The 50949-nt window shown below is 62.5% G+C and carries 47 protein-coding genes and 1 pseudogene; 35 read left to right on the top strand and 13 right to left on the bottom strand.

All coding sequences use genetic code 11. From position 1 onward, the window contains the following. The coding region (locus JHD73_RS06065) for a class II aldolase/adducin family protein (protein ID WP_199028790.1) at positions 1–529 on the top strand (529 nt) is incomplete at its 5' end. A gap of 15 nt (positions 530–544) precedes the next feature. Next, on the top strand, positions 545–1522 hold the full coding sequence (locus JHD73_RS06060) for a 2-dehydropantoate 2-reductase (protein WP_199028788.1): 978 nt from the start codon (positions 545–547) through the stop codon (positions 1520–1522). 18 nt (positions 1523–1540) lie between these two features. Here JHD73_RS06060 and JHD73_RS06055 read toward each other — a convergent pair whose 3' ends face one another. Both JHD73_RS06055 and JHD73_RS06050 read right to left on the bottom strand, forming a co-directional pair. After that, positions 1541–2383, bottom strand: coding sequence for a tetratricopeptide repeat protein (locus JHD73_RS06055; protein ID WP_199028786.1), 843 nt, complete (start codon positions 2381–2383; stop codon positions 1541–1543). A 23-nt stretch (positions 2384–2406) separates the two neighbouring features. Continuing rightward, positions 2407–4485 (bottom strand): bifunctional 2',3'-cyclic-nucleotide 2'-phosphodiesterase/3'-nucleotidase, encoded by a 2079-nt coding sequence (locus tag JHD73_RS06050; protein WP_199028784.1) that lies wholly within the window; start codon positions 4483–4485, stop codon positions 2407–2409. A gap of 349 nt (positions 4486–4834) precedes the next feature. Here JHD73_RS06050 and minC point away from each other — a divergent pair, with 349 nt between their 5' ends. From minC to minE, 3 genes are read left to right on the top strand one after another with little or no spacing between them, the layout of a single operon-like run. Next, a complete protein-coding gene (gene minC / locus JHD73_RS06045) occupies positions 4835–5620 on the top strand; it encodes a septum site-determining protein MinC (protein ID WP_199028782.1) in 786 nt (261 codons plus the stop codon). A 46-nt stretch (positions 5621–5666) separates the two neighbouring features. After that, positions 5667–6485, top strand: a complete 819-nt coding sequence (gene minD / locus JHD73_RS06040) for a septum site-determining protein MinD (protein ID WP_021197109.1) — start codon at positions 5667–5669, stop codon at positions 6483–6485. Between the two features lie 14 nt (positions 6486–6499). Beyond that, positions 6500–6754, top strand: coding sequence for a cell division topological specificity factor MinE (minE, locus tag JHD73_RS06035; protein WP_004628536.1), 255 nt, complete (start codon positions 6500–6502; stop codon positions 6752–6754). A gap of 9 nt (positions 6755–6763) precedes the next feature. Here the strand turns inward: minE and JHD73_RS06030 are convergent, their stop codons facing one another. Continuing rightward, entirely contained in the window at positions 6764–7996 is a 1233-nt protein-coding gene (locus JHD73_RS06030; RefSeq protein ID WP_199028800.1) for a citrate synthase family protein, read from the bottom strand. Positions 7997–8100: 104 nt separating this feature from the next. On the opposite strand from JHD73_RS06030, the gene JHD73_RS06025 reads away from it, so the two are divergent. The 3 genes from JHD73_RS06025 to ppk2 all read left to right on the top strand — a co-directional run bounded on the left by JHD73_RS06025 (position 8101) and on the right by ppk2 (position 11488). After that, on the top strand, positions 8101–9531 hold the full coding sequence (locus tag JHD73_RS06025; RefSeq protein ID WP_199028780.1) for a CoA transferase: 1431 nt from the start codon (positions 8101–8103) through the stop codon (positions 9529–9531). 66 nt (positions 9532–9597) lie between these two features. Further along, entirely contained in the window at positions 9598–10455 is an 858-nt protein-coding gene (locus tag JHD73_RS06020; RefSeq protein ID WP_199028778.1) for a 23S rRNA (adenine(2030)-N(6))-methyltransferase RlmJ, read from the top strand. 133 nt (positions 10456–10588) lie between these two features. Next, on the top strand, positions 10589–11488 hold the full coding sequence (gene ppk2, locus JHD73_RS06015; protein WP_199028776.1) for a polyphosphate kinase 2: 900 nt from the start codon (positions 10589–10591) through the stop codon (positions 11486–11488). Between the two features lie 53 nt (positions 11489–11541). Here the strand turns inward: ppk2 and JHD73_RS06010 are convergent, their stop codons facing one another. Both JHD73_RS06010 and JHD73_RS06005 read right to left on the bottom strand, forming a co-directional pair. Next, positions 11542–13128: an inorganic phosphate transporter gene (locus JHD73_RS06010; protein WP_199028774.1), complete on the bottom strand. Its 1587-nt coding sequence runs from the start codon at positions 13126–13128 to the stop codon at positions 11542–11544. Positions 13129–13266: 138 nt separating this feature from the next. After that, positions 13267–13554: an acylphosphatase gene (locus JHD73_RS06005; RefSeq protein ID WP_199028772.1), complete on the bottom strand. Its 288-nt coding sequence runs from the start codon at positions 13552–13554 to the stop codon at positions 13267–13269. 275 nt (positions 13555–13829) lie between these two features. On the opposite strand from JHD73_RS06005, the gene JHD73_RS06000 reads away from it, so the two are divergent. The 5 genes from JHD73_RS06000 to JHD73_RS05980 all read left to right on the top strand — a co-directional run bounded on the left by JHD73_RS06000 (position 13830) and on the right by JHD73_RS05980 (position 19465). Then, on the top strand, positions 13830–15605 hold the full coding sequence (locus JHD73_RS06000; RefSeq protein WP_199028770.1) for an ABC transporter permease subunit: 1776 nt from the start codon (positions 13830–13832) through the stop codon (positions 15603–15605). Positions 15606–15648: 43 nt separating this feature from the next. Beyond that, the gene (locus JHD73_RS05995; protein ID WP_199028768.1) at positions 15649–17019 is read left to right on the top strand and encodes a nitrate/sulfonate/bicarbonate ABC transporter ATP-binding protein; all 1371 of its coding nucleotides are present in this window, start codon (positions 15649–15651) and stop codon (positions 17017–17019) included. Positions 17020–17289: 270 nt separating this feature from the next. Further along, positions 17290–17727: a DUF2946 domain-containing protein gene (locus tag JHD73_RS05990; RefSeq protein WP_233176802.1), complete on the top strand. Its 438-nt coding sequence runs from the start codon at positions 17290–17292 to the stop codon at positions 17725–17727. A 129-nt stretch (positions 17728–17856) separates the two neighbouring features. Further along, the gene (locus tag JHD73_RS05985; RefSeq protein ID WP_199028766.1) at positions 17857–18918 is read left to right on the top strand and encodes a transporter; all 1062 of its coding nucleotides are present in this window, start codon (positions 17857–17859) and stop codon (positions 18916–18918) included. Then, complete coding sequence (locus tag JHD73_RS05980) at positions 18908–19465, top strand: peroxiredoxin (protein ID WP_199028765.1); 558 nt, start codon at positions 18908–18910, stop codon at positions 19463–19465. The genes JHD73_RS05985 and JHD73_RS05980 overlap by 11 nt, the downstream gene beginning before the upstream one ends. 81 nt (positions 19466–19546) lie before the next feature. Here JHD73_RS05980 and JHD73_RS05975 read toward each other — a convergent pair whose 3' ends face one another. Continuing rightward, on the bottom strand, positions 19547–20683 hold the full coding sequence (locus JHD73_RS05975; protein ID WP_199028763.1) for a hypothetical protein: 1137 nt from the start codon (positions 20681–20683) through the stop codon (positions 19547–19549). A 619-nt stretch (positions 20684–21302) separates the two neighbouring features. Here JHD73_RS05975 and JHD73_RS05970 point away from each other — a divergent pair. Further along, on the top strand, positions 21303–21686 hold the full coding sequence (locus tag JHD73_RS05970; RefSeq protein ID WP_199028761.1) for a hypothetical protein: 384 nt from the start codon (positions 21303–21305) through the stop codon (positions 21684–21686). After that, a complete protein-coding gene (locus JHD73_RS05965) occupies positions 21686–22198 on the top strand; it encodes a tetratricopeptide repeat protein (protein WP_199028759.1) in 513 nt (170 codons plus the stop codon). Before JHD73_RS05970 ends, JHD73_RS05965 begins: the two co-directional genes overlap by 1 nt. 79 nt (positions 22199–22277) lie before the next feature. On the opposite strand, the gene JHD73_RS05960 is transcribed toward JHD73_RS05965, so the two are convergent. Beyond that, positions 22278–23243 (bottom strand): hypothetical protein, encoded by a 966-nt coding sequence (locus JHD73_RS05960; protein WP_199028757.1) that lies wholly within the window; start codon positions 23241–23243, stop codon positions 22278–22280. Positions 23244–23378: 135 nt separating this feature from the next. Beyond that, on the bottom strand, positions 23379–23684 hold the full coding sequence (locus JHD73_RS05955; RefSeq protein ID WP_199028755.1) for a panthothenate synthetase: 306 nt from the start codon (positions 23682–23684) through the stop codon (positions 23379–23381). A 379-nt stretch (positions 23685–24063) separates the two neighbouring features. Between JHD73_RS05955 and JHD73_RS05950 the strand changes: the two genes are divergently transcribed. Further along, positions 24064–24582: a GNAT family N-acetyltransferase gene (locus tag JHD73_RS05950; protein WP_199028753.1), complete on the top strand. Its 519-nt coding sequence runs from the start codon at positions 24064–24066 to the stop codon at positions 24580–24582. A gap of 76 nt (positions 24583–24658) precedes the next feature. Here JHD73_RS05950 and JHD73_RS05945 read toward each other — a convergent pair whose 3' ends face one another. After that, a complete protein-coding gene (locus tag JHD73_RS05945; protein ID WP_199028751.1) occupies positions 24659–25660 on the bottom strand; it encodes a lysozyme inhibitor LprI family protein in 1002 nt (333 codons plus the stop codon). A gap of 562 nt (positions 25661–26222) precedes the next feature. Between JHD73_RS05945 and JHD73_RS05940 the strand changes: the two genes are divergently transcribed. Together JHD73_RS05940 and JHD73_RS05935 are read left to right on the top strand one after the other, a co-directional pair. Then, complete coding sequence (locus JHD73_RS05940; RefSeq protein WP_199028749.1) at positions 26223–27131, top strand: alpha/beta fold hydrolase; 909 nt, start codon at positions 26223–26225, stop codon at positions 27129–27131. Between the two features lie 70 nt (positions 27132–27201). After that, complete coding sequence (locus JHD73_RS05935; RefSeq protein WP_199028747.1) at positions 27202–28446, top strand: serine hydrolase; 1245 nt, start codon at positions 27202–27204, stop codon at positions 28444–28446. 15 nt (positions 28447–28461) lie between these two features. On the opposite strand, the gene JHD73_RS05930 is transcribed toward JHD73_RS05935, so the two are convergent. Continuing rightward, positions 28462–29454 carry a DUF2804 domain-containing protein gene (locus tag JHD73_RS05930; protein WP_199028745.1) on the bottom strand — a complete coding sequence of 331 codons (993 nt, stop codon included), beginning with the start codon at positions 29452–29454 and terminating at the stop codon, positions 28462–28464. A 248-nt stretch (positions 29455–29702) separates the two neighbouring features. Between JHD73_RS05930 and JHD73_RS05925 the strand changes: the two genes are divergently transcribed. Both JHD73_RS05925 and JHD73_RS05920 read left to right on the top strand, forming a co-directional pair. Next, on the top strand, positions 29703–30266 hold the full coding sequence (locus JHD73_RS05925; RefSeq protein ID WP_199028743.1) for a hypothetical protein: 564 nt from the start codon (positions 29703–29705) through the stop codon (positions 30264–30266). Between the two features lie 248 nt (positions 30267–30514). Then, entirely contained in the window at positions 30515–30838 is a 324-nt protein-coding gene (locus JHD73_RS05920) for a hypothetical protein (RefSeq protein WP_199028796.1), read from the top strand. A gap of 107 nt (positions 30839–30945) precedes the next feature. On the opposite strand, the gene JHD73_RS05915 is transcribed toward JHD73_RS05920, so the two are convergent. Together JHD73_RS05915 and JHD73_RS05910 are read right to left on the bottom strand one after the other, a co-directional pair. Continuing rightward, the gene (locus tag JHD73_RS05915) at positions 30946–31512 is read right to left on the bottom strand and encodes a nucleotidyltransferase family protein (RefSeq protein ID WP_199028794.1); all 567 of its coding nucleotides are present in this window, start codon (positions 31510–31512) and stop codon (positions 30946–30948) included. Positions 31513–31652: 140 nt separating this feature from the next. Further along, positions 31653–32999 carry a diguanylate cyclase gene (locus JHD73_RS05910; protein WP_199028741.1) on the bottom strand — a complete coding sequence of 449 codons (1347 nt, stop codon included), beginning with the start codon at positions 32997–32999 and terminating at the stop codon, positions 31653–31655. Between the two features lie 279 nt (positions 33000–33278). Here JHD73_RS05910 and JHD73_RS05905 point away from each other — a divergent pair, with 279 nt between their 5' ends. The 15 genes from JHD73_RS05905 (at position 33279) to JHD73_RS05840 (ending at position 50675) form a co-directional block, all read left to right on the top strand. After that, positions 33279–33956 carry a TonB family protein gene (locus JHD73_RS05905; RefSeq protein WP_199028739.1) on the top strand — a complete coding sequence of 226 codons (678 nt, stop codon included), beginning with the start codon at positions 33279–33281 and terminating at the stop codon, positions 33954–33956. A gap of 437 nt (positions 33957–34393) precedes the next feature. Continuing rightward, entirely contained in the window at positions 34394–34867 is a 474-nt protein-coding gene (locus JHD73_RS05900) for a hypothetical protein (protein ID WP_199028737.1), read from the top strand. A 269-nt stretch (positions 34868–35136) separates the two neighbouring features. Then, positions 35137–35667 (top strand): GIY-YIG nuclease family protein, encoded by a 531-nt coding sequence (locus JHD73_RS05895; RefSeq protein ID WP_199028735.1) that lies wholly within the window; start codon positions 35137–35139, stop codon positions 35665–35667. A 31-nt stretch (positions 35668–35698) separates the two neighbouring features. Further along, complete coding sequence (locus tag JHD73_RS05890) at positions 35699–35971, top strand: hypothetical protein (RefSeq protein WP_199028733.1); 273 nt, start codon at positions 35699–35701, stop codon at positions 35969–35971. 48 nt (positions 35972–36019) lie between these two features. Beyond that, positions 36020–37108 carry a DUF4238 domain-containing protein gene (locus JHD73_RS05885; RefSeq protein WP_199028731.1) on the top strand — a complete coding sequence of 363 codons (1089 nt, stop codon included), beginning with the start codon at positions 36020–36022 and terminating at the stop codon, positions 37106–37108. A 334-nt stretch (positions 37109–37442) separates the two neighbouring features. Continuing rightward, entirely contained in the window at positions 37443–38243 is an 801-nt protein-coding gene (locus tag JHD73_RS05880) for a TorF family putative porin (RefSeq protein WP_199028729.1), read from the top strand. 27 nt (positions 38244–38270) lie between these two features. Continuing rightward, a complete protein-coding gene (locus JHD73_RS29495) occupies positions 38271–38396 on the top strand; it encodes a hypothetical protein (protein WP_269848264.1) in 126 nt (41 codons plus the stop codon). Beyond that, the gene (kdpF, locus tag JHD73_RS05875) at positions 38393–38482 is read left to right on the top strand and encodes a K(+)-transporting ATPase subunit F (protein WP_004628487.1); all 90 of its coding nucleotides are present in this window, start codon (positions 38393–38395) and stop codon (positions 38480–38482) included. Before JHD73_RS29495 ends, kdpF begins: the two co-directional genes overlap by 4 nt. A 19-nt stretch (positions 38483–38501) precedes the next feature. Next, positions 38502–40274 (top strand): potassium-transporting ATPase subunit KdpA, encoded by a 1773-nt coding sequence (gene kdpA, locus JHD73_RS05870; protein WP_199028728.1) that lies wholly within the window; start codon positions 38502–38504, stop codon positions 40272–40274. Positions 40275–40308: 34 nt separating this feature from the next. Continuing rightward, entirely contained in the window at positions 40309–42519 is a 2211-nt protein-coding gene (kdpB, locus tag JHD73_RS05865; RefSeq protein ID WP_199028727.1) for a potassium-transporting ATPase subunit KdpB, read from the top strand. 25 nt (positions 42520–42544) lie between these two features. After that, positions 42545–43159 (top strand): potassium-transporting ATPase subunit KdpC, encoded by a 615-nt coding sequence (kdpC, locus tag JHD73_RS05860; protein WP_199028726.1) that lies wholly within the window; start codon positions 42545–42547, stop codon positions 43157–43159. 545 nt (positions 43160–43704) lie between these two features. Next, positions 43705–46560, top strand: coding sequence for a sensor histidine kinase KdpD (locus JHD73_RS05855; protein ID WP_199028725.1), 2856 nt, complete (start codon positions 43705–43707; stop codon positions 46558–46560). Positions 46561–46751: 191 nt separating this feature from the next. Beyond that, complete coding sequence (locus tag JHD73_RS05850) at positions 46752–47570, top strand: MetQ/NlpA family ABC transporter substrate-binding protein (RefSeq protein WP_199028724.1); 819 nt, start codon at positions 46752–46754, stop codon at positions 47568–47570. A 925-nt stretch (positions 47571–48495) separates the two neighbouring features. After that, entirely contained in the window at positions 48496–49710 is a 1215-nt protein-coding gene (locus JHD73_RS05845; protein ID WP_199028792.1) for an EAL domain-containing protein, read from the top strand. Positions 49711–50027: 317 nt separating this feature from the next. Beyond that, the gene (locus JHD73_RS05840; protein ID WP_199028723.1) at positions 50028–50675 is read left to right on the top strand and encodes a response regulator transcription factor; all 648 of its coding nucleotides are present in this window, start codon (positions 50028–50030) and stop codon (positions 50673–50675) included. Between the two features lie 10 nt (positions 50676–50685). On the opposite strand, the pseudogene JHD73_RS05835 reads toward JHD73_RS05840, so the two are convergent. Beyond that, positions 50686–50949 (bottom strand): annotated as a pseudogene (locus JHD73_RS05835) (aquaporin family protein); the annotation flags it as partial.

The following is a 50949-nucleotide window of genomic DNA, read 5'->3' as shown; positions in this document are numbered from 1 at the left end:
CATGGCCGGCCAACCGGACTGGCCAGTCAATCCGGCCGGCTTTACGGTGCACGCGGCCATCCATGCCGGCATTCCGGGCGCGCATTGCGTCATGCACACGCATACCACCGCCGGTATGGCTGTGGCCTGCGCGCGTGACGGCTTATCGATCAGCAACTTCTACGCCGCGCAGTTGCACGGCAAGGTGGCCTATCACGATTTCGAAGGCATCTCCGTGCATGCAGGTGAAGGCCCACGCCTGGTGCAGAACATCGGCGACAAGCCAGCAGTCATCCTCCGCAACCACGGGTTGCTCGCGTGGGGCGATTCGATTGCGCGGGCATTTGCGGTGCTGTGGCTGCTCAACCGAGCGTGCGAGATCCAGCTCGCGTCGACGTCGATGGGCCCAGTGCTGGAGATTCCCGAGGCCATTGCGCGCAATTGCACGCGCGACTCCTTGCAGTTCAATCCGAACTTCGGTGCCGGCGAAGATGTGTTTGCGGCGCTGACCCGCACCATCGACCGTATCGATCCTTCCTACCGTTCCTGATTCTTTTCCAAGCACATGACACGCATCTGCATCGTGGGCGCCGGCGCTGTCGGCGGGTATCTGGGCGCGAAGCTCGCGCTGGCCGGCGAATCCATCAGCGTGCTGGCACGCGGTGCGACGCTGCATGCGTTGCAAACCGAAGGCCTGCGATTGACGGAAGACGGCAGCACACACACCGTCCGTGTTCATGCGAACAACGATGCGACTGCACTCGGCGTACAGGATGTCGTGATCGTTGCCGTCAAGGCGCCTGCCATGGAAAGCGTCGCGCGAACCATCACACCCCTCATCGGTCCGGACACCTGCGTGGTGGTGGCTATGAACGGCGTACCGTGGTGGTTCTTTGATCGGCCCGGTCCGCTGGAGGGCCAGCGCTTGCAGTCGGTCGATCCGCACGGCCGGATTGCTGAAGCGATTCCGACGAAGAACGTGCTCGGCTGCGTCGTGCATCTGACGTGTTCAACGTCGGCACCGGGCGAGGTGCGTCACGGGTTCGGCAAGCGATTGATTCTGGGTGAGCCCAAGGGTGGGTCGTCTTCGCGGCTGGAAACGATCGGCACGCTGTTCGAACGCGCCAGCCTGCAGATCGAGCGCAGCGAAGCCATCCAGCGCGACATCTGGTTCAAGCTGTGGGGCAACATGACGATGAACCCGGTGTCGGTACTGACCGGTGCCACGTGCGATCGCATGCTCGATGATCCGCTGGTCTCGGCCTTTTGCCTGGCGGTGATGGAGGAAGCGAAGGCAATTGGTGCGCGCATCGGCTGCCCGATCGCACAAAGCGGCGAAGAGCGCAGCGCAGTGACACGTCAACTGGGTGCGTTCAAGACGTCGATGCTGCAGGATGCGGAAGCCGGACGCGGCCCGCTGGAGATTGACGCACTGGTGGCGTCGGTGCGCGAGATCGGTCAGCACGTGGGTGTGCCGACGCCGCAGATCGATGCCCTGCTGGGTCTGGTGCGCTTGCACGCCCAGACCCGCGGGCTTTACTGAGGCAACTGAACAGCTTCGTTACGGTGCCAGCGCTGGGTGCTTGAGCGCGTGCGCCGTTTCGATCCACTGCTGGTGATACGCGGCGTCATCGCGCTTGAGGCCAAGTTCGCCGTTTTGATACGCCATCGCCAAGGCTTGCACGGCCTCGGGCAATTCATGCTCGGCGGCGTCTTGATACAGCGCCAGCGCGCGGGCTTCATCGTGCGGTACGCCATCCCCATCACGGTAGGCATTGGCCAGCATGAACATCGCGGCAGGAATGCCGTGCTGCGCGGCGCGGTCGAACCAATGCGCTGCCTGCACCGTGTCGATGCCCGTGCCGTAGCCGCTGCGATACATCACACCGAGGTAGTAAGCGGCAGCGGCATCGCCCTTGTCTGCAGCCTGGCGCAGCAGATGCAGCGCGCGCGGGTAGTCGCGTGCCACACCACCTGTGCCCAGCAGCAATGCCTTGCCCAGCGAGAGCTGCGCATACACATCGCCGGGAACACCGCTGGTCGGTTGCGCGGCGGTTTCCAGCCAGCGCATCCCTTCGTTACGCAATGCGCCATCGTGCGCGCTGAGCAATGCATCACCCAGCGCCGATTGCGCCGGCACCGAACCACTGCGCGCCAACTGCCGCAACTGACGCAGTGCTTCGGGCTCCATCGCCTGCACGACCATCGCGCGCCACGATTCCAGTTGCGTGGCATCGACGGTGGGTGCCTGTCGTGTGTGCGACAGCCAGCCACCAATGGCCACGATGATGGCCAGCGCGGCACCCACCGTCAGCATCGGCACCGACTGGCGCTTTGACTGGCGCGACAACTCGGCGGCGGGCGTATGGGGCCACTCGGCCCATGCGGAACGAAGAGAAGGCATGGCCTATTCCTGTTGATGACGGCTTACTGTGTCAGATCGATCTGGTACACCGCCAGGCCCTTGTTGGTGCCGTCATCAGCCGCCACTTGCGTAACGTTGTTGATGCCGGCTGCCGTGGCGTCGGCAATGCGGCCAGGGGCGGACGAGAACTGCACCTGTGCCACCGACGTTGCCAGCTTCGTGAAGCGCCAGCTGCGTTGCGAGCCATTGGTTGCGCGCTTCACGCTGCCGATCTTCTTGATGTAGCTGATCAGCACATCGCGGTTGGCATCCGGCGAGGCGTAGATCGTCTTGCTGCCATCCAGGCCTGGGAAGTTGCCGCCGCCGCTCGCACGGTAGTTGTTGGTGGCCACGATGAACTGTGCGTTCGGATCGATCGCCACCCCCTTGTACTGCAGGTTCTTGATGCGGCTGCCCACGGCTTGCGTGACGTCGATCTCATACGTCAGGTTCGGGTCGGTGAACATGTCGAAGTTGTAGCCCGGGAACGTGCTCACCAGCTTCTGCACCGTCGCCTTGGTCGGGTCGATGGTGTTGAAGCGCTTGGCGGCGGTTTCCAGCCAGTTCTTGATGTCGGAGCCCGCGACCTTCACGGCGTAGATCGTGTTCGGATACAGGTACAGGTCGGCTGCGTTGTTGATCGCCAGCGGGCCGGCTGCCACGTCGGTGAAATCCGTACCGCCGCCAAAGCCGCTCTTGAACGGCGCGCTGACCGACAGCACCGGCAGCGTCGCATACTGCGGCAGGTTGGCCTGGACATAGTTCGACACGTAGTCCGCCTGTGCCTGGTTGACGATCTCGATTGCGCCCGGGTCACCCACATCGGCAAAGAACGTGCTCATGTGGAAGTCCGTGCTGCCCACCGGCGTCTTCACGTAGTTGATCGTTGCCTGGTGTTCGGTGGCGATCGCGGCGGAGACGGCCGGGTCGGCAGCCACGTAGGTCTTGTCGGCGTTCTGGATCGAGCGCGCTTCCACCGTGGTTTGCGTCTTGTCGACGACCCAGTTTGTGCCGTTATACGAAAGGCCAAGCTTGATCACACCCAGGTGCTTGCCCCAGTAGTTGGCCATCACGGTCGGCACGCCGTTCACGGTGCCCTTGGCCTTGTCGACGCCCGGCAAGTTGAACTGGCTGACTGTGCTGTTGGCATCCGGGAAGAGCTGGTGCGAGTGGCCGATCAGCATCGCGTCGATGCCCGGCACGGTGGACAGCCACCAGCTACCGTTTTCCATCGTCGGCGAATAGGCCGAGTTGTCCAGCCCGCCATGCGAGATGGCAACCACCAGGTCGGCGCCCTTCGCGCGCATCTCGGGGATGTACTTGGCCGCCGTTTCTTTGATGCCGACGGTGTAGACCTTGCCATCGAGCCAGCGCTTGTCCCAAGCCGTGATGGTCGGTGGCGTGAAGCTGATGATGCCGACCTTGACCGGAGCGCTGACGGTGCTGCCGTCCGGCGCCGTGGCTGTCACCGTCTTGGTGATGATCGTGTACGGCTGGAACAGCGGCGCGTTGGTCTTCGCGCTCATCACGTTGGCCAGCACTTGCGGGAAGTTCGGGCCCGCGCATTTGGTCTGCGCAGACGGGTCCGGCATGCCGGTCACGTTGAACGTATTGCCCGTGACTTGCGACAGGTACGGCAAGCCGTAGTTGAACTCGTGGTTGCCGATGCCGCCGCCGTCGTACTTGGCCGCGTTCATCACCTTGTAGATCGCCAGCGTCTGGTTGCAGGTGACGGGGCTCACCATGGCCTGGTAGTCCGACAACGCGGTGCCCTGGATGGTGTCGCCGTTGTCCAGCAGCAGTGTGTTCGGGAACTGGGTACGCGCCTGGCTGATGAGCGTCGACACGCGCTCGAAACCGAGCGAGCTGTCAGCGGCCAGCTTGAAGTAGTCGTACGACAGCACGTTGGTGTGCAGGTCGGTGGTTTCCAGCACGGCCAGCGTGGCCTTGGTGCCGGTGGGTGCGGCGGCTGCCGGCGTGGTGTTGCCACCATTGCCGGCGGTGTTGGTGGGGTTATCGTCACCGCCACCGCAGGCAGCCAATGACAGCGACAACAATGCAGCAAGCGGCAACGCCGCCGAGTACAACGGTCGGACTCGCATGAACTTCTCCCTGAAGGTTCTTTTTTGGTATGCGAACTGCGAACAGCAGACTACGAACTGCTTGAGGAACAGCTAGAGGCGCGTACGCGATCGTTTGCGTGGCAAACGAAACGCAAGCGAGAGAACAGATGACTGGGCCGGGGGGCTGGTCGGGCTCTCGAAGCCAGCGAGTATCGGAAGGGTGCGTGACGAAGCCGTGACCGGCCGGTGACATTTCTGCGTGAACCTTACGAGCGAAGATGCGCACCGGCTGAGGGTCTCCGCCGGATGGGGGATCGGCGGGGTCAAAAAATTCAAGGCGTTTCGTCAACAACGTTAGAATGAGCCCATTTTTCCGCGTAGCCGTTCTATGTCCCAGAAGAAAGCGCCGCTGTTCGAGATCCGCAGCGGCACCGTCGATGCCCTGCTGTTGTCGCCGCGCACCGCCGACATGGACGCCCTGGCCGCCGAGCTCACGCGACGCTTTGCCGACACGCCGGAGTTCTTCTCCAATGACGTGATCGCCATCGACGTGCGCCGCCTGGCTGAGGACGAGCGCCTGCCCATCGACCGTCTGGTGGAGACCCTCACCACGCTGCGTGCCCGCGCGATCGGTGTGGTGGCCAGCCCCGAGCAGGCCGAGTGGGCACAGGCGTTTGGTTTGCCGCTGCTCGACAGCCACGGCCGTCGCCCACGCGGCGAGAAAGAAGCAAAGGACGGTCAGGATGCGTCCGAGCATGCTCAGGCCGCAGAAGCGCCGTCGCCTGAGGCGGCGGTCCCCGCCTCTTCCGCTCCCCCCGTCGATGCCGTGGCCATGCAGCCCGGCACCATGATCATCGACCGCCCCCTGCGTTCGGGCCAGCGCATCTACGCGCGCGGCGACCTGGTCGTGCTCGACCTGGTGAGCGACGGCGCCGAGGTGATCGCCGAGGGCAACATCTACGTCTATGCCTCGCTGCGCGGCCGCGCGCTTGCAGGCGTCAAGGGCAACCTGGATGCGCGTATCTTCTGCACGTGCCTGGAGCCCCAACTGATTTCCATCGCCGGGATCTACCGCACCGGCGAAACCCCGTGGCCAGAGCCCTACGCCAGCAAGCCTGCGCAGGTCCGGCTCACGGACAACACGCTGGTTTTTGAACCGTTGCGGATGAAATGACACGCTGCATGCGTGCCGAGCGATTTAACTTTTAGAGTTACGAGCCATGACCAAGATCATCGTTGTCACTTCCGGCAAGGGCGGCGTCGGCAAGACGACCACCAGCGCGGCGTTTTCCGCGGGCCTCGCGCTGCGCGGCCACAAGACCGCCGTCATCGACTTCGACGTCGGCCTGCGCAACCTCGACCTCATCATGGGTTGCGAGCGTCGCGTGGTGTATGACTTGATCAACGTGATCCACGGTGAGGCCAACCTGAACCAGGCCCTCATCAAGGACAAGAAGTGCGAGAACCTGTTCATCCTGCCCGCCTCGCAGACGCGCGACAAGGATGCGCTCACGCGTGACGGTGTCGAGAAGGTGATCGAAGGCCTGAAGGAAATGGGCTTCGAATACATCGTCTGCGACTCGCCCGCCGGTATCGAATCGGGCGCGCTGATGGCGATGTACTTTGCCGATGAAGCCATCGTCGTGACGAACCCGGAAGTCTCATCCGTGCGCGATTCGGACCGCATCCTGGGCATCCTGTCGTCCAAGTCGCGCCGTGCCGAGCAAAGCAAGGAGCCGATCAAGGAACACCTGCTGCTCACGCGCTACAACCCCAAGCGCGTGTCCGAAGGCGAGATGCTGTCGCTCTCCGACATCCAGGAAATCCTGCGCATCAAGCTGATCGGCGTGATTCCGGAATCGGAAGCCGTGCTGCAGGCGTCCAACCAGGGCCTGCCCGCCATCCACCTGGAAGGCACCGACGTGGCCAACGCGTACCACGACGTGATCGACCGCTTCCTGGGCAAGGAGAAGGAGCTGCGCTACGTCGAATACAACAAGCCGGGCTTCCTGCAACGCCTGTTCGGCGGCGGAAAATAAGGAGACGCAACCCCATGTCGATTCTGTCTTTCCTGCTGGGAGAAAAGAAGAAGACTGCAAGCGTCGCCAAGGAACGCCTGCAGATCATCCTCGCCCATGAACGCACCGCCAGCGGCGCGCCTGCCGACTACCTGCCCGCGCTGCAGCGCGAGCTGGTGGCCGTGATTTCGAAGTACGTGAAGATCGGCAACGACGACATCAAGGTCAACCTCGAGCGCCAGGACAACCTGGAAGTGCTGGAGGTGAAGATCGAGATTCCGCAGGCCTGATCGAACGTCTCAACGCACGCGAATGATGCGGCCAGCCGGTGCTTCCGGCGCGGCCGGCATCGGCCCTACATAGGCTGCGCGTGGGCGGATCAACTGCCCTGCTGCACGCTGCTCCAGCGCGTGCGCGATCCAGCCGGCTGTGCGCCCTGCCGCAAACAGGCCAAAGGCGGAACCCTCCGCCAGCCCCAGCACGCGTCGTGTGGCGACCAGCGCGAAATCCACCGATGGCCCATCGCCGGTCAGGTCGCTCACGGCGTCCATGACCGATTGCAGCCGCTTGCGTACCGCACCCGTCTTCGGCAAACGCGCCAGGATGGCATTCGCACGCGGATCGGCTTCGCGGTACAGCGGATGACCGAAGCCGGGCAACGTATCCCCACGATCGAGCCGGCGGCGCAGTGCCGTTGCCACGGACCGTTCGCCTTCCAGCTCGCTTAGCAGCGCTTCCACACGCGCCGTGGTGCCGCCGTGCCGGCCACCGGTGAGTGCAGCCAACCCAGCGCTGACCACGGCACCAAGACTCGCCCCCGTTGATGCCACCACACGTGCGGCAAAGCTCGATGCGTTGAGTTCGTGGTCGGCACACAGCACCAGCGTGACACGAATGGCCTCCGCGGCCTGTGCATCCAAGCCCCACGCGTGCTGGCATTGCAAATGCACGGGCGCAGCATCGGGCGCGCGGCCCAGCATGGCGGCAAACACCAGGCGCAGCAGTGCACCGGCATCACGCGCAGTGCGTACGATGTCCTGACGCCACGCGGCTTCGTCCAACGCCGGCAGGGCAAGCGCGCACAACGCCATGCAGCGCTGACGGATGTCTGCATCTGCCAAGGAGGCCAGCGCGGCGTACCAGCTCTCGGGCAGCACCGGCGCCGGTGCACTGAAGGCCGCAGCCTCATCGCATTGCCAGAGCCGCGCGGCAACGGCTTCCAGCGAAGCGTGTTCCGCCAGCTCCAATGCAGGCGTGCCGCGATAGAACAGCCGCCCGTTGTCGATGAGCGTGATGGCCGATTCCATCACCGGCAGCCCCCAGTCCAGCGCGTGGCGCACCACCTGGCGTGGGCGGCGGCCACCTGCACGCTGATCAGCGAGGCGGGTCACATCGGCTTCGCGATAACGGCTGCCGCGTCCGTCGGGCGATGGGTAGGCCGCCAGCAGCCCGCGGCTCACGTAGGCGTACAGTGTTGGGCGCGAGATGTTCAGGCGTTGCGCAGCTTCAGCAGCATCGAGGTACTGGGTCATCGCAAGCGTGGTCGGGCGATCGAGGTTGATCAGTCTAGTCAATGTTGACGCTATTGCCACCGCAGGACTGTAATGCGTGCACCCTCTTTCTGCGGAGTCTTGTCATGTCGTCACTTGTTGCTGATGCGGTTGATCCTTCCATGCAGACCCTCACCTCGACTGAAGCCCTCGCCCAACTGTGGGACACGCTCGGCCAGCCTGCCGATGCGCTGTCGCGCGTGACGTTGACGGGCGCCGCTGCGCTGCCCTCATCCTTCTCGGTGAACACGCTGGCGCAGAGCGTTATCGCCGCCTCGGCGTTGGCGGCCGCGCAGGTTGATACCCTGCGCACCGGGCGCAAGCAGACGGTGTCGGTGGACATGCGCCACGCCGCGCTGGAATTCCGCTCCGAGCGCTACTTCCGCGTCGACGGCCAACTGCCGCCCGAACCGTGGGACAAGATCGCCGGCATCTACCGCTGCGGCGATGGTCGCTGGGTACGCTTGCATACCAACTTTCCGCATCACCGTGATGGCGTGCTCAAGCTGCTCGGCTGCGCGTATGACCGCGATGCCGTGGCGGCAGCGCTGCGCCAGTGGAAGGCCGAAGCGTTTGAGGACGCCGCCGCACGGGCCGGCATGGTGGTTGCTGCCGCACGCACGTTTGACGAGTGGGATCACCACCCGCAAGGCATGGCCTTGGCCGGCCAGCCGCTGATGACCATCGAACGGATCGGCGATGCCCCGCCTGAACCGCTGGCCGCGCACGCCGATGGGCGGCCGTTGTCTGGCGTGCGCGTGCTGGATGTCACACGCGTGATTGCCGGCCCGGTGAGCGGCCGTACGTTGGCGGCACATGGGGCGGACGTCTTGCTCATTACTGCGCCGCACCTGCCTGCGATTCCTTCGCTGGTGGTCGACACCGGGCGCGGCAAGCGCTCCGCGCAACTGGACTTGCGCGATGCTGCCGATGCCGCGCAATTACGCACCTTGCTGCGTGATGCCGACATCTTCGTACAAGGCTATCGGCCAGGCGGCGTGGCTGCGCTCGGCTTCAGTCCGGAGCAAGCGGCCGCGGCACGCCCCGGCATCGTCTATGTGAGCCTGTGTGCGTACGGCTATGAAGGGCCGTGGGCGAATCGCCGTGGTTTCGATTCATTGGTGCAGACCGCCAGCGGCTTCAACTGGGCCGAAGCGGAAGCGGCCGGGCAGGACAAGCCGTACCCGCTGCCCGCCCAGGCGCTGGACCACGGTGCGGGCTACCTGATGGCCGCGGGTGCCATGACGGCACTCGCACGCCGCATGACCGAAGGCGGCAGCTGGCACGTGCGCGTGTCGCTCGCGCAGACGGGGCACTGGTTGCGCAGCCTCGGTCGCGTGGCGAATGGCTTTGACGTGGCGGACCCGCACTATGAAGACGTCGGCGCCTATCTGGAGACCACGCCGTCCGGCTTCGGCACGCTCACGGCCATGCGTCACGCTGGGCAGCTTTCCGACACGCCGCCGCACTGGGCGCTGCCTGCCGTGCCGCTGGGGACACACCCCGCGCGGTGGTAGCATTCGCGCCTTATCCCTGTTTCTGCCGCCCGTGCGCCTGAGCCTTCAAGCGCACTTGGCCTGTCCATGCTCAGTTATCGCCACGCCTTTCACGCCGGCAACCATGCCGATGTCCTCAAGCACGCCGTCGTGACGCAGTTGCTCGACTACCTGACGCAGAAGGACAAGCCGTTCTGGTACATCGACACGCACTCGGGCGCCGGCCTCTATGCACTGGACCACGAGTGGGCACAGAAGAAGGCCGAGTTCGACACCGGCATCGGCCCGCTGTGGCGCGCCGCCGCCGCGGGTGAATCGATGCCCCCGCTGCTCGACGCCTATCTCGACCAGGTGCGCGAGCTGAACCCGAAAGGCGACCTCAAGCACTACCCCGGATCGCCGTGGCTGGCGTGGCAGATGCTGCGCGACGCCGATCGCCTGCGCCTGTTCGAGCTGCACAGCACCGAGATCAAGGTGCTGTCCAACAACTTTCGCGGTGCCGGCCGCCGGGTCATGCTGTATGACGGCGACGGCTTTGCCGGCATCAAGGCGATCCTGCCCCCGCCGCCGCGCCGCGCGGTGGTGCTGATCGACCCCTCGTTTGAAGACAAGCGGGACTACGCGCGCACCGTGCAGGCCCTGCAGGACAGCCTGCAGCGCTTTGCCACCGGCATGTATGCGGTGTGGTATCCGCAGGTGCAACGGCGTGAATCGGTGCAACTGCCGGCACAGCTGAAGCGGCTGGGAGCAAGCGACTGGCTGCACGTGACCTTGACGGTCAAGCAGCCGGTGGCTGGCGGCCTGGGCCTGCACGGCAGCGGCATGTTCATCGTCAACCCGCCGTGGACGCTCAAGGCGCAGCTGGAAGAGGCCATGCCCACGCTGGTCCGCCTACTCGGCCAGGACAGCGCCGCCAAGTTCACGCTTGAAGCCCAGACAAGCTAAGCCTGCTGGTGCCCCGCCGCCCCATGTCACTGCCATGCCACATGGGCGTGCTACCTACTCGGGCGTATGCTTGAACATGCGTCGCCCCCGGGGCGGCGTGCCCCATTCAGTAGGACGGCAGGAGCAGAACATCATGAGCGAACGCGACGCGGCGCGACAGGCGCGGCTGCAGGAAGACCTCCTCGACACCCTGGACGAGGAGCTGGAAATGGAAATCGACGACCACCTGCTCGGCGGGGAGGGCATCAGCGAAGAGTCTCGCGAGACCCGACGCATGTACTTCCGCGAGCTGTTCCGCCTGCAGGGCGAGCTGGTCAAATTACAGGATTGGGTGATCGAGACCGGCCACCGGTTGGTGGTGATCTTTGAAGGGCGCGACGCCGCCGGCAAGGGTGGCGCCATCAAGCGCATCACCCAGCGGCTGAACCCGCGTGTGTGCCGCGTGGCCGCCCTGCCCGCCCCCACCAATCGTGAACGCACGCAGTGGTACTTCCAGCGCTATGTGGCGCACCTGCCCGCTGCCGGCGAGATCGTCCTGTTCGACCGCAGCTGGTACAACCGTGCCGGTGTTGAGCGCGTGATGGGCTTCTGCACCGATGATGAATACGAGGAGTTCTTCCGCTCGGTGCCCGAGTTCGAGAAGATGCTCGTGCGCTCCGGCATCCAGATCGTCAAGTACTGGTTTTCGGTGACGGACGAAGAGCAGGAAGTGCGATTCCAGAGCCGTATCGACGATCCACTCAAGCAGTGGAAGCTCAGCCCCATGGACCTGGAAAGCCGCCGCCGCTGGGAAGACTACACACGCACCAAGGAAGCGATGCTGGAGCGCTCGCACATTCCCGAATCGCCGTGGTGGGTGGTGCTGGCCGATGACAAGAAGCGCGCGCGCCTGAACTGTATCGACCACCTGCTCGGCCAGGTGCCGTATCACCCGGTGCCGCACCCGCCGGTGGTGCTGCCCGAACGTGTGCACCACGCGGAATACATCCGCCACCCGGTGCCCGACGAGATGATCGTCCCGAACGTCTACTGATCTGCTGAGGCACCGGTACCAGCAGCAACGCCAGCGCGCTGTGCGGGTTTCGTTCAGAACACCGCCTTGAACACCCAGTACAGCGCGCCGGCCAGCACGATCGACGCTGGCAGCGTCAGCACCCATGCCAGCAGCAGGCTGCGCACCGTATTCCACTGCAGCCCCGATCCGTTGGCAGCCATGGTGCCCGCCACGCCCGACGACAGCACATGCGTGGTCGACACCGGCAGGCCATACGCATCGGCCGCGCCAATCGTGGCCATCGCCACCAACTCGGCCGAGGCGCCCTGCCCGTACGTCAGGTGCTGCTTGCCGATCTTCTCGCCCACCGTCACCACGATGCGCTTCCAGCCCACCATCGTGCCCAGGCCCAGCGCAATCGCCACCGCCACCTTCACCCACGTGGGGATGAACTTGGTGGCGTGGTCGAGCTGCTGCTTGTAGTTGTCGATGATGGCCTGATCATCCTTGCTGATGGCGGGTTGGCCGTTCTTCTTGAGCAGGCGGATGGTCTCGGAGACCAAGTACATGTTGTTGCGCACGTTATCCACCTCGTTTTGCGGCACGGTGGCCATCGAGCCCGTCTGGCCGACCTGTACGGCAATGGTGTCCGTCAGTGCCTGCACGGCGGGCAGCGTGGCCGGCGTGAGCGTGCGCGACTGCACGTAGGTCTGCACATCCGCACGCGGGTTGGCCGAAGGCGCCACTCCGTTGGCGTACCTGCCGAAGGCGGCCGACGCCTGGTGCGATACCGCCAGGAAGGTTTGCGTCTCGGCGGGCGTGACGGCGCGGTTGAGCGCGTAGACGGTGGGCACCGTGCCGATCAGGATCAGCATGATCAGGCCCATGCCTTTCTGCCCGTCGTTGGAGCCGTGCGCGAACGACACGCCCGTGCAGGTGAGGATGAGCAGCGCGCGAATCCAGAACGGCGGGGGCTGGTTGCCCTCGGGTTCGGCATAGAGCGCCGGCACACGCACCAATGCCTTGAGCACCAGCAGAAGCAGCGCCGCCAGCAGAAAGCCGATGATGGGCGAGAACAGCAGCGATTTGCCCACCCCCAGCGCCTGGCTCCAATCCACCCCGCTGGTGCCGTTGGCGCCGCGCAGGAGCTGGTTCATCAGCCCCACGCCGATGATCGAGCCGATGAGCGTATGCGAACTGGACGACGGCAGCCCCAGGTACCACGTCGCCAGGTTCCAGATGATGGCCGCGATCAGCAGCGCAAACACCATCGCAAAGCCCGAGTGGCTGCCCACCTGCAGGATCAGCTCCACCGGCAGCAGTTGCAGGATGCCGAAGGCGACTGCGCCACTGGAGGTCAGCACCCCCGCAAAATTCCACAGGCCCGACCACACCACCGCCAGATGCGGCGACAGCGAATGCGTGTAGATGACCGTGGCCACTGCATTGGCCGTGTCGTGGAAACCGTTGACGAACTCAAAGCCCAGCGCGATGACCAGTGCAATGCCAAGCAGGACAAACGGAAACGCCGAACTGGAAGCCACGCTTTCCAGGTCGGACACCAGGTGGCTGATCACGTAGGCGGCAGCGGCCGCCAGGATCAGCAGAAACAGCGCAATGCCGGCATTGCGAAAGCGCGCGGGCACAGCGCCGAGTTGCACGGAAAGGGGATGCGACATGGGGGCACCAAGGCGGGGGCTGGGGGAGTGGTCGATTCTAGGAGCCGCTCTGGGCCCGTAGGTGACGGTTTCGTGTCGCGTTTGTTTCCGTTTATTGCCGATGTAGGGACTGGCGCGGCAAGGACCTAGCGGTATGGTCTACACCGTCGGCCGGATCTCGAACCCGGATACCGATACCTCGGCCGTGCCCGGGGCCACATCCAACTGGGTGACCAGGGCGCTGTCGGGGCCCTCCCACATCCATTCCTGCATGCGCAGCACATGGGTTTCGGGGCCGGCCAGGAAAGCCTCGACCGCCCCATCACGACGGTTGCGCACCCAGCCGCGCAGGCCCAGCGCCCGGGCCATGTCGGCACAGGCAGCCCGATAGCCCACACCCTGCACACGGCCCTGTACGGTAATGATCACTTGCGCGATGGCGGACATGGAGCGGCTCCAGGGCAGGCGGCGGGCAATATGTTGGAAGAAAGATGACAAACCAACGTTGTCGCATCTCTGTCACATTTCTGGAATGTGACGTAGGCAGACTGACAACCGCACGGCGAGATCCGGCGTTACGCAAGGTAAACTAGGCGGCTTGCCGCCGGGTGCCAAGCGCCGCGCCCTGCCACCCACGCCACGTATCGCGCCTTGGTCCAGACATTGGGCCACACGACTTTCGTCAGCGCGATTTGTCCAGCGATTTGTCCCGGTCATTCAAGATGCAGCAAAACGACAACGAAACCACCGTCCGGGGCCCCTTCGGTGCCAACTTTGGCGTCAACTTCGGCAACCTGCTGACGGCGCCGCCCAACCGCTTTGACCTGGCACTGCTGCCCATCATCCTGGCGGCCATCGTGCTGGTGGCCTTTGCCGCCAAGCAGATGAACGTGCCGTACACGCCGGGTGAGACGCAGCTGGACGTGAGCCTCGATGTGGTCGAGCTGCCCTACTACCTGTTGCGCACCAGCATCCGCATGCTGCTGGCACTCGGTGCGTCGCTGGCGTTCTCATTTGCGTTTGCGGCCATTGCCTCCAAGAACCGCACGGCCGAGAAGGTCATGGTGCCGGCGCTGGACATCCTGCAATCGATTCCGGTGCTGGGCTTCCTGTCGATTACCGTCACGGGCTTCATTGCGCTGTTCCCGGGCAACCTGGTGGGCGTGGAATGCGCGGCCATCTTCGCCATCTTCACGTCGCAGGCGTGGAACATGGCGTTCTCTTTGTACCAATCGTTCCGCACCATCCCGACCGACCTGGAAGAGGCGGCCACGGTGTTCCGCCTGTCCAAGTGGCAGCGCTTCTGGCGCCTGGAGGTGCCGTTTGCCATGCCGGGCCTGCTGTGGAACATGATGATGTCGATGTCGGGCGGCTGGTTCTTCGTGGTGGCATCGGAGGCCATCTCGGTATCGGGCCACGACATCAAGCTGCCGGGCATCGGTTCGTACATCTCGCTGGCGATCCAGCAGCAGAACCTGCCGGCCATCGGCTGGGCGATTCTCGCCATGCTGATCGGCATTCTGCTGTACGACCAGTTGCTGTTCCGCCCGCTGATTGCCTGGGCAGATCGCTTCCGCTTCGATGCGATGTCCTCCGAGCGCGAGCCGCAATCGTGGCTGCTTGACCTGCTGCGCCGCTCCGAATGGGTCAAGGCGCTGCTCGAGCGCACCGCCGCGCTGGCCGAGCGCACGCTCTCCTGGGGCGCTGAGCGCACCCGCCCGACGGCCGTCAACAGCGACAGCGCCTTCGCGCGTTTCCCGTGGTGGAACCGCGTGGCCGACGTGATCATCATCCTGGCCGCGTTGGCCGCCGTCGTGCACATCCTGCAGTTCGTGCGCTCTGAGGTGGGCTGGGCAGAAGTGGGCCACGTGCTGTGGCTCGGTTTCCTGACCATGACGCGCGTGATCGTGCTGATTGCGCTGGCTGCGCTGATCTGGGTGCCGATCGGCATCCGCATTGGCCTGAACCCGAACGTGGCGCGTATCGCGCAGCCGGTGGCGCAGTTTCTGGCGGCCTTCCCGGCCAACCTGATGTTCCCGCTGGCGGTGATGCTCATCGCGCGCTTTTCTCTCAACCCCGAGATCTGGTTGAGCCCGCTGATGATTTTTGGCACGCAGTGGTACATCCTGTTCAACGTGATTGCCGGTGCGACGGGCATCCCGACCGAGTTGAAACTGGCCGCGCGCAACTTTGGCCTGCGCGGCTGGCTGATGTGGAAGCGCTTCCTGATCCCGGCCGTGTTCCCCAACCTGCTCACGGGCCTGGTGACGGCTGCCGGCGGTTCGTGGAACGCCAGCATCGTCTCCGAATACGTCACGTGGGGCGACCGCACGCTGGTCGCTACGGGCCTGGGCAGCTACATCGCCGAGATGACATCGAAGGGGGATTTCCCGCGCATTGCACTGGGCATTGTGGTGATGAGCCTGTTCGTGGTCGGCTTCAACCGGCTGCTGTGGAACCGCCTGTACGACATCGCGCAAGAGCGCACCCGCCTGTAAACCGACGCGCTTGTCATCCGAATACCTAGCAGAGAGCATCAACATGGCCACCAACGGCGTGAATACTGAAAGCGTCATCGAGCTGCGCGGCGTCTCGAAAATCTTCCGCACCGCAGACCACACCGACCGCTCGGTGCTCGAGGGTTTGGATATCAACATCCGCGAGGGCGAGATCGTCGCCATGCTGGGCAAGTCCGGCTCGGGCAAGTCGACCCTGCTGCGCATCATGGCGGGCCTGGTACGTGCCGACCGCGGCCAGGTGCTGTTCCGCGGGCGCGAATACAGCGGCCCGGTGCAGGGCATTGCGATGGTGTTCCAGTCGTTTGCGCTGTTCCCGTGGCTGACGGTGCAGCAAAACGTGGAGCTGGGCCTGGAAGCGCAAGGCGTGGGCAAGGCCGAGCGCGAAGAGCGCGCCGAGCAGGCCATCGACCTGATCGGCCTGTCGGGCTTCAACAGCGCCCTGCCGCGCGAACTGTCGGGCGGTATGCGCCAGCGCGTGGGCATTGCGCGCGCGCTCGTCACCGAGCCCGACCTGCTGCTGATGGACGAAGCGTTCTCCGCGCTGGACGTGCTGACCGGCGAGAACCTGCGCGACGAAATGCTCGACCTGTGGGAAGACCGCCGCACCAAGATCAAGGCCATCCTGATCGTCTCGCACAACATTGAAGAGGCGGTGATGATGGCGGACCGCATCGTCATCCTCTCCAGCGATCCGGGGCGTATCCGTGCCGAAGTGCGCGTGCCCTTCCCGCGCCCGCGCAACCGCGATTCCGCCGCCGTGCGCAACCTCATCGACGAGGTGTACGGCCTGATGACCTCGCCCGAGCGCGTGGGCGTGCATGTGGGCGCCGAGTCTGCTGCGCAGCAACTGGCCTACCGCCTGCCGGAAGCCGAGATCGGCCAGATGGAGGCCATCCTGGACCTGCTGGTGGAAGCGCCGTTCAACGGCCGCGCCGACCTGCCGCACCTGGCCGAAGAAGCCGGCGTGACCGACGACGATCTGCTGCCCGCCTGCGAAGCGCTGGCCCTGCTGCAGCTCGCCACCATCGAGCGCGGCGACATCATCGTCACCCCGTTCGGCAAGACCTACATGGAAACCGAGCCGCCCGAGCGCAAGGTGCTGTTCGGCCAGAAGCTGCTCGAACAGGTGGCCCTGGCCTCGCACATCCGTGCCGAGCTGGAAGCCAATGAAGACGGCGAGATTCGCGAAGAGCAGGTCCTGCGCGAGTTGGAGGCCTATCTCAAGCCCGAAGAAGCCGAGCGCGTGCTCAAGATCGGCATTGAATGGGGCCGCTACGGCGAGGTGTACGAATACGTGTACAACACCGGCATGCTGACCCTGCCCCGTGAAGAGCGCGAGGAACGTGAAGAGCGTGAAGCGCAGGAAGGTGGGGATGGGGCGGCTGGAGCGTAAGACGGCGCTCGTTTGTTGTTCCCCTGAAAAAGAGCCGCCCGGTGCGGCTCTTTTCACATCCAGGCGTTGTTCACGCGGTGCGACGGTTTGCCGCCAACGCGGATTCAACGGTTGCCTCAGCAAGTAAGGGCTCTAAAAAGCGCGCCCCAATGCACGATTCAACTGCATGCGGATCGGCCGCACGCCTACTGCGAAACGCCAAACAACACGCCCCCTGCCGCTGATCTGGATACCGATGCTGTTTTGCGGTGTAATACCGCGCATCCGCACATGCTGGAGCTGTCCACACAGGGCCGCCCGGCAGCCTCATTGGCCACCATGCATTTCGCCCGCACCCGCAAAAGACTGACCGCCTGGCTTGGCCTGGTGGCGATGGTGCTCGTGCTGTTTGTGCCGATGGTGAGTCAGGCGCTGGAGGCACAAGCGCTGCAGGCGTTCGAGCAGGCTGCGCCGCTTTGTGAGGCCAAACCGTCGGCTGCCGCCAGCACCGCCCTGCCCATCGGGCATGAGATGCCGGCCGGCCACCACCATGCGGCCTGCGGCTACTGCGATCTGCTGGCAGACCACGTGCTGGTGCCGACAACCCTTCCGCCGATGGTGGAGCCGGCACCCACCCAGGCAACGGCATGGCCCGCGGAACGCGGACGCCTGGCAGCGCATCAAGCGCGCCACGCCGGTCGGCCGCGCGATTCACCCTTCCTCCTCTGACCACGTCAACCAGGGCAGCGACTGCACAGCGCACTCGCGCCCGGCTCGAGCCGTTTTCAGACAAGACGCCGTGCGGCGTACCGACCGTTGGTCAGGGCGCGCACGTACCTATCAGCGTGAGGAATCCCCATGACAACACCATCCAACATGATCCGGTGCGCGGCACTGCTCGCCTGCGCCACCGGCATGTTTGCACCCATCGCAGCGCAGGCCTGCGCCACCTGCGGCTGCTCGCTCAGCACGGATGCCGCGATGGGCTACTCAGCCATCCCGGGCTGGCGCATCAGCTTGGACTACACGTACATCCCGCAGAACCAACTGCGCAGCGGCACCGGATCGGTCACGCCTGCGCAGGCCGCAAGCATCAATGACGCGGGTGGCAACCAGGAGGTTGAGCATCAGACCATCAACCGCTACTTCAACCTCGGGATCAACTACAGCCCAAACAGCAGCTGGAACTTCAGCGCGATCGTGCCGTATGTGGACCGCAGCCACACGACCTACGGCGCGGTCACGTCGGATCAGCTCACGCCGGACAACCTGAGCGGCGCCACCGCCAGCGGCTTGGGCGACATCAAGCTGATCACGAGCTATCAGGGCTTTCTACCCACGCATAACCTGGGCGTGCAACTGGGCATCAAGCTGCCGACTGGCCGCTACGGTGGGCAAAACGTGCTGACCGGCAACACCGTCGGGCGCAATCCGGTGTTCTTCAACAGCGGCCCGAACGGCGCGGGCGGGCAGGCACTGGATACCAGCCTCCAGCCCGGCACAGGCAGCACCGATGTGATTCTGGGCGCCTATTACTACCAGCCCGTCAGCCAGGATTTCGATGCCTTCATCAACGGTCAATTCCAGGCTGCCGTGCATCAGCGCCTGAACGAGGCTGGCGCGGATTTCCGTCCGGGCAACCTTGCCACCATGAGCTTTGGTGTGCGCTACGAGGCCAATCCGCACATCGTGCCGCAGCTGCAGTTCAACATCACGCGCAAGAACGCCGACAAGGGCGCGCTGGCCGATACCACCAACACCGCTGGTACGGTGGTCTACCTGTCGCCGGGCGTGACGGTAAGCGTGACGCACAACATGCAGATCTACGCGTTCCTGCAGAAGGCGCTCTACAGCAACCTGCAGGGGTATCAACTCTTCCCGCGTTGGTCGGGCACGGTCGGAGCCAGCTATGCCTTCTGATGTGCAAGCGCGTTCAGACCGCACATGGTCGCGGCGCGCCTGGCTGCAGACGGCCGGCGCGGCAGCGCTGGGCGCCGGGCTGGTGAGTCCATCTCGCGATGCGCGGGCCGCGAGCCTTGAAGTCGGGCGGCCTGCGCCTGCGCTGGTGCTGCACACGATTGACGGGCACAGCATCTCCACCGAAGACCTGCGTGGCCACGTTGTGATCCTGACCTTCTGGGCGACATGGTGCGGCCCGTGCCATCAGGAGTTGCCCTTGCTCTCCGACTACGCAGCAAAGCACGCAGACCGCGGCCTGCGCGTCCTCGGCTTCAGCTTGGATGAGCCGGCCTCGCTGCCGGCGGTGCGTGAAATGGCGGCGGCCTGGAGCTTTCCTGTGGGGCTGCTCGGCAGTGCCTATGCGGGCGGCTACGGCCGCGTGTGGCGGATTCCGGTCAACTTCACGATCGACCGCAATGGCTTGCTGGCCGACAACGGCTGGGATTCGCATGAGCCCGCGTGGACGACCGAACGGCTTGAACGCATCGTCACACCATTGCTGCGTTGATAGGCCAATAAAAACGGGCCGGAAACGCACTCCGGCCCGGTCAACGACGCAACATTGGGCAACGTCGCGTACGAGGGATCGTTACTGCGGCAGATAGTTGATGTACGACAGCGTGCCGTCAGCATTGGCCTGCGCCAGGCTGACAGCGCCGTTGCTGATCACGGCATTGATCAGGCCCGTGAAGCGTGGGTTGGCGTTACCCACCGATTGCACGTTGTTCATCCAGAACGTGGGCGATGCCAGTGACTGCGACACCAGCAGCACTTGCCGGGAGTTCGTCATCCAGACCAGTTGCGGCGTGCCCGCGTTGCTGACGATCAGCGGCGCGACTGACAGCATCGGATACTGATCCGCCGTCAGGTTGCCCACCCCGCCCCAGGTCGGGAAGTTGTACGACGGGTTGCTCGACGGTGCGCAGAACACCAGCGGGTTTTGCCCCTGAGCCGACTGGCTGTTGCAGCCGGCGTACGTTGCGTTGTTGGTGTTCGAGCAGAAGTTGGCGGCCGGGCCGTTGACGAACTGCGGCATCGGGTTGGAGCCTGCGCCCACCACGGCAAATGCGCTCCAGCTGTCTGCACCGCCACCCGCGTACTGCGTCGACTGATACAGGTTGTTGTCCTTGCCCAGCACCACGGCCTGCAGCTGGCCGCTGTTCTGCAGCAGGAACACGCTGAACTCCTGCGCCTGCGGGTTGAATCCGCCGCCCAGCTTCGACCAGTTCGACCACGTAATGGTCGGGGCCACGGCGGTCTGGTAGGAGTGCCACAGGTTGCCGGCGGTATCAAGCGAGAACGCTTCCAGCCGCTGGTTGGAGTTCACCGCCAGCACCGGTGCGCCGGTAAAGGTGGTCGGCGTGCCACCACCGATGGTCGTCCACGGTGTGTACGAGCCGATGAACGGGTTGATGTACGACACCTGCACCTGCCCTGCCTGCATCAGACCGATGACCGCGATGGTGCCGTTGGGCGACGGCGCTGCAGACGGGTTGAACTGCAGCGTGCCGCCCCACTTCGACCAGCTCCCGCTGTCACCCGAGGTGGCCACCGTGCACATGCCCAGCGTGTTGTCGGTATTGCGCGTGAAGACGTACATCGAGCCGCCGTAGAAGATCTGCTGCGGCGTACCGCGGAACGCACCGCCCAGGTTGGCCCAATCCGTCGTGGCGGCCAGGCTCACTGCAGACAAATCGACTTCCGTAAATTCAAAAGGCTTGTTCATGACCAACGTCTCCTGTCTGTGAGAACTGCGCCTGCCGGCTGTCGGGCGCAGGAAATGGCGGCGACCTGATCTGGGGGTAATGCCGGCGCCGTCATGGTGCTCAGTCAAAATCTTGAATTTCTGGCGAAATAATCCCTTGGATTCAATTTCAATCCATCTGGTGAAAACGCAGCGATATTCAAGATGAAAAATTCCAGCGCGCACGAATCCGCATTCCGGTTGAATCTGGAATGTATGTATCCATAACAAACTACCGTGCGTGCTTCAGGCGCCGCGTGTCGGTACGGCGTGTGAATCCCACTCCCTTGGCGTTGGGCCAGCCCATGCGTTGTGCGGGCGCTTGCTTTGTGCGATCTGTTTTTATAAGAAACAGCGCTTATTTTGTGAAGCGAGGGGAAGGTTATGTTGGCGCCAACTGGGTTGCAAATTCCGTCGCTTGACTCCTGTTGTGAAGATTATTTATTTGCAGACGGATTTTCGATTTAATCGTTTGCGAGATAATGTTTGTTGGCGGAAAGGATGAATGTTTTGATCAAATCGGCTTCAGGGCGAAAGCTGGCCTTAACCTTTGGTTGGTCATGTGGGACTAGAGTGATCGACGTACAACCAAGGGGGGGTTATGTCGATCAAGAGCACGATGGGGTTTCTGGTCAAGTCGTTGGCGTTCTCGGTGGTGTTCTGCGCTGTTGCGGGAGCAGCATCATGGGCCGCCATCAAGGTCAGCCAGGAGCGTGAAGATGCGGAACGTGCCTGCAAGGCCGAGCAGCGGGCCGCCGCGCGTGAAGAGCAGAAGAAGCAACTGGCTGCCGAGCGTGCCGCGTATGACAAAGAAATGGCAGAGCGTGAGCGCCTGATGAAGGAGAGCGCAGCGCAGGGCGAGCAGATGGCCGCTTTGCTCAAGCGCTACGAGGCCGAGCTCGCGCAGCGGGAGTTGATTGTCAAGCGGCAGCTTGCGCTGCTGGCCGAGCAGGAGCGACGTGTAGGGATTGCTCACAAGAACTGATGACCGAACGATTGGCCATGACAAACAAGGCGCCTACGGATCCAATCGAACTGGCTTGGCAGCAGATCGACTCCGGTGATCTTCGCGAGGCCTATAGGCTCCTGGAGCCATTGCTGGCGGTGGGCGACCCAGCTGCGCTACTTCTCTACGCTTCTTTCAGCCTCGCCGGCGAAGAATCGACCGACGAGTTTGAGGCGCGCCACGTTCGGCTCCTGAAAATGTCTTCAGACGCTGGCTATCCCCCCGCCATGTACATGCTGGCGGTGCGGTATGACATTGGAGATGATTTGGTCCCCCGGGATGTCAGCAAGGCCGATGCCCTCTTTAAGGCGGCGGCAGAGGCAGGCCACCCGAGGGCGAAACTGATCTACGGCACGGCCCTGTTCTATGGAGCGAATGATGTCGAGCAGAATCAAGCGAAGGGATTGCTGCTGATCGAGCAGGCTGCCAACGAAGGCGAGGATGACGCGCTAGTCGCGCTCGAGCAAGCAAGGCGACATCAAGCCCCCTGAGGTATCAGCTCCTCTATGTCAGTCCAGTCATTGGCGGATGCACCGCGACTTGCTGAAGGAAAGACGGTAGCTGTCCGATCTATCGCCTGAGCCAAGGCGAATCCACCGCCCAGAAAATCACATCCACCCCCAGATAGTCCTTGGCAAAGCTCACGAACTGGTCGCGTGTGAATGGCTTGCCTGTCTTGGGGTTGACGTAGCGTAGCGTAGGCTCCTGCACCGCCATCGCCACCAGTGGTAGCTTGCCCTTGTATTGATGGAAGAACGGATAGGCGTTTTTCATCTGCGCTTTCTTCCAGGGGACGATGTCCGGCCCGCCAAGGCCAATGCCCTGCTGCGCAGCGGCGGCGAATGTGCGGGACATGTACTGGTGATCGTTGTCCCATTCGCATGGCCAGAAGTTGACGTACTGCACCACCGCGGACTGATGGAACTGCTGCCGGGCGAAGCGCATGTTCTCCAGCGTGGCGTTGAAGTACCCATCACAACTGAAGCGCGTCTTGTCACGCTTGCGATCAATGTCGATGGCCGTTTCCGGCAGATTGATCCCCATGATGCGGCCGTCGAACTGCTTGGCCAGCGCGCTCAGCAGTGCCTGGAAGCGCTGGCGCAATGCCGGATTCCATTGCTGTGCCACCCATCCACTGCCGCCGGGGTTGACTTCAGAGTCATCGGATTGACGCACCAGCCCACCGCCATACGCGGGGTCGGTCAGCAGGTATGCGGGGATATGGCGCGCGGTGGGCAGGAAGAAGCGATCCTGTACCTGCACGAACAGTTGCTTCTTGCGTTGCTGCAGATACGCAAGATCGCGCTCAATGCCGGAGAAGTCGTAGCGGCCCGGCTCAGGCTCCAGCGACTTCCAGCTATAGACGATCTGCACGCCCCCAATATCAGGTCGTTGGAGCAGCGGCTCGATGCTGGTCAGTTCATCCGAGCCGGTGTAGAGAAAATGACGCAGCTCACCGGCTGCCGCACCGGCACACGCCGACAACAAGGCCAGTGCGGCGAACAGGTGTTTTCCGCAAGCAAAGGTGCTGCGCATGACGGACGCTCCATGAATGCATATGACAAAAGGGAGTCCGCCGTACGCCAGCAAGTTCCTGGCGCACGTCTGCCTGTGACAATTTTGCTGGCCGGATGCAGTCGGGGCGCGATGTGTGTACTGCCCCGATGCCTCTTACTTCCACTGCTGCCCAATCCCCGCCAACCCCGCCTTCTGCAGATCTTCTGCATGCATCACCACGCGGAACTCGCAATCGGCGTTGAACAGCAGGAACCACGGTTCGGCCAATGCGGGAATCTGCGAGGGTTCATCCAGGTTGACGATGAGCACCGCACCGCGGCCACCGGCCTGTTCAGTGAAGTACGCGGCCTCGGGTTTGATCGACGCCATCACGCGCGGGATCAGCTCGGCGATCGAGCCATCGCGCACATAGGTGTTGAAGGGTTCGTGCGGGATTCGCACGTTCATGAGCATGCGCATGGCTTCACTCCTCGTTGGGCTTGTGCCGATCCCGTGGCTCCGCGCGCAGACCCGAACTGCCCGCCGCCCGCTCCCGATGATTGATGCCGTTGCGCTGGCAACGCAGCAAGCGGGTGCCACCCCAAATGGGTGAGCCCGGTATTGGTGTCGCATATTCAAAACCGGAATTGGCAAGCCGCCGTGCGCAATGCAAAAGTCGCGCCACAGGTTGTGCCGCCAAGTCTTGCGACCGGCGTGCCGGCTAGGGGCGCGTGTTTCGAACCAAAACCTTTGCAGATCTGAAACACCCGTGTGGACAACCGTTGTGGATAACGGGTGTGGACAACTTCTGGGGATAACATTTCGTTCTTTGGATAGCAGCCCTTAGCCTCAGGCCACCATGACGGTACGAACCACCATTCGAAGAGCAAGCCAAGCCGATGCCGCCACCTTGTGCGCCGCTGAAAAGGCCACCGCACTCACCGCGGGGCTGCTGGTGTCACAGCCTCACGAGCTGCAGGTTGAAGCATTCGAACAAAAGATCGCGCTTCTTGAGCAAGACGGGCTGTACCTCGTGGCAGAGCACGAGGGCACCCCGATCGGGCACGCGTTTCTGGAGCCGATGACGCTCATCGCGCTCTCTCACGTCTTCAGTCTCACGATCGTTGTCCACCCCGGTCACCTAGCGCGTGGAGTCGGCACTGTTCTCATGGCCGAACTGATGGCGTGGGCGGAAAGCCATCCCCGCATCGAAAAGGTTGAGCTTCGAGTCAGGGCGACGAATTCCCGCGCCATTGCCTTGTACAAGCGCTTTGGATTTGTGGAAGAAGGACGGTTCGAGAAGCGCATACGGCTGCCCGACGGGTCGTATATCGCTGATTTGTCTATGGCGCGGTTTGTTTGCCAATCAGGTTCTTAGCATTCTTCCAGCCGGATCACACTGCGACATCTGTGTGGGGTATCAGCGATTGGCATTCTTGCCCGCTACGGGCAACTCACTTCGGCATCGGCTCGTAATGCACCTTGCTGCGCCACTTGCCATTCACGAGCGTTTCCACGGTGACCTTCATCTTGTCACCGCCACCCTGTGCGTCATCAATACGGCGCTCGATGGCGACAGGCACATCTCGTTCGACGGCGTACACGGTGCGCTCGTGATAGCAGCAACCACTCTTCGCCCACGTGCGTAGACGCTTGTTCTTGGCGTCGACCTCAAAGAACCCGAGCGTCTCGAGGATCAGCTCCGTCATCTCGCTGTTGCGGACAAAGCGCTGCGTACGCGCGTTGAACAGATAGATGTCGTAGCTCGGGCCACCGTAGCTGCCGTTGTTGCCCGTCTGGATGCCGAAGTCTTCCTGGCCGTCAAAGTTGAAATCGCCCACGTTGATGACGCCCTGGTAGTCATAGAGCCGGGCCGAGTTGACCAGCGGCCCTTTGCCCCCTTGCGGTAGCGTGACAAAGACCGCCGGCAGATTGATGGTCTGGCGCACCGCCCGTTGGCCCTTGTCATAGATGAGCAACTGGGCAGGCCCTTCACAGGTTGCATCCCTGTCTGCATTGCTCTCCGGGCACGCCTCCAGCATGCGCAGCACAAAATCATGTTGCTTCGCGATGTGCTTCATTGAAAAGACCGGACCATCAACCGCTGCGCTCGAGCTCGGGAATTCCGGTTGCGATTGCAGTTCATCAATGCGCGCGCGATACGTGGTCTTCAGCACCGCGACATCGATCTCGCCAGACGGCAGCGCACGTTGCTTCAGCCATTCTCGCTGCCCAGCCTTCAACGCATCGGTGTCGGCACCATGTTTGTTCAACGCGGCGCGATACGCATTTGCCAGCTCACTGTCGAGCGCAGAGAGTTGGGTGTCATTGCAGATGGCGTGCTCGATGGGACTACGCGCCGCGCCGCAATCGAAGCTGGCCGCGTGTGCGCTGGTTGCTGTCAGCAATGCAATGGCGAGTGCTACGCCTGGACGAATGGCAGAGATCGGTGTCATTGGAGTATCGATTAACGCAGGGGTGGTCGAGCGAGCGGAATGGTACCTGTCCCGGCCGCATCACGACGGTTTGCCGAACCCCTCTGTGGACAACTCCACCCCCACCTGTGAATAACCCCAGGGAAAAGCGTGTTGGCTCTCCGGGGTTAGCGTGTCCACAGCGCAGGAACAACTTCCAACCGTGGCGACGGTGCCTGATGCGATCGCCCGGACTCATCCACGCAACAGCACACGCTGTCCGATGAGTTTTCCGTTCTGCAAGCCATTGATCCAAAAGCGCTTTTGGTACTTATCCACAGAACTTATCCACCGTTATCTATTACTACTATCTGTATACATAAAGAAGTAAACCTATAAACCCGCTATGGGGCGAGTCGTTCGATCAGGCATGTGAATATCGACGCCGCTCTGAACACGGCAACCCCCCTCTCTTTCATCCTTGCACCATGCATGGCGCGTACTACGCTTGGTGAGGTTTGCGTAGCGCACTGTCATACGGCCCGAGCAGAGTCAGCGTGCCATTTCCTGATCGACACCGGCATTCCTCCCCAGAGAACAAATCATGCGAAAACTGTTTGCAGCCATTGCATTCATGCTGGCCATGACGCCCGTTGTGCAGGCACAGGTGAAGCCGTATCCGCCGGGCTGCCGCCACCAGAACATCCAGACCGACGGGGCGACCCTGTTTGTGCGTGTGTGCGGCAGCGGGCCGGCGGTGGTCTTGCTGCACGGTTTTGGCGACACGGGCGACATGTGGGCGCCGCTGGCCACCGAGCTGGCACGCACCCACACCGTGGTGGTTCCGGATCTGCGTGGCATGGGGTTGTCGTCGCACCCTGACGGCGGCTACGACAAACGCACGCAGGCAGGTGACATCCGGGCCGTGCTGACGCACCTGAACATCGATCAGGCCGACGTGGTTGGCCACGACATCGGCACCATGGTTGCCTTCGCGTATGCAGCGCGCTATCCGGACAAGACGACGCGGCTGGTCGTGATGGATGCTCCGGTGCCGGGCGTCCCCCCGTGGGAACAGATCGTCCGCTCGCCTGCCCTTTGGCACTTCTCGTTTGGCGGCCCCGATGCGGAGCGTCTGGTGAAAGGCCGCGAGCGGATCTATCTGGACCGGTTCTGGAATGAATTTGCCGGAGACCGCACGAAGATCGACGAGGCAACACGGGTGCACTATGCGCGCCTCTATGCAAAGCCCGGCGCCATGCACTCTGCTTTCGCGCAGTTCCTGTCGATTCCGCAAGACGCGGAAGACAACCAGAAATCGCTCGCGACCAAGCTGACCATGCCGGTGCTGGCCATCGGCGGTGAAAAGTCCTTCGGCCAGAACGAAGCGATCGTCATGCGCAATGCCGCCACCAATGTGCAAGAGCTGGTTGTTCCCAATGCCGGGCATTGGTTGATGGAAGAGCAGCCGCAAGCCACCGTGAGCGCGATCGTGAAGTTCCTCGCGCAGTAGCGCCGGATCGGCACTGATGCGGATTCCGCCTGATGTTCACGCGCCCGGCAAACCAAACTCCACTCCGTTCATGAAGACACGCCAACGCTATGCCGCTGCGTGCGGGCTTCTCGCCTGCTGCAGCATCGCTACGGCATCCCCCGATGAAGACCTGCTGGGCCAGAAGCAAGGCTATCCGTTGGCGCCAAGCGCCGCGCGTATCCACGAGGCCCCTTACATCGTGGGTTCCTTTAGCGGCATGGACCGGCTCTCACCGTCCTGCGAACTTGCGCCGGCTGACAAACCGGTGCCGCTCAAGATCGCAGAGAAGGAAGCCGACTTCCGGTATCGCTTTCGTGGCGGTGACTACACGCTGGCGGACTACATGCAGCATCAGCGTGCGACCGCCGTTCTGATTGTTCAGGACGGCACCATCCTGGCGGAACACTACGGCTACGACCGCACGCAAGACATGCGCATGCTGTCCAACTCGATGGCCAAGACGCTGGTTGCGCTCGCGGTCGGCAAGGCGCTGGAGGACGGAAGCCTGCACTCGCTGGAGGACCGCGCCGACCAATACGTGCCCGGGCTTGTCGGCACCCTGTACGGTGCAACGCGCATTGTCGATCTGCTGCGCATGGCCTCCGGCGCAAAGTATGTGGAGGACTACACCCCCAATGACGATCGAGCGCGATTTCTCAAGACGGCAGCCAACCAAGGGGTGCTTGCGGCGGCCGCACAGGTGAGCGAGCGTGCCGATCCGCCCGGTACGCGTTTCAACTACGCGGGAGCGCAAACCGAAGTCTTGGGACTGGTACTCCAGGCAGCCACGCAGCGCAGCCTGTGCGACTTCGTGGATGAAAAACTATGGAAGCCGATGGGCGCGCAATCCAAGGCGACTTATCTTGTGCGCCAATCCGATGGATCTGTATTTGCGCAAGGCGGCTTCAACGCAACGGCGCGCGACTACGCCCGCCTCGGGGCCATGCTTGCCAACGATGGTGTGGTGCAAGCTCGGCAAGTGGTGCCGCGCGACTTCCTGTTGAACATGACGGACGCATCGCGCCAGCCTGATCCGTTTCGCCCCGGGCAGATGGTCTATCACGGTAGCCACTATTACGGCTACGGCTTTCAGGTCTGGCTCCTCCCCGGAGACGCACGGCGGTTCGTGCTGCTGGGCATCCACGGGCAGGCAATCTACGTGGACCCGCAATCCAGGCTGACCATGGTCCACCTTGCGGTGGGGCAGGACGCATCGGGCGATGCGAGTGGTGCCCATCTGGGCGCAGAGCGGGACGCGTTGTGGCGCGGTGTTGTGGAGCGGTTTGCGCGCTGAAGCGAATCGGCTGCCTTACCAGCGCGAGGTGTGGTCTTCCGTCACGCCGGGCAGCCCCTGCACGGCATGCCGGATGCCAGTGTCCGGATCCACAATCTCGCCATCAAAATGGCCGATCGGCTGGATATAGCGGCTGGCAGCGATGAGCAGGTTTTTGTTCTCGCTGCGCGCGCCTTCCGGCGTGAATGTCAGGTCTACCTGACGATTGGTGCTGCGGATGTGCCACGGTTGCAGCGGCTGCTTCGCGTCGAATTCAAATTCGACCGCGCCGACTCGGATCAGCTTGCCATGCAGCCACACGGCGTTTTCGGCATCCCCCATATAGCCCTGCTGCAGGTTGAAGCCCATGTCACGACTGTGCGCGCTGGCCCAGCGCCAATGCGTTTCCCGCGCCAGCAGGCCGTTCGAGTAATCCAGCGATGCCACGGCGCCATCCAGCCCATAGCGTTTGTCCGGGCAATCGGCGGTGCCACTGACCCTCAGCCCGCCGCTCTTGTGCGTTGAGTGCGCGAGCCAATTGGCGGGGGCAATGGATGCCAGCACTGGTGGCATGCCAGCCAGTTGGATGTCTGCCGCCAGCCGCAGCTTGGGTGACTGAATGGTCAGGGTCAGGGCATCGCGTTTGCGCTGGAAGGCCATGCGGCAACTTCCCGCCGTGAAAGACGCGTGACCAAAAGCGCGGTCTTCCATCTTTGCCGACAGACCCGGCAATCCATTTGCACTTGTCGCACCAGCAACTTTCCGGCGTTGCCGGTCGAACAGGTAGGCGAACGCTGTGCCAGTCCAACCCACGTCAACAATCGCCGCACCGATGAAGTAATCCGGATGCGCAATTGCGGCATATTGCCAACGCTTGTGATGCAGCTTGCGGGTCAGCCGCTGGTAGAGCGTGGTTTGCAGCGGCTGCCAGTCCAGCTGTTCCACGATCCCCTCATACATGCCAAACGCAGGCAGGCCGTGTTCAAGCACCAGTTGGCTGGGCGCTGCCGGAAGGCGCGATGTAGTCATGGCGTGTCGCGTAGGTCGTGGGCGGAGTGCGCTGACTCTACACGCCACCTGACGTGACATGTGGCGTTTGAAGTGGCTGTATGGACGTGTGTTGCAGCCATGCTGGGTGTGCGCCGCGCCTTAGCGACTGACCGATTTCAGCTTGAGAGCGGCCATCAATACGTTGCATCGACCGGTTGAATCCGCAGCCAAGAGTTGACGTTCAGTAATATGAATCCCATTGAGTCCTGCTCAGGAGGCGGCTCCGTATGCTTTCACTCGACGAAATGGCTCGGCAACGCAACGTTTCTATATTTCGTTCGCGAGCACTTGAGGTCGCGACTATCCCGGTCGCATGCACCAAACACGTTGACGTGGGGTTCTATGCAAAAGAGAAAGCGCGACTGGTCAATCCGCTGTCCTATCTGACGAAAGTAGAAATCCGCCCTGGGCTTTTTGCGTACGGAAAACAAGCGCCCAGCCTTGTTCAAGCCATCGCCGCAGACAGCGAACTGTGCAGTGCTCTGGATACGCTGCTCAAGAACTATGCGTGGGCTATCGAATGGAGTGATGGGCTCCTCCACGCCCGCGTGAATCTCTGGAAAGCAACGATTGATGGTGACTCGACTGGCGGCGAACGATTCTTGTCCACCCTTGAGACCGTTGCAAAACACATTGGCGACATCGGCAACGGACGCAGTCAGATAGTTGCCCACCTTTCGCCGTTGGCCCTTGGCCCGACGTGGCTTCGCAGCCGAGCAGTGTTTGCGGGATTCGCAGCAGGACTGGCCGTTGCCGGCTTGCTCTTCCTTGTTATCCGCAACATCCACTGAGAACTGTAGACAACTCAATGCCGAAGGACAGGAGGTCCAAGGCTCGTATCAAGTCCTCCGTTTGGCCCCTGGGGCTGAGCGTTCTCTATCGGCCAAATTCGGCCACTCATCATCCTGCTTCCGCTGTTGGGAAACGGTGCACTAAGGGCATTCCGGGCCCCGACGCTCAGCTCGCAGTGGCCGAAGAAATGCCCGAGCGCTACGATCTATGCTCACCGTCCGCTGCTTCGCTGTTGAAGACTTCTTCAATGCCTCGTCATCACCACCACGTCTACGTTGTCGAACTCTCGCGGCAAGTGCTGGCCGAAGCGCGCTTCATGAGAGCAAATCCCGACTACCTGGGTGACAAGCCTTGCGTTTATGTGGGCATGACAGGACAGTCGCCGGACGTGCGCTTTGACAAACACAAGGCAGGGCTGAAAGCGAACCGGTTTGTGCGGGAGTATGGCTTGCGTCTGATGCCGGAGCTATACGAGTGCTTCAACCCGATGCCTTACGAAGCGGCGCGGGAGATGGAAGTGGAGCTGGCGATCGGTTTGCGCGAGGAAGGGTACGCGGTGTGGCAAGCGTAAATCGATGACTGGCGCTGGAGCCTGGGCGTGTTGGCGCCGATCGTCAGTGCCGACTGTCCGGCCAAGAACAGACATTCCCGTATCCACAGAACTGATAGACCACATGCTCAGGCGACGATGGTCACCCGGGGCCAGCGTTCGGTGTAGCGTTTCTGCGCAATGCGCTCCCGATAGGTTTCGAAGCTCACACGGGCGGGGTTTCGGCGGATGACCATGCCAAAAAGATCATCAAGGCCGTGAGGAGCAATGACGGTGATCGAGTCGTCTGCATTGAGCGTGAGCCCTACCGATGTGGCGCACTCGGGCCATGAGCCCACCGCGTCTTCAAGCGACACAAGAGGCCGCACGGCGTATCCGAAGGTGGCTTGAAACCAGGTATGTACGGCCGCCTGGTTGGCCACTTCCCACTGCACACATGGGTGTGTCGCAACGAGCTGACGTTGAATGTCGCGCTCTCGCTGGGGCGAAAGATCGCTCTCATCAAAGTACGCCAAATCGAGGTCCGCCAGAGCAGAGGGCGAACTGAACGCGTGAAGCGCGTCCCAGACAAGATTGCGAACGGCACCAGCCCCGATGCACCACGAATCGAGTTGTAGATTGCGGGCAGCGACAAGCGCAGAGAAAAACCAGGGTGACTGCCGCGTAATGGTCACTAGGCGTGCCTCAAGACTCATTGGATCGCCCCTGAAGGGATTGCTGACCTGCAAATCAAACGCATGCGTTTCTTGTGACACACGCAACCCGCGTACCGGCTACCTGACGAAGAGAGGCGATCCATCTAAGACGTGTGCAAGGCACGTGCCCACCCGACGCCTCACGCCCCAACAACCTTGTTCTTCCCCGTACGCTTGGCCTCGTACATGGCACGATCGGCCCGCTGGATGGCGTCCATGGGCGCTTCATCCTTGGCGAGTTCCGCCACACCCGCAGAGAACGTAACGAAGAGCCGCGTATTGCCGGCAACAAAGAAGCGTTGAGTCAGCGCGCGCTGGAGCCGCACGATGGCTTGCACGCCGTCTTCCAGGCACGTATCGGGCATCAGGATGACGAACTCCTCGCCACCAAAGCGCGCGAGCGTGTCTTGGGGGCGCATTGCTTCGCGCGCGACCTGGGCCAGATGCGAGAGAGCATCGTCGCCAAAACTATGCCCATGCGCATCGTTGATCGACTTGAAGTTGTCGATATCGAGGAAGGCGATGGACAGCGCAGATTTCAGATGCGCGGCGCGGGCAACCTCGCGCGCCAGTGCTTCTTCCAGACCCTTGCGATTGAGCGCGCCGGTCAGCAAGTCATGACGCGCCGATGCCGATGCCAGGTCGAGCGCCTGATGCAGCCGCGCCACTTCGGCCGCGGCCTCTTCTGCCCGCTTTTTCATGGCTGACAGCTCTTCGTGATGGCGTGCTGAAACCAAGGACATCCAACGGGTGGCCGCCAGCGCGTCTTGGATCACGGGTGCAATGTCGGAGATCGTGCGGGCCGATTCGATCTTCTTGATGCACGCCTCCATCTGGCGGTGGTGCTCGCCCGAGCTTTCCGCTGCCGAAGACAGCCGCTCCAGAAAGGACGCCAGCAGCCACTTCATCTCTTCCTGGGCTTCGAGCGACTTCGCCTTCAACGCGCCCTGCTTCTGGATCACCTCTTTGAGGCGCCGGCGCACGTCTTCCAGCCGGCGCAGGCTCACGGGGGCCTCGCTGGCCTTCATCAAGGCTTCGATCTGCCCGCGCAGCCAGCGGTCATCAAGCGATAGCTCGCCAATGTTCTCAAACACAAGCTGCAGCAGATTCAGCAACGATTTGCGGATCTCGTTCTGATCTACCGCCGCCAGGGACAGCCGCTGGTTGAACGTCGCCAGCTTGGTGTTCAGGCTGCCAAGGGTTTCCGAGTCTGAGCGGCAGGCCTTGATCAGCACCCGCGCCGAGGGGCCGATCGTCGTGTTGTCATCGCCCAGCGCCGGCAAGCAGTACTCAACCGTGCGTGCGAGCTGTTCGCACAACTCCCGCACCAGCGCCATCCGCTCCGCTTCGTGGGCGTGGAGGCTGGGCTTGCTGCCGGCAATTTCGTGGTAGATCGAGGCAAAGTTGTCTGGCGTGGGAGGCAACCTGCGTGAGGCCAGCAGCTTGAGGGCGTGCCGAGCGGTCTCCGAGGGATTTTTTTCTGTCATACCTAAGCTGCAGGTTCGCGGGGCGGGATTCGAAGGCGATTGTCCATGGTTACACGCGCAGAGGACAGTCGATCAAAAGTTGGTGTGGGGGTTTTGCTGCATGGGTGGCGTCAACGTTTTCGGATGGGATTGATACGGCAGCGAGTGAAGACACCGAACTCAGCGCCTTGTGAATAGGCAAAGACTCCCCTGAGTGGCGTTGTCACATGCTTCGGCTAGGATTCCAGTCGCAGCGCAAAGCAATCAGACAGATGCCGGGCCAAAGAACTGGGGGGATTCATGTCGTATCGCATGCAGCGACTGGCTTGCATCGTGCCGTTTGTACTGCTGACGGGATGCGCCACACCACCGCTACCGCTGGCGGAGGTCAAGGCGCCTACCAGCGGATGCAACGAGCCTCCACCGGTCTATCCGGCTGAAGCTCGACGAGCGCGGGCCGAAGGCCGGGTCGTTGTCTCTGCCGTCATCGAGGCGGATGGGACGGTCTCGGAAGCGAAGGTCAGCGAGTCTTCCGGCAATGCCCTGCTTGACGGGGTCGCGCTGCATGCCGTTCAGTCGACCAGGTGTGCGCCGTTCAAAGACCCTGAAACGGGTCATGCGATGCGCGTCTCCTTCTCAAAGCCCTTTGTCTTCAGCACGGACGGCGCCACCATTCGCACGGCAGCCTTATCCCCGGACTTGTCAGCGGCAACGCTTGCGTACGCTGAAAAGGTGCGTGCCAAGGTGAGGTCAAACCTCTTGGTCTCGGATGGCAACCTGCCAAGTGACATCAGCGCGGTGGTCAGGGTGTTGCTCGGTCCAGACGGCGCGGTATTGCGCGCCACGCTGCAAAAATCCAGCGGCGTGACGACCTACGATGACGCGGTGCTCAAGGCGATAGAGCGCTCGTCTCCGTTGCCCTTGGAGAAGCCTGGGCAGGTTGGCAGCAGAACGATTGTTCTTACGTTCAAGCCTTAGTGGTTGGGCGCTGCGGTAGTGCAGGCCTGGCACGCCGATTCTCGGAAGCAGTTCTGGACAGCTGCCGCAGCGTTCAGAACAACACACATGGCGTTCAGAACCCGACACCTGAGGTTCCGAACTCCAAGCGCGGTGTTCACGAACCGCATGCGTGGCGTTCCGAACGCCACACCCCCGAGTTCTGAACCCCAAATGCAGAGTCCAGAACGCCAACCGTGGGGTTCTGAACCTCACGCAGACAGTCCAGAACGCCATATGCCGGCGTTCCGAACCGCATCCGCAGGGTTCCGAACGCCATCGGCATAGGAATCCGCCTCGACTTGCGATCAAAACGGCCATCACGGGGCCGTCTCCTATTGATCGGGTGCGCTGCGGTGGCCAATCTCCCGCGCTCGTGCTCGCCAGCACGACTTAGCCACCCCAAGAAGAGGAATGCAATGTCACAGAATTTGGTTTCGTTTCAGCTCACCACCACCGACCTGACCGCTATTGACGGTGCACTGAAGACCCTGGAAGACAGGCTCACCGGCCTGATTGACCTGACCATCGAGCAGCGCCGCTTCCTGACGAAGATGGGCGATAAATCCGAGGCATTCGCCCGCAAGGCGGTGGAGGTGCTGGGCAACAACCCCAACGTGCTGCCCGGCAACTTCAACATCGCTGAATTGCGTCGCGATCTGGCTGCGTTCGATCTGCTGCGCAGCCGTTTGGTGCGTCTGGACCGGTTGCAGGAGCGGATGTCTGACACGCAACTGGCGCTGGGCAGCGATGTGATGAACGCCGCGCTGGAGGGTTACGCCTTCCTCAAGGTTGCCGGTCAGGGCGAAGGGTTGGATACGGCGCGGAAGGCGTTGTCGGTGCGGTTTGCCAAGGGGCCGAGGAAGAAGGAGGCCGAGTTGGCTGCGGCGTGAGTGAGCCGGTAGCTGTTGTCTGAAATTAAAGCCGCCTTGGGCGGCTTTTCTCGTTCCGTCCCTATACCTCTACCAGAAGAATCATTCCCATATTCGGTAGGGTGCGCGACGAGCTGTGCCGAATACCTGCAGGCATGTCCGACCCACACGAGGGTGGGGTATCAGGTGTTGAAAATTTGGAGTGGAGTGGGTATCCAGTGTGGCGAGCAAGAAAATCGGCTTCGCCATAAGTGTTTGATAAAAATGGTGTCGTATATAGGGGGTTATATATGCTCGTACGGACGGTTGGATTCTTCTGGAGGGAAGATCACGTGTTCTGGGGGAAGGGTAATCAGGCCGGCCGCCTTCTCGGTGTTCCGCCAAATGGGAAAACCTCTATACCAGTCGATTTCCGCGAGCAAATTGGCATCTACGTTTTGTATGCCGACTACAAGGTTGTATACGTTGGGCAGGCTGGCGTGGGTAAACAGTCCTTGTTCACACGACTAAAGCAGCACCGAAAAGATGATCTTGCTGGAAGGTGGGACCGGTTTTCTTGGTTTGGTCTTCTGAGGGTTGTTGGCACGGGAGTGAACCAGAAACTTGCCAGCAGAACTACGGCTCTCCACCCCAATCTTCCTGATGTGCTAAATCATATCGAGGGAATCTTGATCCACGCAGTCGAGCCCAGCATGAACAGTCAGGGCGGTCGCTTTGGAGAAAACGTCACTCGCTACCATCAGGTAAGAGATTCTCGCTTGGGTTTGACACAGGAGCAGATGTTGCGGGAACTCTGCAAAGCACAAGGAATCACCGTGTAAATCAGGCAATTATCAATTACTAGGAAATGTCATGCGTCCAATCGCTTTGCTATTAGCCAGCATAGGCTTCGTGTTCGGCATCGCAGCCGCATTCTATTGGTGGAGAGCTAGTCGGATAACTGTCAATCCGAATTGGCCCGCCGGAATTGCTCCTGTGGTTCCAGAGCTGGAGCAACTTGGTTGGAACGTGGCGTTTATCAAGATGGCTGAACAGTCGGGGTCACTCAATCGAATAGCGGCTGCACTGACGGCAATTGCTGTGGTATTTACGACGGCCTCGAGTGTCGCCGGTCTTCTACCGTAACGGGATAGGGATCAGGCGGTACATTTAAAAACCAGGGAGCATGACCTAGTGGCAACTAACAAGAACCAACATTTCGTTCCGCGCTGTCACTTGCGCCCATTTACGTTGGAAGAAAAAGGGCTCGCGATCAGCTTGATCAACCTTGATCGCAAGAGGCTAGTGCCCAACGCGCCTGTGAAAAATCAGTGTTCTAAGGACTATTTCTACGGAACCGACGAAAATCTTGAGAATGCAATACAAACAATCGAATCTGGGTATGCTCGTGCTTTGCGTGAGGTGGTGCATGACAGTCATAGCCTATCAGAAGACCATAAGATAGTCTTCCGTACGTTTTGGTTATTTCAACACCTTAGAACCGAAGCAGCCGCTATTCGATCTGTTCAATGGGCGGAAACCTCTAGAAATCTCGCGGACCTGCCTCCCGAAGAGTTCACACTTAGCATCAAAGATGCCGTGCAAATGGCATGCCGAAATTTTGCTGCCACCATGCACGAAATAGACGACTTAAAATTTTGCATCATAAAAAACAAGTCGGATGTGCCTTTTATCACATCGGATAATCCGGCGGTGTTAACGAACAAGTGGCATCTCGATAATGATGAGTTGCGGAGAAGATCTTTTGGGATCGGGTCTGCAGGGGTGCTTGCAATTTTACCTCTCACACCAAAGCTATTGTTTTTAGGCTATGACGGAGATGTGTACAGCATTTCAAACGAGCGTGGCGTGCTCGAAATCAAAAATAATCGAGATGCGATTGCATTGAATCGGCATCAATTTCTTCAATGCGTAGCGAATGTCTACGTGCATGACACCACGCTCGAAAAGAATTTAATTGGGCATTACTCTGATGTCGAGCAATTTCGTCCCAAGGAGCGCCACATAATTCATTATGCTCAAATCGATGGCGTAGTTGATGGTCATGCTCGGTATGTGGTGATTCCCCCAGAAGAGCGCGACAAAACAAAGGACGCGCTCATGCATTCACAAATCATTCATCCTCATCCGAGAATTTGGCCAAGCCAGATTCGAATTCGATCAAAAGGCGCGGTCTATACAAACGGTACTGGCATGGGCTATGTCCGATATTCCCGTGCGGTCATGTCACCGACGCGAGATTTCTGGCGGGAGCGCCCGTGAACATGTGGTCTGGCTGACCGTTGCGAGGGGCACAAATGCTTGCCGTAGATCCACCATTTTTTGCGGAGGGGAGCGTCGTCTTCAGCATTGGCGAGCTTTTGGTGTTGATCATCGGCTAAGCAAGGTGTCGATAGCAGGCGTTTGATAGGCGGCTCGTTTTTACACCGCGTTTACACCCCTCCCCCCAACCTTTACCCCGTTTTTACCCCCCTTTCCCTAATGTTGCACTGCACGCAGGCCCACTGACGGGAGCCCGCGTGCACGCCGCATCCGGTTCCAGTCGGGCGCCTGAGCGCCGGGCCGGGCGGCACCTAAAACAACAAGGGAAAGGTCCATGCAAGCCAAGCAGGTTTCTTTGCGCGCCACCGTCATCGGTGGCGTTGTCATGTTTGCCGCAGCACTGTCCAGCGCGGCCGCTTACGCACAATCCAACGATGCTGCGCCGGCACCTGCCGCCGCGCCTGCCAGCCCGCTCACGGCCAACCTGACGCTGGCCAGCCAGTACCGCTATCGCGGGATCATGCAAACCAACAACAAGCCGGCCATTCAGGGCGGCTTTGACTACGCACTGCCCAACGGTTTCTACGTCGGCAACTGGAACTCGTCGATCAGCTGGCTGGGGGATTCCAACCCCAACGTGTCGGCCCCCATCGAGATGGATTTCTACGGCGGCTACAAGACCGAGCTGATGAAGGACGTCCCGATCGACGTGGGCGTGCTGCAGTACTACTACCCCGGCAGCTACCCCGACGGGTACACCCGCCCGCACACCACCGAAGGCTATGCACAGATCGGCTACGGCCCGGTCTCGTTCAAGTACTCGCACGCGTTCTCCAACCTGTTCGGTTTTGCCGATAGCCACCACAGCCAGTACTTCGACCTGTCGGGCAACTTCGACACCGGCTTCTGGGGCCTGACGCTGAACCTGCACGTGGGCTATCAGCAGGTGCCGCATCAAGTGGTGCGTACGTCCTATGCCGACTGGAAAGTGGGCGTGACGAAGGATTTCGGTTCGGGTTGGACAGCTTCCTTGTCCTATATCGACACCAACGCATCGCGTCTGGCCTACACCAATACACGGGGCAGCTACATGGGCAAAGCCACCGCCCTGCTCGCCGTGACCAAAACGTTCTAACCACCTGACAGAAAAAGGGGAGCGCTCATGGACTTCGTTTACCTCGCCGGCCTCGCGGTGCTGGCCTTGGCAGTGGGCGGGCTGCTCGCCCTGACTGCCCGGCTCGCCACACGTGATCAGCCCACCACGCACGCCATGGAGAAAAAGCAATGACCTGGCTCTATGTCTTGTCCGGGGCCATCACGGTGGTCCTGCTTGTCTATTTGTTCGTGGCCCTGCTGTGGCCCGAACGCTTCTAACAACAACGCGAGGCACACCATGAATGCGTTCCTCCTCCAGCTGGCGATCTACCTGATCGTGCTGCTGGTTCTGGCCAGGCCGCTCGGCTCGTACATGGCCGGCGTGTTTGGCGACAAACCTTCGCGCACCCACTGGCTCGGCCCCGTCGAGCGCTTGTTCTATCGCGTGGCCGGCGTCAACCCGCAGGCCGAGATGGGCTGGAAGCGCTATGCGGTGGCGGTCATCGTCGTCAACGTGCTGGGCGCGCTGGCGGTGTATGCGCTGCAGCGCATGCAGCAGTGGCTGCCGCTCAACCCGCAGGCCTTCGGTGCGGTCACGCCCGATTCGTCGTTCAACACGGCGGTCAGCTTTGTCACCAACACCAACTGGCAGGGCTATTCGGGCGAAAGCACGATGAGCTATCTCACGCAGATGCTCGGGCTGGCAGTGCAGAACTTCCTGTCGGCCGCCACCGGTATTGCGGTGGTGATTGCGCTCATCCGCGGCTTTGCGCGCCACTCGGCCAAGACCATCGGCAACTTCTGGGTCGATTTCACGCGCGCTACGGTGTACGTGCTGCTGCCGCTGTCGATCATCGTGTCGGTGTTCTTCATCAGCCAGGGCGCCATCCAGAACTTCGATGCGTACAAGGACGTGACCACCGTTACGGCCACCACGTACGACAACCCGAAGATGGACGCCAGCGGAAACCCGCTCAAGGATGCCCAGGGCAGCCCCGTGACGGAAAAGGCCACCACGCAAACGCAGACCCTGCCGATGGGCCCGGTTGCGTCGCAAGAGGCGATCAAGATGCTGGGCACCAACGGTGGCGGCTTCTTCAATGCCAACTCGGCACACCCGTACGAGAACCCCAACGCGCTGACCAACTTCGTGCAGATGCTGGCGATCTTCATCATCCCGGCGGCGCTGTGCTTTACGTTTGGCGGCATGGTGGGTGATCGTCGTCAGGGCTGGGCGGTGCTGGCAGCCATGGCGGTGCTGTTTGTGGTGCTGGCCTCGTTCGAGATGTGGTCGGAGTTGCATGCCAACCCCATGCTGGCCAACCTCGGCATCGACCAGGCCATCGGCAACATGGAGGGCAAGGAATCGCGCTTTGGCATCGTGGCGACGTCGCTGTTCGTGACCGTCACCACCTCGGCCTCGTGCGGTGCTGTCAATGCCATGCATGACTCGCTTACCGCGCTGGGCGGCTTCGTGCCGATGTTCCTGATGCAGCTGGGCGAAGTGGTGTTTGGCGGTGTGGGCTCGGGCCTGTACGGCATGCTGGTGTACGCCATCCTGGCCGTGTTCATCGCGGGCCTGATGATTGGCCGCACGCCGGAATACCTCGGCAAGAAGATCGAGGTGTTCGAGATGAAGATGACGTCCATCGCCATTCTCGTCACGCCGTTGCTGGTGCTGGTTGGCACGGCCGTGGCCGTGCTGGCTGCGGGCGGCAAGGCGGGCATCTTCAACCCCGGCACGCACGGCTTCTCTGAAGTGCTGTACGCCTTCTCGTCAGCCGCCAACAACAACGGCAGCGCGTTTGCGGGCCTGTCTGCCAACACGCCGTTCTACAACGTGGCGCTGGGCATTGCCATGTGGCTGGGCCGCTTCTGGATCATCGTGCCGGTGCTGGCCATGGCGGGCACGTTTGCCGCCAAGAAGCGCTTGCCGGTGACGGTGGGCACGCTGCCCACGCACGGCCCTCTCTTTGTCGTGCTGCTGATCGGCTCGGTGCTGCTGGTGGGGGCGCTGACCTACATCCCGGCATTGGCGCTTGGGCCCATTGCGGAACACCTCGCACGCTAACGCGCGCTGCAAACTCAATATCAACAGGTGCCTTATGGCTATCCGTTATCCAGAATCTGAACCGGCTGTGCGCACGGTCAAACACAAGCTTGAGCCGAGCGCCGATACGCAGCCGCAGGGTCGCAGCACGTCGCATACGCTGTCCGCCAAGGAGGTGCGCAAGCTGTCGATGTTCTCGTCGGCGCTGGTCAAGCCGGCCATTGTCGATAGCTTCCGCAAGCTCTCGCCGCGTGCGCAGGCCAAGAACCCGGTGATGTTTGTCGTCTACGTCGGCAGCATCCTCACCACCATCCTGTGGATCATGGCCTTGCGCGGCCAGGCCGAAGCCCCGGCGGGCTTCATCCTGGCGGTGTCGGTGTGGCTGTGGTTCACGGTGTTGTTTGCCAACTTTGCTGAAGCACTGGCCGAGGGCCGCAGCAAGCAGCAGGCTGCATCGCTGCGCGGTATCAAGACCACGGTGCAGGCCAAGGTGTTGGCCGATGCACGCCGCCGTGACCGTGTGGAGGCCCGCGCCGCCACCGCGCTGCGCCGCGACGACATTGTCCTCATCGAAGCCGGCGACATGGTCCCGGGTGATGGCGAGGTGATCGAAGGCGTGGCCTCGGTGGATGAAAGCGCCATCACAGGCGAATCTGCTCCGGTCATCCGCGAGTCGGGTGGGGATTTCTCGTCGGTCACGGGCGGCACGCGCGTGCTGTCGGACTGGATCATCGTGCGCATCACCGCCAACCCGGGCGAGAGCTTCCTGGATCGGATGATCTCGATGGTGGAAGGCGCCAAGCGCCAGAAGACCCCCAACGAGCTGGCGCTGACGATTCTGCTGGTGAGCCTGACCATCATCCTGATGCTGGCCACTGTCACGCTGCTGCCGTACTCGCTGTTCTCGGTGGAAGCGATGAAGGCCGGCAGCCCCATCACGATTACCGTGCTGGTGGCGTTGCTGGTGTGCCTGATCCCGACCACCATCGGCGGGTTGCTGTCGGCCATTGGCGTGGCAGGCATGAGCCGCATGATGCAGGCCAACGTGATCGCCACGTCGGGCCGCGCAGTGGAAGCCGCTGGTGACGTGGATGTGCTGCTGCTCGACAAGACCGGCACGATCACGCACGGCAACCGTCAGGCATCGCGTTTCATTCCCGCACCCGGCGTGACTGCCAAGCAGCTGGCCGAAGCGGCATGGCTGTCGTCGCTGGCCGATGAAACGCCGGAAGGCCGCAGCATCGTCACGCTGGCCCGCAACTTGGGTGAGGCGGCCATCGATGAGGCCGCGCTTTCCAAGACGCAGCCGGTGTACGTTGCCTTCTCGGCGCAAACGCGCATGAGCGGTATCAACCTCAGTTCTCACACCCCGCAGAACGGCGAGGCGCGCCAGATCCGCAAGGGCGCCGCCGATGCCATCCGCACGCATGTGACGCTGCTGGCCGGCAAGTTTCCGGAAGCTGTGTCCACCGCTGTGGATGACGTGGCGCGCCAAGGCGGTACGCCGCTGGTGGTGTCCGACAACGAGCGTGTGCTCGGCGTGGTGGAGCTGAAGGACATCGTCAAGGCCGGCATTCGCGAGCGCTTTGCCGAGCTGCGCCAGATGGGCATCAAGACGGTGATGATCACCGGCGACAACCGCCTGACCGCAGCGTCCATCGCCGCAGAAGCCGGTGTCGACGACTTCATCGCCGAGGCCACGCCCGAGACCAAGCTCGCGCTCATCCGCGAACACCAGGCACAAGGCCGCCTTGTCGCCATGACGGGTGACGGCACCAACGATGCCCCCGCCCTTGCGCAAGCCGACGTGGCCGTCGCCATGAACAGCGGCACGCAGGCCGCCAAGGAGGCCGGCAACATGGTCGACCTGGATTCCAGCCCGACCAAGCTGATCCAGATTGTCGAGATCGGCAAGCAAATGCTGATGACGCGCGGCTCGCTGACCACGTTCTCGATCGCTAACGATGTGGCGAAGTATTTCGCCATCATCCCGGCGGCGTTTGCGACCACGTATCCGCAGCTGGCCGCACTGAACGTGATGCATCTGGCGACGCCGGCATCGGCCGTGATGAGTGCGGTGATCTTCAACGCGCTGATCATCGTGTTCCTGATCCCGCTGGCGCTCAAGGGCGTGAAGTACCGCGCGCTGGGGGCAGCCTCGCTGCTGCGCCGCAACCTCTTGATCTACGGCCTGGGCGGCCTGCTGCTGCCCTTCCCGGGCATCAAGATCATCGACATGTTCCTGGCCGCAATGGGCTGGGTCTAAGGACTAAGGAACGAAGGAGAACTTCATGGCAACCACGACACAACCTGTGCAGCCCGACGTGCCGCAGCAAGGTGGGCTGCTGCGCGCGGCGCTGGTGGTCTTCGTTGGCCTGTCGCTGATTACCGGGGTGCTGTATCCGGTGGTGGTGACGGGCATCGGCAAGGGACTGTTTCCGGCGCAGGCCGGTGGTTCGATCATCGAGCGCAACGGCAAGCCCGTGGGCTCGTCGCTGATCGGGCAGAACTTTGATACGCCGCAGTATTTCTGGGGGCGCATCTCGGCCACCTCACCCAACCCGTATAACGCGCAGGCTTCGGGTGGCTCCAATCTGGGGCCGAGCAATCCGGCGTTGACGGAGCAAGCCAAGGCGCGGATTGCGGCGCTTAAGGAAGCGGACCCGACCAACACCGCACCGATCCCGGCTGACCTCGTGACGGCTTCGGGTAGCGGCCTGGACCCGCAGATCAGCCCGGCTGCTGCTGCATACCAAGTTGAGCGCGTGGCGAAGGCTCGCAACATGCCGGTCGAGACGGTGAAGAAGGTCGTGGCTGAGAACACCAAGGGGCCGATCCTTGGTGTGTTTGGCGAAGCGACGGTCAATGTGCTGGAGCTCAACCTGGCGCTGGACGATTTGAAGTGAGCGTTTTTTGAGTCGGGCGCCGGTGGTACGTCCCCTATTTCGTGCCCTGCCGGGCCCGACTCACTTTCTTTGTCTTGCCAAAGAAAGTAAGCAAAGAAAGGCGCGCCCGAGATGGCGACTTCCCCTTGGATTTTTGTAACCGTGCGGAGAAGGGGGCAAACTCGCTGCGCTCAAACAGGCCCCCTTCTTTTTTCCGCCCGCTTACAAAAATCCAAGGCACCATCAAGGGCATGAAAGGCCAAACCGTTGGTTTGCAAGCGGCAACGCGAGTGGACCAACGGTTTGGTTTTTGTCTTTTGACGTTCCTGCCCTATGCGGCGCCTTGAATTTCTGTTGCAAGGAGGAAAACGAGGGGAGGCTTGTTTGAGCGAAGCGAGTTTGCCTCCGCTCCCTCCTTGCGACATAAATTCAAGGAGTCTTTCGCCGCATCGGGCGCGCCTTTCTTTGCTTACTTTCTTTGGCAAGACAAAGAAAGTGAGTCAGCCCCGGCAGGGGATGAAACAAGGGATGGACCACCAGCAAAAAAACCACCGAAAATACAAAGCATGACGGTCGATCAACGCCCCAATCCCGACACCCTCCTGGCCGAACTCCAATCCGACCAGGAACACGCCTCCCGCGGCAAGCTGCGCATCTACTTCGGCGCCTCCGCAGGTGTCGGGAAGACGTACGCCATGCTCTCCGCAGCCAAGGCTGCCCGCGCCCAGGGCATCGACGTCATCATCGGCCTGGTCGAAACTCACGGCCGTGCCGAAACCGCCGCGCTGGTTGCTGATCTCGAACACCTCCCCACCCGCCAGATTGATTACAAGGGCCGCGCCCTCCCCGAGTTCGACCTCGACGCCGCGCTGGCGCGCAAGCCCGCCCTGATCCTTGTCGACGAACTCGCCCACTCCAATGTGGCCGGCTCTCGCCACCCCAAGCGCTGGCAGGACATTGAAGACCTGCTCGCCGCCGGCATCGACGTGTGGACCACCGTCAACGTCCAGCACCTCGACAGCCTGAACGAGGCGGTTGGCAGCATCACCGGCATCCGCGTCTGGGAAACCGTGCCCGACGCCGTGTTCGACAGTGCCAACGAGGTGATCCTCGTCGACCTCCCCGCCGATGAGCTGTTACGCCGTCTGGCCGAGGGCAAGGTCTACATGCCCGAGCAGGCGCAGCACGCGGCACGCAACTTCTTCCGCAAGGGCAACCTCATCGCCCTGCGCGAACTCGCCCTGCGCCGCACCGCCGACCGCGTGGACGACGACGTGCAGGCCTACCGCCGCGCGCGCCGCATCGAAAACGTCTGGCGCACGCGCGAGACCATCGTCGCGTGCCTGGACCCGCAAGGCGATGGCGAGCAGGTGATCCGCAGCGCCGCGCGCCTGGCTGCCCAGCTCGAATGCGATTGGCATGCCGTGGCGGTGGTGATGCCGCATCTGCGCGCCGCGGATAGTCGTTCCGAGCGCCTGCACGCACTGCTCAAGCTGGCCGAAGATGCGGGCGCGAAGGTGGAGACGCTGGCCGGCACCAACGCGATCGAGGCCATCACCGGCTACATCCGCCGCCACAACATCACCAAGGCGGTGATCGGACGGCCGCCGGAGAAGCGCTGGCGCTCGCCGCGTGCAGTGGTCGTGGCGTTGCGGCTGGCTATCGGGCTGGAGCGCCGCTTGCCCAGCGGCGACTTTGCCGAGTCGCTCGCGCGGCATTGCCCGGAGGTGGATGTGATTCGCGCGGCGGCCGATCCGGCGCGTATCCAGCTCACGCCCAAGGCGGCTGCGTTCGGGCGCGTTGATGTCCGCACCGAGGTTGAGCGTGCGGCGGATGCCCAGCCCGGCTGGCTGACACCGGGTTATCTGGCCGCAGCGGTGTACGTGGGGATTGCCACGGCGCTCTCCAGCCTCGTGCGCCCGGTGTTCGACCTGGCCAACATCGTCATGCTGTTCCTGGCCGCCGTGGTGGCGGTGGCGATGCGCCACGGGCGCGGGCCGGCGGCGCTGGCATCGGTGCTGTCGGTGGCGCTGTTCGACTTCTTTTTCGTGCCGCCACGCTGGTCGTTCGCCGTGAGCGACGTGCAGTACCTGTTGACCTTCGGTGTGATGTTGGCGGTGGGTTTGCTGGTCGGCCAGCTCACCGCGGGCCTGCGTGAACAGGCCGAGGTGGCCGTGCAGCGTGAGGCCGCCGCGCGTGCGCTGTACGAGGCGGCGCGTGAACTGTCCGCCGCGCTCACCCTGGACCAGATCGTCAGCATTGGCGGGCGCTTCGTCAACGCGACGTTTGGCGGGCGCTGTGCCTTCTTCTTCGTCGGGCTGGATGGCCGGCTGGGTGCACCACAGATCGCCAAGCCGGAGGGTGCCGCTGCAATGTCCGAGGGGGGCAATGCGGCGCAGAATTCGGCACCCTCAGGCATGCCCAACCTCGATCGCGTGCTGGCCGATTGGACGTATCAACATGGCCAGCCCGCCGGCACCGGCACCCACACGCTGCCGTCGGGCTCGGTGCTCTATCTGCCGTTGAAGGCGCCGATGGCGATTCGCGGCGTGCTGGCGGTGGAGCCCGAAGCTTTCCAGGTGCTGGCCCAGCCCGACAACCGCCGTCAGATTGACGCCTGCGCCACGCTCGTCGCCATTGCCATCGAGCGTGTGCACTATGTGGAGATCGCCCAGGACGCGCTGGTGCGCATTGAATCGGAGCGGTTGCGCAATTCGCTGCTGGCGGCGGTGTCGCATGATTTGCGCACGCCGCTGACCGGGTTGGTGGGGATGGCCGAGACGCTTTCGCGCCCACAGCCCAATCAGCCACCGCTTTCGCCGCTGCAGGCGGAAGCCGCCGCTGCCATCGGCCAGCAGGCGCAGCGCATGCGCACGATGGTCACCAATCTGCTCGACATGGCCCGCCTGCAGAACCGCGAGGTCAAGCTGCGGCTGGAGTGGCAGTCGATTGAAGAACTGATCGGCGCGGCGCTGCAGACCATTCCCCTGCCCGATCACCGCGTGGTGGTGGACGACATGGCCGACCTGCCGCTGGTGCGCTGCGACGGCCCGCTCATGGAGCGGGTGCTGTCCAACCTGCTGGAGAACGCCGGCAAGTTTGCGCCGACCGGCACCGAGGTGCGTATCTCCGCGGCGATCGTGCAAGACGAAAAGCGCGGCCAGGAACTGCGCCTGCACGTGCGCGATCATGGCCCCGGCGTGCCCGCCGGCAGCGAGCGGATCATCTTCGAGAAGTTCACACGCGGTGAGAAGGAGTCCGCCACCACCGGCGTTGGCCTGGGCCTGGCCGTGTGCGAAGCCATCGTCAGCGCACACAACGGCCGCATCTGGGTCGAGAAGCCCGCCGATGGCGGCGCGTGCTTCGTCGTCGCCCTGCCCGCCGCCGAGCCGCCGCCCGTGGAAGTGGACGAGACCGAGTAGGCCAGCGACGACCTCACTGCCCGCCGCAAACCGGCATGGTGCCTGGCTTTGCACCGTCGCCCGGCATATCGACATGCCGAAAATATCGTTCGGCCGTCGGCGTCTCTATGACAGGATCACGTCACACACCGCCCGCTACCCGCGGGCGGCTTTCGTTCACGTATCCACGACAAAATCCACGAGGTTTCTCCATGTCTCTGTTCTCCCGCCTTGCGCGCGTGGCCGTACCGGCCATTGCATTTGCCGCCGCTGCCACCGTTTCTGCTGCAGCCAACGCCGACACCAAGCAGATCAAGCTCGGCACCATGAGCGGCCCCGATGCGCAAATCTGGGAAGTCGTGCAGAAGGTCGCCAAAAAGGACGGCCTGGACGTCAAGATCATCGAGTTCAACGACTATGCCCAGCCCAACCCCGCGCTCGACGCCGGTGACCTGGACGCCAACGGCTTTCAGCACCAGCCCTTCCTCGACAGCCAGATCAAGGCGCGCAACTACAAGATCGTCAACGTGGGCCTGACCTACGTGGCACCGATGGGCTTCTACTCGAAGAAGGTCAAGTCGTTTGCCGAGCTCAAGGAGGGCGCGAAGGTCGGTATCCAGAACGACCCGTCCAACGGCAACCGTGCCCTGCTGCTCCTGCAGAAGGCCGGCGTGATCAAGCTCAAGGCCGGTGCCGGCACGAACGGCAACAACGCCACCCCGCGCGACGTGGTCGAGAACCCGAAGAAGATCAAGCTGATCGAGCTGGATTCGGCCCAACTGCCGCGCTCGCTGGATGATCTGGACGTCGCTTCCATCAACACCGATTACGCGGTCAAGAACAACCTGTCGCCCACCAAGGACGCGATTGCGCTGGAAGACCGCCAAGGCCCGTACGCCAACCTGATCGCCGTGCGGGAGAAAGACAAGAACCAGCCGTGGGTGAAGACGCTGGTGCACGCCTACCAGTCGGAAGAGGTGCGCAAGTTCATCGATACGCAGTTCAAGGGGGCGATCCTGCCGGCGTTTTAATCGATACGCTCTGAGTGAGCGGATACTTTCTGGCTTGAACTAGAAGTCATTGGCGGCGCGCCGTGGGAAGGCTGAATTCCCACAGCGCGCCGCGTCGTTTGTTGCGCCGCGTCATCTTGTGACAGATGCAATCGTTTTCGCCACCCGTGGCGCCCTCACAACGCTTGTGGCCGCTTTGTGGCATTACGTAGTTCTACGTTATTGCAACGCAGCAAATGATTCGCTATAGTGGGAACTGTCTCCTCCACCCTCCTTGGTGGATTGTGGCCCGAGCACCTGGTGCTCGGGCTTTTTTCTTTGGCGCGTCCGATTGCTGTTCCTCACGGCCGCCTTGCCTCCTGGCCGATTCCGGCTACGCTCATTTTCTGCCCCCAAACCTCTGGGCGTTGCCCGATCGCAACGAGCACTTTTTTCAATCACGTGCTTTAAGCCGCCACTCCAGCGCAAGAGCCGCGTGTCGGACAGCGCCAGTGAAAGCGTCGCCTGAGTCACGCCAACGTCTCGAACGTGTGCGCAACCACGCGCTTTTTGCTTCTAACATCGCGAAACAGCGTCAGCTTTTGTCCTACAAGCGATTCGGCGGCATCCGGACAGTCCGATGGAGACCCCTCCACTAAACTTCACCTTGCTCTCTCTTTAGAGAGCACTCCCCCCCTTTTGAGCCCGCCCCTGTTGCGGGCTTCATTTTTTTAGGGCACGATTTCTGACATCCCGACACCGTCGACACCGGATGTCGGAAGCTCAAAAGGTTGGGGGAATCGCTCAAGGCCCGCGCAGTTGAAAAGCTGCGCGGGCTTTGTTTTTCTGGCGTCGCCGCCTGACAAGGGGCGCGCGCAGTGCTTCAATGACGGCACGCAGCGGATGCCGCACGGCGCAAAACGGGATGCGCCCTCCGCCCCATACCTACAACAAGAAGGACTGGTCGATGGAAGGTTTCGCACAACTCGCCGTGCTGGTGGTGGACGACCACCCCGTGCAACGTGCCGCTGCAAGGCAGCTGCTCCACACGCTGGGCGTGCAGCAGATCCTCACCGCCTGCGATGGCCGCGAGGCGCTCTACCTGCTCCAGCTCTGCCCTGTCGACCTCGTGCTGTGTGACATCGACATGCCCGGCATGAACGGCCCGCAGTTGATGGAGCAGATGCTGTTGCGTGGCGGCCAGGTGTTCCCCCGGCAGGCACCGGTGTGGGCCTGGGTCAGCGCCATGGATGCGCCGATCGTCGAGTCGCACGTGAGCCTGGCCGATGCCATTGGCCTCACGCACACGCATGGCGTGCAGAAGCCGCTGCGCCCCGCGCACGTGCTGCCGTTGCTGGAGGAGGCCGCCGCACGTGAGCACAGTCCCGCGCCCGCTGCGCAGGTCAGCGCACCGCAGTTTTCCGACGATGAACTTGCCGCGCTCATTCACGAGACGCCCGAGCAGATCGAGGTGGTTCTGCAACCGCAGCACGATCTCGCCAGCGACCAGATTGTGGGCGCCGAGGCACTGTGCCGATGGATTCATCCGGTGCATGGGCGCGTGTCGCCTGCCGCATTTGTGCCGCGCCTGGAGGCGCTGGGGCTGGCCGATGGCCTGTTCTTCCATGTGCTGGAGCATTGCGTGCGCGTGCAGCACGCGCTGGCCGCGCACGGGCATCCGGTGCCGATTGGCGTGAATGCCTCTGCGCAAACGCTCAGCCGCCCAGGCACCATTGAGCGGGTCGAATCCATTGTGCGTGAGGCGCGCATTGCACCGGCCTCCATCAGCCTGGAGCTCACCGAAGATTCGCCGGTGCCGGATGCGACGCAACTCACCATCGCGCTCAACCGCCTGCGCCTGCTTGGCCATCCGCTGGCCATCGATGACTTTGGCGTGGGCATTGCCACCCTCAAGCTGCTGGCGGACCTGCCCTTCACCATCCTCAAGGTCGACCGCTCGTTCACGGCCGCTGTCAACCAGACCAGCCAGCGCGGCGTGATCTGCCGCACCATGATCGAGCTGGCGCGCACGCTGCACCTGGAGTGCATCGCTGAAGGGGTGGAAACCGACGCGCAGCGCCAGACCTTGCGCGCGCTGGGCTGTGCAACTGGGCAGGGTTATCTGTGGGCGGCGCCGTTGTCGACCACGGCGTTTCTCGCGCACGTGCAGGCGGCCGCCTGATTGGCGTCGGCTTGGCTTGTGTTGCCGTCTCGTTCAGTTTCGTGCAGCCCTGATTGAAACGGCTTCTGCCCCGAAAGGTTACGGGGCATCGAAAGTAAGAAAAGTCTGATCCCATTGGGCATCGCGCGTGGGTATGGTTACCGGCACTCTTTTGCCGGCCCCCACATCCCATGACGGCTCCAATCTTTTCCGTTCTGCTGCGCCCGCAGATCGATCGCTCCTTCTTCGCTTCGCCGCGTCAATGCCGTACCCCGATCGACGGTGGGCTGCGGTGCGTTCAGGCGCCCGCGCAGCCAGCGCTTACCTGAGCGCGCGCCATGTCCCCATTCCTATCGATCGTGGCGGCAGACGATCATCCTGTGATCCTGATGGGGCTGACGGCCGCCATTGCGCAGTTTCCGCAGCAGCGCGTCGTTGCGCAGGCGCACGATGGGCATGAGTTGATGCAGGTACTCGACCATATCGACTGCGATGTCATCGTCACGGATTACCGCATGAACGGGGACCCGGCATTCGACGGCATGTCGTTGCTTGCACGCCTGCGCAAGCAGCATCCGAAGCGGGCGATCGTGGTCTGCACCATGGTGCACAACCCGGCCCTGCTGCGCAGCATGCGGCAGCTTGGTGTGGCCGCCATCGTGAGCAAGAGCGATGACCTGGTCTACGTCGGCCACGCCATCGCGGCGGCCGCGCGTGGTGCGCACTACTACAGCCCCAGCATCCTGGAAGAGAGTGGTCTCAATCCCAACGTGCGCAGCGTTTTCGAGACCCTGAGCGCGCGTGAGCGGGAGGTTGTCCGCTTGTATGCCGGCGGGATGGCTGTGTCGGAAATTGCGCGCAAGCTCGGTTCGAGCGTCAAGACCGTCAGCACCCAGAAGACGGCCGCGCTGCGCAAGCTTGGCCTGGCGCGCGAGACCGATCTTTTCCAGTTTGCCCGCACCAACGGGCTATCCCTGATCCACTGAGCGTGGCGCGTCAGACCGTGCGGCGGCTGACCGGTAGCGGCAGGGGTTGTGCCGGCGTCTCGGCGGCGGGCGATGCCGTTGTGGTGTTGGCGCCCATCAGCCAACCAAACAACGGTGTCGCCACCAGCGCACCGACCAGTTGCGCCAGCATGTAGCCGGGCACATCACCGGGGCGGATGCCCGAGGGGCCGTCGGTCAGCGCGCAGGCCAGCGCCAGCGCTGGATTGGCCAACGAAGATGACGCGGTGAACCAATACCCGGCTGCGATGTAGGT

Origin of the sequence: Ralstonia sp. ASV6, assembly GCF_016429285.1 — a bacterium.
Classification (GTDB): domain Bacteria; phylum Pseudomonadota; class Gammaproteobacteria; order Burkholderiales; family Burkholderiaceae; genus Ralstonia; species Ralstonia flaminis.
This window is presented reverse-complemented; position numbering and strand designations above follow the sequence as displayed.

Excerpts from the sequence above, each read along its gene's own strand:
- JHD73_RS05960 (WP_199028757.1), bottom strand. The coding sequence starts at position 23,243 with ATGCGCAGCACCTTTGCTTGCGGAAAACACCTGTTCGCCGCACTGGCC.
- JHD73_RS06060 (WP_199028788.1), top strand. The coding sequence starts at position 545 with ATGACACGCATCTGCATCGTGGGCGCCGGCGCTGTCGGCGGGTATCTG.
- JHD73_RS05840 (WP_199028723.1), top strand. The coding sequence starts at position 50,028 with ATGTCCCCATTCCTATCGATCGTGGCGGCAGACGATCATCCTGTGATC.
- JHD73_RS06000 (WP_199028770.1), top strand. The coding sequence starts at position 13,830 with ATGCAGCAAAACGACAACGAAACCACCGTCCGGGGCCCCTTCGGTGCC.
- minD (WP_021197109.1), top strand. The coding sequence starts at position 5,667 with ATGACCAAGATCATCGTTGTCACTTCCGGCAAGGGCGGCGTCGGCAAG.
- JHD73_RS05955 (WP_199028755.1), bottom strand. The coding sequence starts at position 23,684 with ATGCGCATGCTCATGAACGTGCGAATCCCGCACGAACCCTTCAACACC.
- JHD73_RS05995 (WP_199028768.1), top strand. The coding sequence starts at position 15,649 with ATGGCCACCAACGGCGTGAATACTGAAAGCGTCATCGAGCTGCGCGGC.
- JHD73_RS05980 (WP_199028765.1), top strand. The coding sequence starts at position 18,908 with ATGCCTTCTGATGTGCAAGCGCGTTCAGACCGCACATGGTCGCGGCGC.
- JHD73_RS05965 (WP_199028759.1), top strand. The coding sequence starts at position 21,686 with ATGACCGAACGATTGGCCATGACAAACAAGGCGCCTACGGATCCAATC.
- JHD73_RS06010 (WP_199028774.1), bottom strand. The coding sequence starts at position 13,128 with ATGTCGCATCCCCTTTCCGTGCAACTCGGCGCTGTGCCCGCGCGCTTT.
- JHD73_RS05930 (WP_199028745.1), bottom strand. The coding sequence starts at position 29,454 with ATGACTACATCGCGCCTTCCGGCAGCGCCCAGCCAACTGGTGCTTGAA.
- JHD73_RS05975 (WP_199028763.1), bottom strand. The coding sequence starts at position 20,683 with ATGAACAAGCCTTTTGAATTTACGGAAGTCGATTTGTCTGCAGTGAGC.
- JHD73_RS05895 (WP_199028735.1), top strand. The coding sequence starts at position 35,137 with ATGCTCGTACGGACGGTTGGATTCTTCTGGAGGGAAGATCACGTGTTC.
- JHD73_RS05990 (WP_233176802.1), top strand. The coding sequence starts at position 17,290 with ATGCTGGAGCTGTCCACACAGGGCCGCCCGGCAGCCTCATTGGCCACC.
- JHD73_RS05950 (WP_199028753.1), top strand. The coding sequence starts at position 24,064 with ATGACGGTACGAACCACCATTCGAAGAGCAAGCCAAGCCGATGCCGCC.
- kdpB (WP_199028727.1), top strand. The coding sequence starts at position 40,309 with ATGGCTATCCGTTATCCAGAATCTGAACCGGCTGTGCGCACGGTCAAA.
- JHD73_RS05940 (WP_199028749.1), top strand. The coding sequence starts at position 26,223 with ATGCGAAAACTGTTTGCAGCCATTGCATTCATGCTGGCCATGACGCCC.
- JHD73_RS05920 (WP_199028796.1), top strand. The coding sequence starts at position 30,515 with ATGCCTCGTCATCACCACCACGTCTACGTTGTCGAACTCTCGCGGCAA.
- JHD73_RS05985 (WP_199028766.1), top strand. The coding sequence starts at position 17,857 with ATGACAACACCATCCAACATGATCCGGTGCGCGGCACTGCTCGCCTGC.
- JHD73_RS05845 (WP_199028792.1), top strand. The coding sequence starts at position 48,496 with ATGGAAGGTTTCGCACAACTCGCCGTGCTGGTGGTGGACGACCACCCC.
- minC (WP_199028782.1), top strand. The coding sequence starts at position 4,835 with ATGTCCCAGAAGAAAGCGCCGCTGTTCGAGATCCGCAGCGGCACCGTC.
- JHD73_RS06025 (WP_199028780.1), top strand. The coding sequence starts at position 8,101 with ATGTCGTCACTTGTTGCTGATGCGGTTGATCCTTCCATGCAGACCCTC.
- JHD73_RS05910 (WP_199028741.1), bottom strand. The coding sequence starts at position 32,999 with ATGACAGAAAAAAATCCCTCGGAGACCGCTCGGCACGCCCTCAAGCTG.
- ppk2 (WP_199028776.1), top strand. The coding sequence starts at position 10,589 with ATGAGCGAACGCGACGCGGCGCGACAGGCGCGGCTGCAGGAAGACCTC.
- JHD73_RS05855 (WP_199028725.1), top strand. The coding sequence starts at position 43,705 with ATGACGGTCGATCAACGCCCCAATCCCGACACCCTCCTGGCCGAACTC.
- JHD73_RS29495 (WP_269848264.1), top strand. The coding sequence starts at position 38,271 with ATGGACTTCGTTTACCTCGCCGGCCTCGCGGTGCTGGCCTTGGCAGTG.
- JHD73_RS05905 (WP_199028739.1), top strand. The coding sequence starts at position 33,279 with ATGTCGTATCGCATGCAGCGACTGGCTTGCATCGTGCCGTTTGTACTG.
- JHD73_RS05890 (WP_199028733.1), top strand. The coding sequence starts at position 35,699 with ATGCGTCCAATCGCTTTGCTATTAGCCAGCATAGGCTTCGTGTTCGGC.
- JHD73_RS05880 (WP_199028729.1), top strand. The coding sequence starts at position 37,443 with ATGCAAGCCAAGCAGGTTTCTTTGCGCGCCACCGTCATCGGTGGCGTT.
- JHD73_RS06030 (WP_199028800.1), bottom strand. The coding sequence starts at position 7,996 with ATGACCCAGTACCTCGATGCTGCTGAAGCTGCGCAACGCCTGAACATC.
- JHD73_RS05900 (WP_199028737.1), top strand. The coding sequence starts at position 34,394 with ATGTCACAGAATTTGGTTTCGTTTCAGCTCACCACCACCGACCTGACC.
- JHD73_RS05850 (WP_199028724.1), top strand. The coding sequence starts at position 46,752 with ATGTCTCTGTTCTCCCGCCTTGCGCGCGTGGCCGTACCGGCCATTGCA.
- JHD73_RS05970 (WP_199028761.1), top strand. The coding sequence starts at position 21,303 with ATGTCGATCAAGAGCACGATGGGGTTTCTGGTCAAGTCGTTGGCGTTC.
- JHD73_RS06020 (WP_199028778.1), top strand. The coding sequence starts at position 9,598 with ATGCTCAGTTATCGCCACGCCTTTCACGCCGGCAACCATGCCGATGTC.
- kdpC (WP_199028726.1), top strand. The coding sequence starts at position 42,545 with ATGGCAACCACGACACAACCTGTGCAGCCCGACGTGCCGCAGCAAGGT.
- kdpA (WP_199028728.1), top strand. The coding sequence starts at position 38,502 with ATGAATGCGTTCCTCCTCCAGCTGGCGATCTACCTGATCGTGCTGCTG.
- JHD73_RS05925 (WP_199028743.1), top strand. The coding sequence starts at position 29,703 with ATGCTTTCACTCGACGAAATGGCTCGGCAACGCAACGTTTCTATATTT.
- JHD73_RS06055 (WP_199028786.1), bottom strand. The coding sequence starts at position 2,383 with ATGCCTTCTCTTCGTTCCGCATGGGCCGAGTGGCCCCATACGCCCGCC.
- JHD73_RS05935 (WP_199028747.1), top strand. The coding sequence starts at position 27,202 with ATGAAGACACGCCAACGCTATGCCGCTGCGTGCGGGCTTCTCGCCTGC.
- minE (WP_004628536.1), top strand. The coding sequence starts at position 6,500 with ATGTCGATTCTGTCTTTCCTGCTGGGAGAAAAGAAGAAGACTGCAAGC.
- JHD73_RS06005 (WP_199028772.1), bottom strand. The coding sequence starts at position 13,554 with ATGTCCGCCATCGCGCAAGTGATCATTACCGTACAGGGCCGTGTGCAG.
- JHD73_RS05915 (WP_199028794.1), bottom strand. The coding sequence starts at position 31,512 with ATGAGTCTTGAGGCACGCCTAGTGACCATTACGCGGCAGTCACCCTGG.
- JHD73_RS06050 (WP_199028784.1), bottom strand. The coding sequence starts at position 4,485 with ATGCGAGTCCGACCGTTGTACTCGGCGGCGTTGCCGCTTGCTGCATTG.
- kdpF (WP_004628487.1), top strand. The coding sequence starts at position 38,393 with ATGACCTGGCTCTATGTCTTGTCCGGGGCCATCACGGTGGTCCTGCTT.
- JHD73_RS05945 (WP_199028751.1), bottom strand. The coding sequence starts at position 25,660 with ATGACACCGATCTCTGCCATTCGTCCAGGCGTAGCACTCGCCATTGCA.